Below are 57,671 nucleotides of genomic sequence, written 5' to 3'. Positions count from 1 at the left end.
CGGGTTGACGATGCTGCCCGGATCGATCGCCTGCCACACCTCGTGAACGCGCACCTGCCCGTCCCGGATCGAGACTTCGGCCACCGCCGCCGTCTCGCTGCCGAACGGCGAGGCCATGGCAAGGCCGCGCGCGCGCAGGCTGCCATCGGGCGCCTTGAACGGCCCGCGCTTCCACCCGCCCGACAGCTCGACCGCTGCCTTGAGCAGGGTGGTCAACCGGCGGTTGTCCTGCAACAGATGCAGGCGCAAGTCATAAGGATCCTGCCCGCCCTTGTCGGCCAGTTCGTCGAGGAAGCCTTCGTAGAAGAAGTCGTTCATCGAATTGCCGACCGAGCGCCAATAGCCCATCACCGTCGGGTTCTTCACGTAACGCTGGGCGATCCGCGTGTTGGGAATCGCGTATTTCTTGCCCGCCAGCCCTTCGACCGCCGCCGGATCGATCCCGGCCCCGCGCGCATTAGCAATCGCCTCGGTCGGCCCCTCGGTCGCGCTCACGACATTGAGGGCCACGGGCATGCCATTGGCATCGAGCCCGGCCTGAAAACGCACGCTGGCCATGGGCCGCACCGCGTCGCGCAGGAATTCTTCCTCGCGGCTCCAGATCAGCTTGACCGGACGCCCGACTTCCTTTGCCAGCTGGATCGCCTGCGGAAAGGGATTGGAGGTGTTGTAGAGGAAGTGCCGGCCGAAGAACCCGCCGAGCATCGGGGAATGCAGGATGATCTTCTCGGGCGGCAGGCCCGTGCGCCGGACAATGTCGGCCACGAACATGTCGGGCGCCTGATTGGGCGTCCACAGTTCGAGCACGCCATCGGGCCGGAAATGCGCGGTCGCCGAAGGCGGTTCGAGCTGGCCATGGGCCAGATACTGGCTGTGATAGACCGCCTCGACCCGCGTCCTGGCCGAAGCCAGCGCCGCGGCGACATCGCCTTCATGCTCGGCCACGTCTTCCGGGCCCTGCCCTTTGGCCAACCCGTCGCGGAACGCCGCGCTGTCAAAGTCGGCGGGCATGTAGCGCATGCCATCGTGCGTCGCCGGTTCCTGCCAGTCGACCTGCGCGGCCTCGACCGCCTTGCGCGCATCCCACCAGTGAGCGGCGACGACCGCCACCGCGCCGGGCAGGCGATGCACCGAGATCACCCCGCGCATGGCCTTGATCTGGCCCTCGTTGCGAATGGTGCCGACCGTCAGCCCCAGACGCGGCGCGTGCTGGACGGCCGCATGGACCATGCCCTCGACCTTGGTATCGATTGCATATTTCGCCTTGCCAGTCGATTTCACATAGACGTCGAGCCGGGCGACCGGCTTGCCGATCCAGCGGAAATCAGCCTTGTCCCTGAGCGTCACGCTGCCCGGCGGCGGGGCAGGCATGTCGAGGGCATGGGGCGCCAGCGCGCCATAGGCGACCGACCGGCCCGAGGCTGCATGGACGACCCGGCCCGGCTCGGTCGAGAGTTGCGCCATCGGCACGCCCAGATGGTCGGCCCCCGCACGCATCAGCATGAAGCGCGCGGTAGCGCCCAGCTTGCGCATGGTGGCATAGCTGGAGCGGACCGAGCGGCTTCCGCCGGTCACCCGCCGTCCGCCCTGCGCGACGAGGTAATCGGGGCTCACCGGCGCCGCCTCGACCACGAAACTGGCCGGATCGGCGTCCATTTCCTCGCCGATGATCTGCGCGAGCGCGGTGAAGATGCCCTGCCCGCCTTCCATGAACGGGCTGAGCAGGTGGACCGTGCCGTCAGGTTTGACCGAAAGGAACGCGGGAACACGGATCGCAGGTGCGCTCGCCGGCACCGCTGCGCGGGCCTTGCCGACCGGCAGCCCGACGCCGAGCACGAAGGCGCCAGCCCCGGCCCCGGCTGTCCCTGCAAGGAAACCGCGACGCGACACATTGGCCGGGTGCCCATCGACACGATCCGGCGCGCCCATGGCCCCGATGGGCTCTTCCGACAGATCCTGAATGGTGGAAGCCGTTTCGATGCTCATGCCTGCGCCCCCGTCCCGGCGATATCGTGAAGGGCGGCCCGAATGGCGTTGTAGGTGCCGCAGCGGCACAAATTGGTCATGGCCGCCTCGATCTCGGCCTCCCCGGCGTGGGGCGTCTGCTTGAGCAGGGCCGTTGCCGCCATCACCTGACCCGACTGGCAATAGCCGCACTGGGGCACCTGATGCCGCACCCAGGCCTCGACGACACGCTTGCCCAGCGGGTCTTCCTCAATCTTCTCGATGGTGGTGACCGGCTTGCCCACCACGCTTGACACGGGCGTAACGCACGAGCGCGTGACGACACCCTCGATCAGCACCGAACAGGCCCCGCACTGGGCGATGCCACAGCCATATTTGGTGCCCGTCATCCCCAGATTGTCGCGGATCACCCACAGCAGCGGTGTTTCCTCATCGACATCGACTTCGTGAGACTGACCGTTGATCTCAAGGTGCATCATGGCTTTCTCGTTATGATCACGCGCGCAGCAACGGCAACCGGCCCGCCCCTGCCAGCAAGGAGGCAGACTAGCCGGTCTGCGGGGAACGTCCAGAGCCCATCACATGCCCGTTGTTTCATGCCGTCATGATCTGGCCTCATCAATGACAGCCATCATCGATGGACACACGAAAAGAGGCAGGAACGCTTGCCGTTCCTGCCCCTCTCCTTGCGAACACCGATCAGGTCGGAGAAAGCCTCCTCAGTCGTCGATGTTGTTCTTGTAGGTTTCCGGCAGGATGACCAGCCCGACGACAGCCGTGAAGGCCGCCACGATCACCGGATACCACAGCCCGTAGTAGATGTTGCCATTGGCCGCGACCATGGCGAAGCCGATCGCCGGGAGCAGGCCGCCGAGCCAGCCGTTGCCGATGTGATAGGGCAGCGACATCGACGAGTAGCGGATGCGGCTGGGGAACAGTTCGACCAGCATGGCCGCGATCGGTCCATAGACCATCGTCACCAGCAGGACGAGATACCACAGCAGTAGGATGACCAGCGGCGTGTTGATCCGGGCAGGGTCGGCCTTGGTCGGATAGCCGACCTTTTCGAGCGCGCCGACAACGGCGGGCTTGGCTTCGACTGCGGGCTTGTCGCCTTCGGCCGCCTTGGCCGCCACGGCGGGCTTGCCCACCACGGTTGCCGAGAAAGCCGCGATCGCATCCTTGCGGGCAGCCCCGGTCACCTGACGCGGATCGGGCGCGGTGAAGGTTTCATGCCCGATAGTGATCGAGGCCAGCGTACCGGGTGCCGCCGGAGCATTGCGATAATTGACACCGGCCTTGGCCAGCATGGCCTTGATGATGTCGCAGCTGGTGGTGTCGAACGTCTTGCCGCCCACGGGGTCGAACTGCGACGAGCATTCGGCAGGGTCGGCGTTGACGGTAACCGGAGCATTGACCTGCGCGGCAGCAAGCGCCGGGTTGGCCGCTTCGGTCAGCGCATGGAAGGTCGGGAACAGCGTGGCAGCAGCCAGCGCGCACCCGGTCAGGATGATCGGCTTGCGACCGATCTTGTCCGACAGACGCCCGAAGACCAGGAAGAAGGGCGTCGCCATCAGCAGCGAGATGGTGATCAGGGTGTTGGCCGTCAGGCCGTCGACCTTGAGCATCTTTTCGAGGAAGAACATCGTGTAGAGCTGGCCGGTGTACCACACCACGGCCTGCCCGGCGATCGCGCCGAAGAAGGCGGTGATCACGACCTTGAGGTTGCGCCACTGGCCAAAGGCTTCGGTCAGCGGGGCCTTCGAGCCGGTGCCTTCGTCCTTCATCTTCTGGAACACGGGCGATTCATGCAGCTTGAGGCGCAGCCACAGGCCGAAGATCAGGAACACGCCCGAGAGCAGGTAGGGAATGCGCCAGCCCCATTCCTTGAACGCGGCCTCGCCCACGCCGACCGAAGGCGAGCGCACGAGGATCACGACAAACAGCGCCATCGCCAGACCGGCCGTCGCGGTGATCTGGATCCAGCTCGTATAGAGCCCGCGCTTGTCGTTGGGGGCATGCTCGGCGACATAGGAGGCCGCGCCGCCATATTCACCGCCCAGAGCCAGGCCCTGGATCATGCGCAGCGCCACCAGCATCGCGGGCGCGGCCACGCCGACCGACTTGTAGGTGGGCAGGCAGCCGACGAGGAACGTCGAGAGCCCCATGACCGTCAGCGTGATGATGAAAGTATAACGACGACCAAAAGTATCGCCGATCCAGCCGAACACCAGCGCCCCGAACGGACGCACGATGAACCCTGCGGCAAAGACCAGCAGCGCCATGATGTAGGAAGTGGTCGGATTGAGGCCGGTGAGGAACTGCGCCGCGATGATCGCGGTCAGCAGCCCGTAGAGGTAGAAGTCATACCATTCGAACACCGTGCCGAGCGAGCTGGCGGTAATGACCAGCTTCTCGCTGTGCGTCGGTGCGTGATGTTTGGGCAGTGCCCCTCCATCCGCGCCCGGATCATGCACAATCGCCATAAATCAGATCCTCCTTCCCAAGAACCGGTCGGGCACGAATTCTCACGCCCGAACCCGCCGGCTCATCCCCAGATTGAGTGGTCCCAAAATAGCCCGCCCCATTTTTCATGCAGGGGCAGATTATCATTATTCATTTTGTCGATGTCGCCAGCCAGGGCTGGCGACAGGGATCAGAAACTATACTTTGCGGCAAAGTCGAGCTTGTCGACATGACCATTCAGCCCATTGACAATCTCGCGATTGCCGTGGCGATATTCGACACCCAGATCGACGTTGCTGACCGGCGAATAGAACAGGTTGGCCGCCGCGCTCCAGGCCGACCGGTTGAACGTGCCGACCCCCAGCGCCGAGTGGTCGATGTCACCGGCGTAATTCACCTTCTGCCAGCTGCCAATCAGGTTGATCCGCCATTGCTTGTCGAACCCGATATGGGCAGCCCCGTAGAGCCCGATATTGCGAACCGCGCCCAGATCACCGTCGGCCTTCAACACCGCGTCGGGGCTGAAGTTCAGGCCCATGTAACGCCCGATGCCTTCACCATAGGTCGCCTGGAAGCGGATGTCGCTGAGATGCGAAGCCCCCAGGAATATCTTGCCCTGCGCGCTCACACCCCAGCCCAGACGGGAGTCGTAAATGTGGTGCGCGCCACCCAGAGCGTTGTCGACCCGCAACTGGCGCCAGATCGTCGCCAGATCGAGGAAGCCGAACGAACTGGTATATTCCAGACGCGCGGTCGCGTCGGGCGCATGATCCTGGCCGTTCTCGATCAGCCCGGCATTGCCGACCGTGGCCGAAGCCGTTTCGGGGTTCTCGACCGCAAGATAGAGCTTGGTGTTCTTGAACACCGGCAGCGCATACTTGATCAGCGGCTGGCGCACGAAGATCAGACCATCGACGCCCCCGACATAGTCGGTGCTTTCCGGCAAGGTCGCGACATTCTCGAAGTTGGTCAGGTCCTGACCGAGCGTCCAGCGGTCGAACTGGATGAACGCGCGACGCATAGCCAGGTCATAGGCGTTGGTCGTGCGCTGCGTCCCCTGCCCCAGAGCCATCGGCGTACCCGGAGCGGCCTGAAAGTCGAACTCGATATAGGCCTTGAGCGCGTGGCGCCCCAGCTTGGTGTTCGCGTCCACCCAGAAACGGGTCTGCTTGGCGCTGAAATCGGTAACACGCGTGGGCGAGGCAGGTGCTGCCGGGTTATAGAGCGGCACCGACTGCGGCAGATAGAGGTCGCGGCCCAGGGTATTGGTCGGGACATCCCCGCCATTGTAGCGCGCGGTGCTCGCCTGAAGCTTGATATAGCCCGACAGGATCACGTTCGAGTTGCCCGAACGGAAACCCTGTTTGGGGGCCGCCTCGGCCAGGGTGTCGAACTTCTTCTGGGTCTCGGCGCTGCGCTGGGTCGCTTCTTCGGCCATGCGGGTGGCGGCAACGGCCTCGGCCCGCGCGGCGGCGGCGTCCTGCTGGACCGCGGCGAACTGGGCCGACGAAACGGGGGCGACGACCGGCGCCTGAGCACCCGTCGGGCTGGCAGAGGCCTGCTCGGCCCTGGCAGCCTTGAGCGCGCCACGCAATTCGGATACTTCGTCCTCAAGCTTTTGCAGACGGGCTTCGAGTTCCGCCTCATGGCTGTTGCGGGCAGCGTGATGAACCGGGCGCGCCATGCCAACGGTCGGGACGACCATGGCCGCGGCTGTCAAAAGGGCAGTCGTGTTGCGCAGATGCCAAAGCACCATCAGATCCTCTCATGCATGTGTCTGTCTCGTGAGACACTGTGTCTGCACATTCGCGTCAGCAGGGCTTGGCAACCAGCGGGAGATAGGTCTTAACTCTACGACTTTGGTCTATATACGACTCTCCTCTCGACTCTGGCAAAACAGTGTCAAGCCCAGGAGAGGGTGTATTCATAACGGGCGAACCGGCCATCGAGCCACAATGTGCTGGGGCCGGGTCAGTATGGGGCTGGACCGGCCCCGTGATGCGCCCCCGGCATGGATGGGCCGAAAAATATCCCGCCCCCTTCCATGAGAGGGCGGGTTTTCATTGGCTGGCAAATAGGGAGCGCGGACCAAAGCCCGCGCCCGCTCTCAGAAGCTATATTTTGCCATAAATTCAAACTTGTCGACGTGACCATCCAGCCCACTGACAACCTCGCGGTTGCCCCGGCGGTATTCAAGGCCCACGTCGACTTTATCAACCGGCGAATAGAAGACGTTGGCTGCCGCACTCCAGGCCTGCCGGTTGAACATACCGATCCCCAGATCCGAACGATCAAGGTCACCGGCGTAGTCCACCTTCTGCCAACTGCCGATAAAGTTGAGCCGCCATTGCTTGTCGAGACCGATATGGGCGGCTCCAAAGAGCGCGATATTGCGGACCCCACTCAGCTTTCCGCCGGTGTTGAGCACCGCATCAGGGCTGAAGTTCAGGCCCAGATAGCGGCCAAGGCCACTGCCATAAGTCGCCTGAAAACGGACATCGCTGCGATGGGATGCGCCAAGGAAAACCTTGCCCTGCGCGCTCACGCCCCAGCCCAGGCGGGAATCGTAGATGTGGTTCGCGCCGCTCAAGGCATTGTCGACCCGCAACTGGCGCCAGATTGTCGCCAGATTGAGGAAACCGAACCCACCGGTATATTCCAGACGCGCGGTCGCATCGGGCGCATGGTCTTCGCCATTCTCGATCAACTGGGCGTGGCCAGTCGTGGACGAAGCCGTTTCCGGGTTTTCGACCGCAACATAAAGCCTGGTGTTCTTGAGCACCGGCAGCGCATACCTGATCTGCGGCTGACGCACGAAGATCAGGCCGTCGACACCACCAATATAGTCCGTACTTTCCGGCAAGGTCGCGACATTCTCGAAGTTGGTAAAGTCCTGGCCCACCGTCCAGCGGTCAAACTGGATGAACGCACGGCGCATCGCCAGGTCATAGGCGTTGGTCGTGCGCTGCGTCCCCTGCCCCGACGCCATCGGCGTACCGGGAGCAGCCTGGAAGTCCAGCTCGATATAGGCCTTGAGCGAATGGCGCCCCAGCTTGGTCTCCGCATCCACCCAGAAACGCGTCTGCTTGGCGTTGAAATCGGTGACTTGCGTAGGCGAGGCAGGCGCCGCCGGATTATAAAGCGGCAGCGTCTGCGGCAGATAGATGTCGCGGCCAAAGCTGTTGGTCTCGATGTTTCCGCCATTGTAGCGCCCGCTGCCTGCCAGAAATTTGACATAGCCCGACAGGGTCACGCTGGAATTGCCGGAATGGAATCCCAGTTTGCGGGGATTTCCGGCCCCGGCACCGGATGCCTGCCGAGGCTCGGCATCCTGCTGCATGTCCGCATCAGCCACGCGGGTCACAGCCGCCGCTTCAGCCCGCGCGATGGCGGCGCCCTGCTCGGCAGCAGCAACCCGAGTTGCCGAAACGGAAGGCCTGGTCAGCGCGGGCGTATCCGCCCGGCTGGTGGCAGCCTGAGCCGTCACAACAGGGGCGGCCATTGGCGCAGGGACATCCACCGGGCTGGCAGCGGCCTGTTCGACCCTAGCCGCCTTGAGCGCGCCACGCAATGCGGACACTTCGTCCTCGAGCTTTTGCAGGCGAACCTCCAGTTCCGCTTCATGGGTATCGCGGGTGTCGCGGGTGCGACGGGTGCGGTGGATACGATGATGAACCGGATGCGCCATGCCTGCGGTCGGAACGACCATTGCTGCGGCTGTCAAAAGGGCAGTCGTGTTGCGCAGATACCAAAGTATCATCAGATCCTCTTATTCATGCCTCCGTTTCGGGAGGCGTGTCCGTACATTCGCGCCAGGCGCGCCGGGGGGATAACAGGAGCAGAATCCGATATCTACGACTTTGGTCTATATATCCATATCCATATAATCATTCTATTTTTTTGCGGGCCTTTTCAAAATTGAAATCCATCCAACGGCATCCTTCAGGCCATTTTTCCCGGAAAAATCGCCTTCCGGGGAGCGGACGCGATGCTTCCGCGCGATACCAACCCGGAAAATATTCCTGATCCCGCCTCGCAACAGCAGAAATGCAATTGATTTCAGGCGTGTTTTGCCCTTGCCGATCCCGGCAACCGACAATAACGAGGGTTTTCCTGACAACACCATCCGGGACGGTATCGTTTCCGGTGATTTTCCGTGCTGAAAGGCGCACAAAGGCGTCCCGCACGACAAGAGGCAGAGACCTTGAATCCCACTGTCCTCATCGCCGATGACCACCCCCTGTTCCGACAGGCCCTGGCGATGGCTTTGGCAACGATCATCCCCGAAGCACGCATCATGGAGGCCGGGACCCTCGCCGCGGCCTCGCGGCTCGCTGCCGACACGCCCGATCTCTCGCTCATCACGCTCGACCTCAAGATGCCCGGCGCGGTCGGCTATTCGGGCATTGCCCTTCTCCATGCCGAGCGTCCCGCCGTTCCGATCCTGGTCGTTTCGGGGGCCGACAATGCCAATGCTGCCGACGAGGCGCGGGCCTTCGGCGCGGTCGGCTTCCTGCGCAAGGATGCCGATCTGCCCCAGATCGAGGCAGCGATCCGCGCCGCGCTGGACCCCGCCGGGGGCAAGGCCGGTGGCGGACAAGATGCCGCAGCCCTCAAGGCGCAATCCTCGCCCAGCCCGGTCGAACGGGTGCGCGGTACGGTGGCCGGGCTCACGCCGACACAACTCAAGGTTCTGCTGGCCGTTCTGGAAGGCAAGCTGAACAAGCAGATCGCCTACGACCTTGGCATGAGCGCGGCGACCGTGAAGGCGCACATGACCGCCATCATGCGCAAGCTCGACGTGCAGAACCGCACCCAGGCGGCCCTTGCCGCCCGCTCACTGGGCCTCGATCTCGCGATCTGAGACCTGCTCCGAAACCCGGGCGAGGAAGTCGTCGAGGTCGGCAGGCTCGACCGGCTTGGCATGGAAGGGAACCCCGCGCTGGCGCAACTGCGCCCTGAGCGTGGTGTTCTGGGTCGCGCTGATCACCGCCATGGGCAGGTTGGGCAAGCTGGCGCGCAGCGTATCGATCAGGTCGAGCCCGTTCTCGCCATCGTCGAGGTCATAGTCGATCAGGGCGGCATCGGCCTCGGGGGCGCTGGCCACGGCTTCCGCGATGGTGCGTGCCGCCAGCATGGCATGGCCCTTGCTGGCCAGCAAAGCCCCGCTCGCCTCGATGATCAGCGGATCGTTGTCGACCACCAGCACGCGCAAGGCCCGCACCGCCCGTTCACTGGCAATGGCCGGCATCCACCCGTCCATTTGCGTGTCCCGGACAGACACCGACGCAATCGTGACACCAAAGCGGCTGCCCCGGCCAGGACACGAGGCCAGCTCGATGCGCAAGTCGAGCAGCCGCGCGATCCTGTCGACCATCGCCAGACCCAGTCCCAGCCCTTCGGTATCGACCGCCCCGAGCCGCGTGAATTCGGTGAAAATGGCCTTCTGCTGCTCGGGCGGGATGCCGACACCGGTATCGATCACGTCGATGCGCAGGCTGGCCCCGCGCTGGCGCACGCCGATGATGACCCCGCCCTGCTCGGTATAGCGCACGGCATTGGTCAGGAAATTCTGCACGACCGAGCGCAACAGCCCGGCATCGGTACACACCGCCCCGAACAGCGGCCCAAGGACAAGACGCAGCCCCTTGGCCTCGGCCAACGGACGCACCCCTTCGGCCACGTCGCGCAGGAACGGCCCCAGCGCGATCACTTCGGGATGGGGCTGGATGCCCCCGGCATCGAGCCGCGAGATGTCGAGCAGCGCGCGCAGCAGGGCCTCGGCCCCGCCGATGGCACGCTCCACCCGGCCCACCAGCGGGCGCATGGCCTCGGTCGACTGGCGATCGAGCGCGGCAAGGAACAGCCTTGCGGCATGAAGCGGTTGCAGGAGATCGTGGCTGGCAGCCGCCAGAAAACGGGTCTTGTCGCGCGTGGATTCGGCCAGGCGGTGATTGGCCTCGGACAGTTCGCGGGTCCGCGCGGCCACGCGGCTTTCCAGTTCCTCCAGCGTGTGTTCGAGTTCGCCGCGCATCTGCGCCTCGCGCGTGACATCGGTGAACGAAGTCAGGTAGCCGCCGCCGGGCATCGGCCCGCCGACCGACTTGATCACCCGCCCGTCGCGCCGGATACGCTCGGAAACATAGGACTGGCGCGCGCGCAGGCGGGCCAGTCGCCGCTCCACCTGCTCTTCCATCGGTCCAGGGAAGCCGCCCCGTTCGATATTGAAGCGGATCAGATCGGCAATCGGCACCCCCACCCGCACCAGACCGGGCGGATAGCCAAACAGTTCGATGTAGAGCGAATTCCACGCCACGAGATTGAGCTCGGAATCGACCACGCTGATCCCTGAGGGCAGGTTCTCGAACGAGGCTGCCAGCAACTGGCGCGAAAAACGCAAGGACTGCACGCCCTCGTCGAGCAGCCGGGTCACATCGTCGAGCCCCATCTGCCCCCCCGCCAGCGCCGAGGCGACCAGCGCCCGCGCCGAAGAGGGGCCCACGACGCCCGCAATAAGATCCTGCGCCCGGCGCGCGGCGATGCGATCGACTTTCGCATGGTGGAGCGCGGGCGGAAAAGCCTCGTCGGCCCGCTCGGCCCCGATGAAACGCCCGGTCAGTTGCGCCAGTTCACCCTGGTTGCGAACATGGCGCGCGCCCCGCACGAACTGGAAACGCTCGCGCCGTCCCTCGCGCTGCCCCCCCTCGCGCCTGGTGTGCGCGACGATCAGGACCACGCAATTCACGCTGAGCGACCAGAGAACGCCGTGAACGAAAGGACTGGCATGGCCGATCCACAACAGATGGAGCGGATCGAACGGGGTGGCCTGCAAGGCGGCCAGCCATGGCGCGGGCAGGATCGGCGGGAGGGCCAGCGTCCAGAGCCACAGGCAGAACCCCGCCGCGAGGCTGAGCCGCCCAGCCACCGGATCGCGGCCCTTGCCATAGACCGCCAGCAGGAAATGCGGGCTGAACTGGGCCATCCCGGCAAAGGCGATCAGGCCGATCGACGAAAGCGAACTGCGCGCGGGCAACAGCAGCGCCCAGGCCAGCGAAGCCCCGACCACCCCGATGATCGCGAGGCGCCGGACCCCCATCATCTGCCGTCCGACATGTCCGCCCTTTGGCCCGCCCTGCGGCCCGACGAGGCTCCCATCGTCGACCTCGGCCCCGCCACTGCGCAGGACAGCCGGGAAAATCAGGTCGTTGGACACCATGATCGCCAGCGCGGTCGTATCCACGATCACCATCGCCGCCGCCGAACTGATACCCCCCAGCAGCGCCGCGATCACCGGCCAGCCCATGTGACCGGCAAAGGGAATGCGCAGCACGAACAGATCGGGCAAGGCATCACGCGGCAGCGCGACAAGCCCGGCCAGCGCAATCGGCAGGATCATGGCCGCCATCGTGGCGATATAGGCCGCAAGGCCAAAGCGCGCGCGATGGAGGTCGTGCGGATCGCGCGCCTGCGCCAGCCCCATGAAGAACTGGCGCGGCAGGACAACGACCGCGAGGGCCGAGACCAGCAGGATCACTCCGAAATCGATGGAGAACGCCGCCGGGCGGAAATGCTCGCCGAGCAGGGCCAGGCTCTGCTGCACCCGCAGCGCGGGCGCATCGGCCAGAACCCGCAGGCTGACCCCGGCAATGATGACGAGCGCCACGAGCTTGATCGTCGATTCCAGCGCAATCGAGAACATCAGGCCTTCGGTACGCCCGGCCACTTCATAGCGCCGCGCACCGAACAGGATCGCGAAAAGCCCGAGCCCGACCGCCGCCACGATCATCACCGGCCCGGCCACATCGCGCGAGGAAAGCAACGCGATGGCAATCCCGATCGAGCGCAACTGCAAGGCCACATAAGGCACGATCCCGCACAGCGCGGTCAGCGTGACCAGCCGCGCCATGCCCGGATCGTGCCCGAAACGGGCGGCGATGAAGTCGGAAATCGTCGCCGCCTTTTCCTCGTCGACGGCATCACCGAGTTTCTGGAGAAAGCCGGGCGCGAACAGCAGGAGCAGGCAGGGCGCCAGATAGATCGGAAGGTAATTCCACCCCTCGCGCACCGCGCTTCCGGCCGCGCCATAGAAAGTCCAGCTCGAACAGTAGACGCCGAGGCCCAGCGTATAGACCCGGTGTCGCAGGCGGCTGCCGGACGCGCGCGCAGGCATCTGGCGCGCCATGCCCGCCTCGACCAGAGCGGCAACGGCGAACAGCACTGCGATCAGACAGAGCGAAAGCAACGCCGCGAGGCCAAGGCTCATGAACGCAATCCCGGTTTCCTCTCCATGTCACGGCCGTAATGGCGGGCACGGAAAAGGTCTACCGCAATTGAACGCGCGCCATTGAACAGGCTGGCATTTTCGCGCTCATGAAATCCCGAGCCCCGCAGTTGCAATCAGACGCCCGATCAAACGAACGTGTAGGTGCACACCTTGTTGCCCGCCGGATCGCGCAGATAGGCGGCATAGGCGCCGGGAAGATGGCTGCGCGGTCCGGGCGCGCCTTCATCGGTGCCACCGGCGGCAAGGCCCGCGGCATGGAACGCATCGACCTGTTCCGGGCTGGCCGCAGCAAAGCCGATGGTCATGCCATTGCTCGATGCCGGTTCGCCATTGCCGGGACGGGCGATGATGAAGGCCGGCTTTTCCCGGCCATAGAGGATCCAGCCATTGCCGAACGGGCCCAGGTTGCCGATCCCCAGCGCCCCCAGTGCCGCATCGTAGAAGCGCGCCGAAGCGGCCACGTCGTTTGCGCCGATAAAGACATGCGAGAAAATACCGTCGCCGGAAATTACCGCCATTTCTTGCCTCTCCTCTTGTCGGCCCATTATTTCTGGCCGTCTTTTCTGGCCGGGCCTGCTCCTTGCAGGCTTTGCAGAAGACCGAGGGCTAACACCGCACGGGATTTGTGTTAATCGCGTCAAAGCGCAACTGATTGCACCATATGGGGCGACAATCCCCGACATGCCCCCGCATCCGGGTGTCTGATCGAAAATGGCCGCTTCGCGCTTTTGGGCTGGCAATGAAGACGCAGTGGTATAATCTACAGGAAAGAAATTGATTGTTTCAACTGCGGTGCAATCGATGAACAGCTGGGATGGGATTGACGAATTCGTGGCCGTTGCCGCGTCGGGCTCGTTTGTTGCGGCGGCCAACACGCTGCACCTCTCGCGCACCCACATGAGCCGGACCATCGCCGCGCTGGAAGACCGCTTGCAGGTGCGCCTGTTCAACCGCACCACCCGCACGGTTCGGCTGACTGCCGCTGGCGAGTTGTTTTTCGAACAATGCCAAAAACTTGTCTCGAACAGAGATGAAGCCATCGACATCGTCAGCGAGCAGGGAGACCCCCAGGGCGAATTCGCGATTACCTGTTCGACAGCCCTTGGAGAGCGCTTTATCGCCCCTCTCGCGCGCACGTTCGGGCGCCGTTTCCCCAAGGTTCGCATCCATCTGGACCTGACCAACCGGGTCGTCGATCTGGTCGGCGAAGGCTATGATCTGGCGGTGCGAACAGGCCATTTGCCCACGTCCTCGCTAATCGCCACGCGCATCGCGGAAAGACGGCTCTACACGTGCGCCGCGCCTGCCTATCTGGCCCGCGCAGGCACACCCGAAACGCTCGAAGCGCTCGACCGGCACGACCTGCTGGTGGGCACCTCTCCCCTCTGGCATTTCTCCGGGAACACCCCCGAAAACACCGCCCACGAAGTGATCTACAAGCCTGCCGGACGCTGGCGCTGCAACAGTGGACAGGTCGTTCTGGCCGCCGCGCTTGATGGCATGGGCCTTTGCCAACTCCCTGATTTCTATGTTCTTGATGCGCTGCGAACGGGCCGCCTCGTTTCCGTTTTGGAAGACCATACGGCCCCGGTCGAACCGATCTGGGCGGTCTATCCCAGCCGTCGCCACCTCAGCCCCAAGGTGACCCAGTTCGTCCGCCTGCTGAAGACCAAATTGCCCGGACTCCTGGCCGGATAGGCCCCCGCCGGCCCGCCCCGGAACCACGTCTTCTGCCATGCCCGGCTCCCCGAAAAGGGGCTTCACGACCATCGCGCACGCGTCCGGTGTGGAACGGACTGTTCCGCGTGAGGGCATTGTGCGGCGTTGAGAGTAGGCTTATGCAAGCAAGGACTCGGAACGTTAAAAACAATAACATCAAATATAATAACGGAGAGGAACATTGCGAAACCTGCGGAAGCTGGGCACTTTGTGCGCCGCATCGATGATCTTTGCGTGTGTCAACTCGACATCATACGCAAATGACGAACTTCTCACCTTGCAGAAAAACCCGGACCACTGGGTAATGCCGCTAGGGAATTACAGCAGTACTCGTTACAGTACGCTTTCCCAGATCAACACCACCAATGCTCCCAACTTGCGCGTGGCCTGGACATTCTCCACCGGCGTGCTGCGCGGCCACGAAGGCGGGCCGCTGGTCGTGGGCGACATCATGTATGTCCACACGCCCTTCCCCAACAAGGTCTTCGCGCTCGACCTGAACCACAACGGCACCATCCTGTGGAGCTATGAACCCCGGCAGGACAGCAACGTGATCGGCGTGATGTGCTGCGACACGGTCAACCGCGGGGTGGCCTATGGCGCTGGCAAGATCTTCCTCCATCAGGCCGATACCACGCTCGTCGCCCTCGACGCGAAGACCGGCAAGGTCGTCTGGCAGGCCAAGGATGGCGATCCGGCCACCGGCGAGACCGGCACCGGCGCCCCGGCGATTGCTGGCAACTATGTGATCATCGGCAACAGCGGCGGCGAATTCGGCGTACGCGGCAATCTGGCCGCCTATGACATGGCCAGCGGCAAGCTGGCTTGGCGCGCCTATTCGCAAGGGCCCGACAGCGACACGCTGATGGACGGCCAGAAGACGACCGTTCTGGGCAAGCCCGTGGGCAAGGATTCGGGCATCGTCGGCTGGAAGGGCGACCAGTGGAAGCGCGGGGGCGGCACCACCTGGGGCTGGACCAGCTATGATCCCGACACCCAGACGATCTATTACGGATCGGGCAATCCGGGCACCTGGAACCCTGTCCAGCGCCCCGGCAACAACCGCTGGTCGATGACGATCTGGGCCCGCGACCTCAAGACCGGCATGGCAAAATGGGTCTACCAGATGACCCCCCACGACGAGTGGGACTATGACGGCGTCAACGAGATGGTGCTGGTCGACCGCGAATGGCAGGGCAAGATGCGCAAGCTGCTCGTCCACTTCGACCGCAACGGCTTTGCCTATGTGCTCGACCGCGTGAGCGGGGCTTTGCTGGGCGCGGAAAAGTATGATCCGGCGGTCAACTGGGCTTCCTCCATCGACCTCAAGACCGGCGAGCCGGTGCGCGTGGCGGCCTATTCGACCGAGAAGACCGGCGAGGACGTGACCACCAGGAACATCTGCCCCGCCGCCCTCGGCTCGAAGGACCAGCAGCCGGTGTCCTACAGCCCGCAGACCGGCCTGTTCTACATTCCGGGCAACCATGTCTGCATGGACTACGAGCCGACCAAGGTCGCCTATGTCGCCGGCTCGCCCTATGTCGGGGCGACGCTTTCGATGTATCCGCCCAAGGGGGAAAGCAACCTCGGGCGCTTCGTGGCCTGGGACCCCATCGCGCAAAAGGCCGCGTGGGAGGTGAAAGAACCCTTCTCGGTCTGGAGCGGCCCCCTCGCGACGGCGGGCGGCGTTGTCTTCTACGGAACGATGGACGGCTACTTCAAGGCGGTTGACGCCAAGACGGGGACCGAACTCTACAAGTTCAAGACCCCCTCGGGCATCATCGGCAATGTCAGCACCTACAGCCATGGCGGCAAGCAATATGTCGCGGTGCTCTCGGGTGTTGGCGGATGGGCCGCCATCGGCATGGCCGCCGGGCTGACCGGGGCCAACGAGGGGCTGGGTGCGGTCGGCGCCTATCGCAGCCTGTCGCAATATACCAATCTGGGCGGGACGCTCACCGTGTTCGAGGTTCCCTAAAAGAACCCGCGCGCGCGTACCTGCCGGGGGACGGAAGCGCCCGGCGCTTCCTCCCCCGGCCCTTTCCCCCCCAATAAAAACACGACGATCGGGAGATCGAGATGATCCAGTTCAACGGGCGCGGTGCGGCTCTGGCCGCCGCTGCCCTGCTTTTCGCGACGAGTGCGGCCAGTGCCCAGCAGGAGCCTGCGCCCGCCCCTTCCGCCTCTGCCGCCGCCCCCGTTTCATGGGCAGCCTTCAGCGGGTGGAAGCGCTATCATGGCAATTGCGCAACCTGCCACGGCCCCGACGGCCTTGGCGGTACGTTCGCCCCCAACCTCGTCAACTCGCTCAAGACGCTCGACCACGACCAGTTCCTCAACACCGTGGTCAACGGCAAGAAGGACAGCAACCTCACGATGCCCGCCTTCGGGCTCGATCCCAACGTGATGTGCTACATCGAGGACATCTATACCTATCTCAAGGCCCGATCGGACGGGACGATGGACCGGGGCCGCCCGGCGGTGACGCCGACCAAGCCCAAGGACGTGGCGGAGGCCGAAGCCTCGTGCATGGGCGTCTGAGGACAGCAGCGGCGGCGGCGGTGGGGCTGGGTGCGGGGCTCGGCGGGCTGGCAGCTTCGCCACAGGCCCACGCGCAAGTGGTCGAGATCGTCGACCATGCCGCCTTGCGCGTCTGTGCCGATCCGGCGGCGCTGCCCTTTTCCGATCATGACAGGGCAGGGTTTGAAAACCGCATCGCCGCGCTGTTTGCCCGCGATCTGGGGGTTCCGGTGCGCTACACCTGGTTTCCCAACACGATGGGGTTCTACCGCCGCACGCTCAATGCGCGGGCGTGCGACCTCGTGATCGGCGCGCCTGCCGAAATGGACATGGCCCAGCCGACCGTGCCCTATTACCGCTCGACGTTTGCGCTCGTCACCCGCCGTGCCGACCATCTCGCGCTCGGCGGGCTCGACGATCCGGCGCTGGCAGGCAAGCGGATCGGCGCACAGGCACGCACCCCGCCCGGCGACGTGCTGGTCAGGCGCGGCCTGGCCGACATGCTGCGCGCCTATGACCTCGTCGTCGACAGCCGGATCAGTTCGATCGGGCGGCTCATGGTGCAGGACCTGCTCGACAACCGCATCGACGTGGCCGTCATGTGGGGGCCGGTCGCCGCCTATCAGGTCGGGCTCCATCCCGGCGAACTGACCATGAAGACGCTGGGCGAGACACAGGACGGCGTGCAGATGGGCTTTGGCATTGCCATGGCCGTGCGCAAGGGCGAACCGGCCTGGCGCGCGCGGGTTGAAACTTTCCTCAACACCCACCGGCAGGACATCGCGGCCATTCTGCAAGACGCCCATGTCCCGCTGCTCCCCCTCGAAAGCGAGGCCCAGCCATGATCCCGGCCATGCTTCTTTCCACCCTTGCTGCGGTTGCAGTCGCCACCCCGCCCCCGGCTCCTGCCCCCCCTGCTTCGCCGCCTTCGTCGACAGGCTATCCGACCGAGGCTCTGGCCGATTATGTCATCGGATGCATGGCCGCCAATGGCCAGACACAGGATGCGCTGCGCCGCTGTTCGTGCAGCATGGACACGATCGCCTCGGTCCTGCCCTACGACGACTATGTGAAGGCCCAGACCGTGATCGCCATGCGCGGTCAGGGCGGGGAGCGGGCCGCGCTCTTTGCCGATGTGCCGCAATTGCGGGCCATGGCGCAAAAGCTGCGCGCGGCGCAGGTGGAGGCTGATTTCCGCTGCTTCTGACCTGCATCCCAACGGAAAAACATAAAAACGAGGAGAGATCGATGCCTTCCCCCCAGACTTTCGGTGGCTTTGCAGCCCCCTTGCTGATCGCGCTGGCCGCGCTCGCCATGCTCGAAATCCCTGCCCCGGCGATGGCCCAGGGCGATCCGGTGGCGGGCAAGAGCCTGTTTGCGCGCTGTGCAGCCTGTCATTCGGTCAAGCCCGGCGAAAACCGCATGGGCCCCAGCCTCCATGGCGTGGTGGGGCGCAAGGCCGGGGTTGAGCCCGGCTTTGCCTATTCCCCCGCGCTCAAAGACAGCGGCCTGACATGGACGCCCGCCGAACTCGATGCCTATCTGGCCAATCCGCGCCAGAAAGTGCCGGGGGTGCGGATGATCTTCGGCGGCCTGCCCTCGCCCACCGACCGCGCCAACCTGATCGCCTATCTGGCCACCCTGAAATGAAGGGGGCCTGCGCGGCCCTGCTGCTGGCGATGCTTGCAGCCGCGCCCGAAGCGAGAGCGGAAACGGGATGGCCCTGCGGCACCCCGGCCCCGGCGGTGCCCGATGCCTCGTGGCTGTGGAGCGGCGCGCGCTATCGGGCCGACTGGCGCGGGGATCCGGCCATCGTGAACCTCGCCACCGCCATCGCCCGGCGCGCCATGCCCGAGGGCGAAGCCGTCACCCGCCTCACCGCCTTTGCCGCACGACAAAGTGCGCCTGCCGAGGCCATGGCCCTGCTCGGCTCGGCCTTGATCGACACGCAAGGGGCCGAACTGCGCCTCGTGACCGGGGGGATCGGCCGGTTCAATGTCCGGCAGGCCCAGCTCGCCGCGCGGATCGAGGCGGGCTATCGCCAGACCGATACCGCGCAGCAAAACGCCGACTTGCAAGAGCAGATCCGCTGGGACACCACGATCTTCGAGGACCGCCAGCGCCTGCTGCCCACGATGTGCAGCATTCCCGGCGCGATCACCCGGCGCCTTGGCGTGCTGCTGGCCGCCGCGCGCAATGCTGCGGGCGTGCTGGCCAGCGATGCGGGCTATCTGGTCTATGCCACCAACGAACTGGCGGGCGAGGTCAGCATTCTCGATCCCGCGCGACAGGTCGAGATCGGGCGCATCGCCATCGGCAAGCGCCCGCGCGGGCTGGTGGCCAGCCCCGACCATCGCACGCTCTATGTCGCGGTCAGCGGCTCGCCCATCGGCGGGCCGGGGGTGGACGAGAGCACCCTGCCCCCGCCCGACAAGGCCGCCGATGGCATTGCCGTGGTCGATCTGGCGACGCGCAAGGTCGTGCGCACGCTGCGCGGGGTGTCCGACCCCGAGCAGATCGCGATCAGCCCGGACGGCGCGCGCCTTTTTGTGTCGAGCGAGGACGCCGGGGAACTGCTGACCCTCGACACGCAAGGGCGCGTGCTCTCCCGCCTCGCGGTGGGGCGCCAGCCCGAAGGGGTGAACCTCGCGCCCGATGGCCGCAGCCTGCTGGCGACCTCGGAAGAGGACAATGCGGTAAGCCTGGTCCATTTTTCCGCGTCGGGCGCGCAAACGATTGCAGCCACGCTTCCCGTCGGCCAGCAACCGCGCAGCAGCGCGTTCCTGCCTGATGGCCGGGCCGTGGTCGGGGGCGAATTCGACGCCTCGCTCACGATCCTGAGCACGGGCAAGACCCCGCGCGTCCTGCGCACGATCCACCTCGCCCCCGAGGAGCGCCCGATGAGTGTCAAGGCCGGCCCCGTAGCGGACGGCACGGTCTATGTGACCACCGGACGCGGGGGCAAGATGCTCAAGATCGACACCACCGACGCGCGCGCACAGGCTCCGGTTCTGGCAGCGGCCAGCGTGGGCGAAAGGCCCTGGGGCCTGGCCCTCTCGCCCGACGGCACCACGGGCTACACCGCCAATGGGCCGGGCGAGGATATCACCGTGGTCGACTTGCGCACGATGCGCGTGGTCGGCAAGATCGCCTCGCCGGGCGGGCCATGGGGAATTATCGCCGTGCCCACCCGCTGATGAAGCGTACGATGCTATCGACAGCATCCGAGCCACCAGAGTGCAAGCAACCCGTTGCGTAGATAAAGTTTTCCATCTGCCGCGTGGCCGCTTCGACCACGCATTTCTGACCACAACCGACATTCGCCTACCGCAATCCGGCAACCTTAGCGTCGCGCGCCTCGTGCCCGGTCCTCGAGGCAGCCGGATGGCCCCACCATTTGAATCAGTGAATTCAAGGCTATGCCGCAAAACCGGCATGGTGCGGTGCGGTTGTGGCAGCCGAGGCCGGGAAAATTCGCATCTGCCCCTCTTGCCGAAATCTCCACAGAAACCCGGAGCCCTGGCCCGCGGAATGGCCAAACACGGGTTTATCTTTCTGATAAAACCTGAAAATGGGCTGCGCAAAGCAGGCGGGCGGTAATGGACCGGCGCTCTGACGACAGGACCGACATGAAGAAAACGACGCGCAATCCCTCGCTTCTGGTGCTCGCGGCGATCGTGGCACTGGGAGGCGGAAGCGCGCTTCTGCGGCCCGATCTGCTGTCTTTCCTGCACCGGCAAATCGCGCCCGAGCGCTCTGCGCCGGAGCTGCCTGCTCCCGGAGCGGACAAAGCGGAACTGGGTGGCACGAAGTTGGGCGCCTGCCGCGCGGTCGATGGGGACACCTTGCGGTGTGGCAGCGAGCGCATCCGCCTGCTGGGGATCGACGCCCCCGAAATGCCCGGTCACTGCCATGGCAGCCGCGTCTGCGCGCCGGGCGATCCCTTCGCCTCGCAGCGCCATCTGGCAGCCGCGCTCGATGGCAACCTCACCATTCACCGCATGGGCACCGACCGCTATGGCCGCACGCTGGCTACGGTGAGCGGCTCGGCGGGCGATCTGTCGTGCGGCCAACTCAAGGCCGGGCTGGCAATCTACAAGCCCCGCTGGGACAACCAGCACCGCGTGGCGAGCCTTTGCCCGGAACAGGCACAAGACACCCTGTAACCCCTACCCTCCCGACCCGAAGACCAGCCGACCTATCACCATATTCAATCGGCACATTTGGAATTCAACCTTGTTCCCTGCGGCTCTTTTCGGTCTTTTTCGGCCAACGAGACCAATCGGGGAAGCGATCATGTCCACTACAGCCACTGGCCCAGTCACTGGCCCGGTCACGGGTACGCCCGCCGTTCCGCCCTCCGGCATCCGGGGCCGGGCAGACCGCGCAGCGCAATGAGCATCGTATCTGGAGACCGACGCGGGCATTCCGGCCTGTCGGTCTGGCTGATCGGACTTGCCGTTGTACTGGTGGCCGCCCTCGGCATCTGGGCGCTGGCCGCACGCGGCGGATCGTCGCGCCCGGTGCTCGCGGTCGGCAGCCAGCGCGGGGGGACCAAGGCCCTGATGCTGGCTTCGGGCGCGCTCGACGGGGCGCCCTATCGTGTCGAGTGGTCGGAGTTCCCGGCTGCGCAGAACCTGCTTGAAGCCATTGGCGCCGGGGCGGTCGATCTGGGCATGGCGAGCGATGCGCCGTTCCAGTTCGCCTATCAGAACGGACAGCCGATCAAGGCCGTGGCGGCGCTCTCGGCCCGTCCGCGCCCACACGGATCGCTGGCCGTGCTCGTGCCGCGAGGCTCGCCGCTGCGCCGTGCCGCCGATCTGCGGGGCAAGCGCATCGCCACCGGGCAAGGCTCCATCGGGCACTACACCCTGCTGCGCGTGCTGGAAGCCAACGGGCTCAAGCCCGATGACGTGAAGATCGTCTTTCTCTCGCCCTCCGACGCCAAGGCCGCCTTCGACAGCGGCGCGGTCGATGCCTGGTCGACCTGGCAACCCTATGTGCCGACTGCGCTGGCCACCGGAGCCCGTATCCTGGCCGATGGCGCGGACTATTTCGACAGCTATGCCTTCGACATCGCCAGCGACCGGGCCGTGCAGGACAAGCCCGCGCTTCTGGCCGATTTCCTGCGCCGCGAGGCCGATGCCTATCTGTGGGCCAAGACCCACCCTCGGGACTACGCGAAAGTTCTGTCCCGCGAGACCGGGCTGCCAGAACCCATCGCCCTCTATTTCATCGAGCATCAGGCCATGGTGCGTGTGCCCATCGATGCCACGTTGCAGGCCGGGCAAAAGGATGTAGTCGCCCATTTCCGTTCCGCCGGGGCGCTGCGCGGGAACAGGCCGCTCGAACAGGCCTATCACCCGCTGCTCGCCGGGGCGGCCTCGAAGGCGCCCTGACGGATCACAGACTGACCGTTCGGGGGCGGCCTGACCGCCCCACCTTTCCTCACCCGTATTTCCGCCATTTTTGACGACGCCGGACCCGCCCCGTTTTCCGGGGCGCGAGGGGCCGTGCGTCCGCTTTGCAGGGGGCAAGCCATGAACCGTTTCGCATTTCTTCTCTCGGGCGCGGCCAGTTTCGCCATGCCCGCCCTGGCCGAGACGCCCGCCGCCCCGGCCAACATACCCACTTCCCCCGATGTGGAGGCCGCGCCTGCCGAACAGGGCCCGGCAGAGCAGGGCCCTGCCATCGTCGTGACCGGCACGCGCAGCCAGCAGGGCCGTACCCTGGCCGACAGCCCGGTGCCGATCGACGTGATCGATGCCAAGTCGCTCCAGCAGACCGGGCGCACCGGCCTCAAGGAGATCCTGGGCAACCTCGTGCCTTCGCTCACCATGCCCGCGCTGGGCGGCGGGGGCACCTCGGCCAGCGTCAAGCCGATCTCGATCCGGGGGCTTTCGGGCGACTATGTGCTGGTCCTCGTCAACGGCAAGCGGCGGCACACCACCTCGCTGATCAACAACCTCTCGCGCGTGTCGGGCGGCTCCACCCCGGTCGACATCGACCTGATCCCGACCAACGCGGTGGGCCATATCGAGGTGCTGCGCGACGGGGCCGCCGCGCAATATGGCTCGGACGCGATCTCGGGGGTGATCAACATCATCCTCGACAAGAGCCGCACGGGAGGGAATATTGCGTTCACCGGCGGCCAGTTCTATTCCAAGGGCGCGCGGCTCTACCAGCTCGGCGCCGATTACGGGTTCAAGCTGGGTGATGGCGGCTTCATCCATTTCGCCACCGAGGCCAAGTTCCACGACCGCGCGAACAGCTCGGCCGAACCGGTGCCCTATATCCTCCCGCGCGTGAACGGCCAGCCCGACCCGCGCGAGAGCACGGTCGACCATGTCTACGCGGGCGGCTATGGCCGCTCCAACCGCGACGTGATCGTCAACAGCTCGTATGACGCCGAACTGCCGGTCGGGGCGGTCACGCTCTACAGCTTCTCGACTTTCAGCTATCGCGACATCAAGGACGCGCGCGGCGCCTATATCCCCTCGCCCACCGGCTATGGCGGACAGGCCAATGTGCTGGGCTCCTCGGTCCTGTCCGAGCTCTATCCCACCGGGTTCCAGGCCTACCGGCGCATCAGCGAACGCGATTTCCAGATCGCGCTGGGGGCACGCGGGCAACTGGCCGGGTGGGACTGGGACGCGAGCAGTTCGTTCGGGCGCGATTCGGTCTGGCTGGGGGCGGAAAACACGCTCAATCCCTCGATCGGACCGACCAGCCCCACCAGCTTTTACATGGGCAGGCAGATCCAGAGCCTGTGGGTCAACAACCTCGACCTCACCCACGACTATGACATCGGCCTGGCCAAGCCGCTGACGGTGGCCGTCGGCTTCGAGCATCGCTGGGAAAAATTCCAGAGCAAGGCCGGCGAGCCCGACAGCTACCGCAACGGCGGCTACCAGATCCCGTCTGATGGCACGCCCTTTGGCCAGCTCTATGGCGGGCTCTATCCTTCGCCGGGGCTGGTCTCGTTCACCGGCACCTCGCCGGCCGACGCCGCCGCGCTCAGCCGCAACAACTTTGCCGCCTATGCCGACATCTCGACCAACGTCACCTCCCGCTGGTATGTGGGGCTGGCCGGGCGCTTCGAGCACTATGACGACAGCGCGGGCAACACGCTGAGCGGCAAGGTCTCGACCCGCTATGACCTGGGCAGCGGCTTTGCCCTGCGCGGCGGGGTCAATTCGGGCTTTCGCGCGCCTTCGCTGGCCCAGACCGGCTTCTCGACCACCCAGAACACCTCGACGATCATCGGCAGCACGCCGACCGTCACCGTCTCGAAATTCCTGCCCGTCGACAGCGCGGCGGCCCTCGCGCTGGGCGCACGCGCGCTCAAGCCGGAAAAATCGCTCAGCTACACCGCCGGTTTCACCTACCAGCACGGCGCGCTCAACCTCACGGTCGATGTCTATCAGATCCGGGTCGACGACCGCATCGTGAAAACCGAATTCCTCGGCACTTCATCGAACGGGGGCAGCGCGATCCGCGCCATCCTGCTCGCCAACGGGGTTACCGGCGTCGACAGCGCGCAGTTCTTCACCAATGCCATCGACACCCGCACGCGCGGCATCGATGCCGTGGCCGACTATACCTTGCGCACGGGCACGCTGGGCACCTTTCGCCTGAGCGCGGCCTACAGCTACAACAAGACCGCCATCCTGCGCGTGGCCGCCAACCCCGCGCAACTGGCTTCGCTCAACGTCACCCTGTTCGGGCGACAGGCCCAGCGCGACCTCGTCGTGGCCCTCCCCCACGACAAGATCGTGCTCAGCAGCGACTGGTCGCGCGGCCCCGCCCATGCCCTGCTGCGCCTCACCCGCTATGGCTCCTATACCGAGTCCAGCAACGTCCCCTCGGGCGACCGCACATTCGGTGCCAAATGGGTGACCGACCTCGAACTGGGCTACGACCTGACGAAGCGGATCACCCTGTCGGCGGGGGCCAACAACCTGTTCGACGTCTATCCGCAGAAGAACGGGGCCATCGGCTACGACGGTTCGGGCGCCTATGGCAATTTCGCGCCGTTCGGGCTGTCGGGCGGCTTCTACTATGGCCGCGTTTCGGTGAAGATCTGAGAGCCCGACCCAAAAGTCCTTCGGGTCGGTTTGGCGGGTCTTTTGTGCCACCACGGCGTCGGCTGTTCGCCACGATGCTTCCAGCATCGCTGGGCTCTCAGCCTCCTTGTGGTGACCCAAAATCCCTCGCCAAACCTCCGCCGCCCGACTTTTGGGTCGGGCTCTGAAAGAGGATGGCTCCCCCCATGCATCTGGCCCTGTTCCTCACCGCCGAGGGTATCCATCATGGTGGCAGCATCGCCGCTACCGTCCGCCACCGCCCCTCGCGCGGGACAGAGCCGCTCACGCTGCTCTCGGCGATGGCGCCCCTTTTTTGATTGCGGAATATCGTATACTAAATATGAAATGGGCAATCAGGGCAAAAAAGGGGACATCATGAACAAGGGCATCCGCTTTCGGACCATGCCCCCGGCTGGTCTGGCTGGCGTTGACCGGCGCGGGATGCTTGGCAGCAGTCTGGCGGTGCTGGCCTTGTGCATGGCGCGGCCGGGGGCGCGGTGACGGGGACGCGCAAGGTGACCCGGACACTGGCCTTGCCCGGTTCGGCTTTCGTGGTGGGGCTCGACAATGGGCGGATCACCAGCCTGCGCGATGCCAGTGACGATGCTGCTCACCGGGCGCCGGGCGATCTGCTCCATGCGGGCGGGCGTCTGGGTAATCTTGCGGGTGCATGGCGCAGCGGGGCGGAAAGTGCGTGGGTTCCGTTCGACACGGCAGACCTCGATGGCGTGATCGGGGAACTGCCCGGTCAGGGCATCGCCGTGCGCTATGTCATCGCGCCGGGACTGACGGTGACCTGCCGCATTCTGGCCGAGGGCCCGGCCATGAAGCTGCTGGTCCGGATCAGCAACGAAACCGGCCATAGGGTCGAATTTGGCGACGTAGCCCTGCCCTTGCCAGTCAACATGATCCATGCTGCCGGGCAAGACCCCGATGGCCTGCTCAAGCACAGTTTCATTGCGGGCAAATCCTCGCACCTGTTCTGGAAGCGCAAGGACTTGCGCGGGCCATGGCTGACCATGCTGCCCGAGGCGGGCACCAGCCTCGAATACTGGGACTGCCCGGAAGACAGCCCTGACCTCTACCGGGTCTATTTCCATGCCGCGCGGCAGGTGGAGGCGGTCAGGGCTGCCGGATCGCGCTGGCGCCTGCCCGCCAGCAGCCTGACCATCCCTGCGGGCGAAAGCCGCGAGATGGGCGTGCGCTTCCTGTTCGTCGAGGGCGATCAGGCCATGCGCCACACGCTGGCCGACCATGGCCTGCTCGATGTCGAAGTCGTGCCGGGGATGACCGTTCCGGTGGGCAGCGAGGTGAAGATCGCGTTTGCCTCGCGCATTCCCGTCAAGGCCCTGCGCGCCGAGCATCCTGCGCAGACCCGGATCGCAGGCGCCACGGCGCGGGCCGGGCGGCAGATCCACGCCCTGCGCTTCGACCGGCTGGGCGAAAACCAGATTACCGTTGAGCAGGAGGACGGCGGCCTCACCACGCTCGAATTCTTCGTGACCGAGGCGGTCGAGACGATGATCGCCAAGCGGGGCGCCTTCATCGCCGCGCACCGGTATCGCGACCCGTCGAAATGGTATGACGGGCTGCTGGCCGAATGGAACATGGAAAGCCAGACCCTGCTCGGCCCCGAGGCCTATGATCGCATCACCGGCTGGCGGATCTACGAGGTCACCTGCGACGATCCGGGCCTGTCGAAGCCGGCCTTTTTGGCCGCCAAGAATGCCGAATATCCGGTCCAGTCCGAAGTCGGCGCGCTCGACGACTATATCGAGCATTTCGTCTGGGGTGGCCTCCAGCGCTCGACGCGGGAAAGCGACGCTTACGCGATCTATGGCATCCCCGACTGGCACCACAACCGCACGAGCGCCGACCCCGGCCCGCGCGGACAGAAGCATTACTGGCGGGTCTACGACTATCCGCACATCACGCTGATGTATCTGGCCATGTACCGGATTGCCCGCGACCATCCCGGCATCCGCACCCGCCTGTCCGCCGCGACCTATCTGGAACGCGCCCATGGCACGGCGATGGCCATGTTCGTCATCCCCAAGGCCATCGCGGACTGGGATGCCAACACGACCGGCTTCTACAACGAACTGGTCATTCCCGATGTGATCGACGCCTTGCGTGACGAGGGACAGGACGAGCGGGCCGACAGCCTTGCCGCGTTCTGGGACCACAAGGTCCATCACTTCGTGAGCGCGGTGGAGGATCTCTACGCCTCGGAATATGCGTTCGATTCCACCGGTTTTGAATCCACCCAGGCCTTTGCCCGCTATGCCCTCGACCGGCCCGGACGCTTCCCTGCCGCACAGGCGCAGGCCTTCAACCGGCGCCAGATGGCCTCAAACCTGTTCTGCCGGGGCTGGCTCCAGCCCGCCTATTACTATCTGGGCTCCGACTATCGCGCGCAGGCAGGGGACGCCTATACCCTCAGCTACATGGCCCAGATGGGCGGCTGGGCGATCCTCGACCATGCGCTCCACGACGTGGCCGACCCGCGCGCCCTGCTCCGCCTCGGCCATGCCTCGGCCCTGAGCAGCTGGGCCCTCCTGAACAGCGGCACGCCCGAAAGCGGCCATGGATACTGGTATCCGGGCCCGGCCAACGATGGCGGCGCGGCGGGGGGCTTCGAACCGGCGGCCCTTGGCAAGACCTGGCTGGACCAGCCCCATCACCATGGCGCGTGGTACTATTCGTGCGAGATCGACCTCGGCTTTTGTGGCGGCCTGCGCGCGGCGCGCACGACGCTGGTCGATGACGACATCTTCGGGCGGATCGCGCTGGGCGGAGAGCTGGAAGTGGTGGGCGAGCGCCTGCATGTCCATCCCCGCGACGGCGTGCGCAGGCGTTTCCATGCGCGGCTTGAAGGCGCGCGGATGGATCTGGAAATCCACGACGGGGGCCGCCTGTCGGGTGAGGCGCCGCTCGTTCTGGGCCCCGGCCTCGACACATGGGAGGCTGTCATCGACCATCCCCCCGGCCCTGCCCGCACCCTGCGCCTGTCGCTGGCATCGGGCACGGCGAGCCCCTGGAACCTGTCGACACCCGACGGCACGGCAACCAGACACGCGCCGGACAAGCATGCGCCAGGCCGGTTCACGATCCCCATCGCCGCCAACAGCACATCGACCAGACTGCGCGCCCGCCGAACCTGACGAACCGGACCGGACGGGCGCGCGCCCCGGAAACACGCTCTATCGGCAGGTAAAGCTGGAAGCCTTCTCGATGTTGCCTGTCCCCGTGTAGGTGACTTGCGCGGGGTAGACGCAGAGCGGCCTGGTGCGCCCCGGCCCTGTCGGACGAGCAGGTCGCCGACATCGTGACTTATGTCCGCCAGCGCTTCGCATCGGACAGGCCGGCCTGGCAGAACGTCAGGGACAGCGTAGGCCGCGCCAGAGCCCATCTGTAAAGCCCGCTCGCGCAAGCCTTGGAAGGATCAGCGGCGGGCCTTGCCGATCAGCGATTCGGCCTCGCTGATGATCCAGTTCATCACCATGCGCGTGCGGGCGGGCAGGGTCTGGCGGGCCGGGTAGGTCACGTAGAAAGGCACCGGCTCGACCTCGGCCTCGGGCAGGACGCGCACCAGACGGCCTGTTCGGATGTCGTCCTCGACCTGGAAATAGGCGAACAGGCTGATCCCCCCGCCATTGCGGACGGCTTCTTGCAAGGCCAGAGTGCTGTTGGTGCGCGAGGAGCCCGAAACCCGCACCGGCTCGCCATTGATCGTCCAGACCTGCCGCGTGGTGCCATAGCTGAACAGCGCACAATCGTGGAACTGAAGGTCTTCGACAGATTGCGGTGTACCGCACCGTTCGAGATAGGACGGGGAAGCAACCATGTAGCGCGGCACGTCACCCAGATGCTTGGCCACCACCGTGGTCTCGTTCACCTGCCCCGTGCGCATCGCAAGGTCCAGCCCGTCCTCGACCAGATGGACGAAGCCATCGCCCAGCAGCATCTCGACGGTGATGCCCGGATGGTGGAGATGGAATTCGGGCAGCTTGCGGGCCAGATGGCAGCCGAAAGTGTTGGTCGTGCCAACCCGCACATGCCCGGCATAGCCGCGTTCGCTGCTATGAAGATCGGCCTCCATCGCCTCGAACTCGCGCACGATGCGGCGGGCATGGCTGAGGAAGGCAACGCCATCCTCGGTCAGGGCAAGGCCTCGGGTCGAGCGGCGCAGCAGCACGACATGGAAATGGGCCTCCAGCATGCTGATCCTTCGCCCGACCATGACCTGACTGGTCATCGCCTCGCGCGCGACGGCGGAAAAGGAACCACATTCGGCCACGCGAATGAACCACTGGAGCGCTTCGACTAGGGGAGCCATTTGTTCGGAATATGTATAAGTCTTGTAATGTCAAGGCAATTGCCTGCCCCAAGGCAAAGGACTAGCGACGCCCCGTGGAGAACGGAGGGAGGCCTAGTCAGCCCCTTACCGAACTAAAGAGAATAATACAATGAAACCATCATCTTATTACCAGGATGACGGAAATTGGCGGCGCCACGGAATGGCCGCCTCCCGACGTCGGAACCTGGATGGCTTCCGCGCCTTGGTGACAATCGATTTCATTGCAACCCAGCCCTTCGGAGGGCCTGTCACCCCCCAATTCCTCGCCACAACTCACCATTCCTCGCCACAAACAGGTAAGAACAAATGAGCGAGTCACTTCCTCAACGCGAAACGATGGAATTCGATGTCGTGATCGTGGGTGCAGGCCCTGCCGGGCTGGCCGCCGCGATCCGCATCCGCCAGGCCGCTGCCCGTGACAATCGCGACGTTTCGGTCGTGGTCGTGGAAAAGGGCTCGGAAGTCGGCGCCCATATCCTCTCGGGCGTGGTGGTCGATCCGATCGGTCTCGACAGCCTGCTGCCCGACTGGCGCAACCACCCGGACTGTCCTTTGCACACCCGCGTAAAGGAAGACCGGTTCCTCTATCTCACCCAGACCGGATCCCATGGCCTTCCTGCCGCGATGATGCCGAAATTGCTCGACAACCATGGCAATTTCATCGGCTCGCTGGGCAATGTCACCCGCTTCCTGGCGGCCCGCGCCGAAGAGCTCGGCGTCGAAATCTTCCCCGGATTTGCCGCTTCGGAATTGCTGCTTGAAGACGGCAAGGTCGTGGGCGTGGCCACGGGCGACATGGGTATCGACCGGAACGGCGTTCCGCGCGCCGATTTCGTGCGCGGCATGGAACTGCGCGCAACCTATACACTTCTTGCCGAAGGCGCGCGCGGCTCGCTCAGCAAGCAGGCCATTGCCCACTTCGACCTTGATGAAGGATCCGACTTCCAGAAGTTCGGCATCGGCATCAAGGAACTGTGGCAGATCGACCCGGCCCGTTTTCAGGAAGGCCTCGTCCAGCACAGCTTCGGCTGGCCGCTCGACCGGAGCACCGGGGGCGGTTCGTTCCTCTATCACTTCGACGAGAATCTGGTTGCGGTCGGCTTTGTCGTCCACCTCAACTATTCCAACCCGACGCTCTCGCCGTTCGAGGAATTCCAGCGTTTCAAGACGCACCCGGCGATCCGCGACACCTTCGCGGGCGGCAAGCGCATCGCCTATGGCGCGCGCGCACTGACCGAAGGCGGGTGGCAGTCGGTGCCCCGGCTCACCTTCCCGGGTGGCGCGCTGCTCGGCTGCTCGGCCGGTTTCGTCAACGTGCCGCGCATCAAGGGCTCGCACAACGCGATCCTCTCGGGGATTCAGGCCGCCGATGCGGTGGTGGCCGAACTGGCCAGCGGCAAGCCGCGCAGCGAACCCCTTGCCTATGAGGAAGGCTGGCGCACCTCGGCGATCGGCCAGGATCTCAAGCCGGTGCGCAACGTCAAGCCGCTCTGGGCCAAGTACGGAATGCCGCTGGGCATCATGCTGGGCGGCGCCGACATGTGGTGCAACCAGCTTCTGGGCAAGTCGCCGTTCGGCACGCTCGCCCATGGCAAGCCCGACAGCGCCTGCCTGACGCCGATCGCGCAAGTCACGCCCATCACCTATCCCAAGCCCGACGGCGTGCTGACGTTCGACCGTCTTTCCTCGGTCTTCCTTTCGAACACCAACCATGCCGAGGACCAGCCCTGCCACTTGCGGCTGACCAACCCGGCGGTTCCGATCGAAATGAACCTGCCCGTCTTTGGCGAACCGGCCCGGCTCTATTGCCCGGCAGGCGTCTACGAGGTCGTCTACGACGACGAGGCAACCAAGAGCAGCCCCCGCTTCGTGATCAATTCGCAGAACTGCGTCCACTGCAAGACCTGCGACATCAAGGACCCGGCCCAGAACATCACCTGGGTACCGCCTGAAGGCGGCGGCGGCCCCAACTATCCGAATATGTAAAGTTCCCCCCAGGAAAGGATCGTCAACGTGAGTGACGTCATTATTCGTAAAGCCGCGGTTATCGGTGCGGGTACGATGGGTTCGGGCATTGCTGCCCATCTGGCCAATGCAGGCCTGGAAGTTGTGCTGCTCGATCTGGATGCAGCGGTTGCCAAGGGCGGGGTGGAACGCCAGCTGAAGGCTGGCGGGTTCATGATGCCCGAATTTGCCCAGCGCATCACCACCGGCTCGACCGGTGCGGACATCGGCCTGCTGGCCGATTGCGACTGGATCATCGAAGCCGTGGCCGAACGGCTGGACATCAAGCATGCGCTGTTCTCTGCCATCGACAAGGTGCGCAAGCCCACGGCCATCGTGTCCTCGAACACCTCGACCATTCCGCTTCACGACCTGCTCTCGCCGTTCTCCGACGCGTTCGCGGGCAACTTCCTGATCGCCCACTTCTTCAACCCGCCGCGCCACATGCGCCTGCTCGAACTGGTGAGCGGTCCGCGCACACTGGCTTCGACCACCGCCACGATCCGCGATTTCTGCGACGAGCGGCTGGGCAAGGGCGTGGTGCCCTGCAAGGATACCCCCGGTTTCATCGGCAACCGCATCGGCTGCTACTGGCTGGCCGTGGGTCTTGACGAGGCGATCAAGGCGGGCATCCCCGTCGAAGTGGCCGACGCGACCATCGGCAAGGTGTTCGGCTTCCCCAAGACCGGCATCTTCGGGCTCTACGACCTGATCGGCAACGATCTGATGCCCAACCTGATCCGCTCGCTCCAGCACACCCTGCCCGCCACCGACGCCGTGCAGGTTACCCCGGCTGAACCGCCGCTGCTGACCGACATGCTGGCCCGTGGCCTGACCGGCCGCAAGGGCGGCGGCGGTTTCTATCGCCGCTCGAAGGACCGCAAGACCAGCGAAACGCTCGATCTGGTTTCGGGCGAATTCCGCCCCACCGCGCCTGCCGCCTGCCAGAGCCTGACCGACGCCAAGGGCGATGCGCGCGCGCTGCTCGCCCATCCCGCGCCCGGCGGACGCTATGCCTGGGCCGTGCTGTCGCGCACGCTGGCCTATGCCGCCGCGCTGGTGCCCGAAATCGCCGACCGTCCCGACCTCGTCGATGAAGCGATGCGTCTGGGCTATGGCTGGAAGTTCGGTCCGTTCGAACTGATCGACCGGATCGGCGCCGACTGGTTTGCCAAGACCCTCGAAGAGAGCGGCGCACCGGTGCCCCCGCTGCTGGCTGCTGCGGCGGCCAAGGGCGGTTTCTACCGCGTGCACGAAGGCCGCAGCGAAGTGCTGGTTCCGGCCGCTGGCGCCATCGACTATGCGCCGATCCCGACCCCGGCGGGCGTGATCTCGATCGCTGCGCTGCGTCTGGCCGGAAAGCCCGTCGAAGCCACCTCCGCCGCCAGCCTGTGGGACATCGGCGATGGCGTTGGCCTGCTCGAATTCCACAGCAAGATGAACAGCTTCAGCGCTGACCTGATCGCTTCGGTCGGCCAGCTGGTGACGCTTGCCCAGACCCGCTTCAAGGCGCTGGTCATCGGCAACGAAGGCCCCGTGTTCAGCGCGGGCGCCGACCTTGCCGGGGTTCTGCGCATGGCCCAGGCCGGTGACGAAGAAGGCCTTGCCGCCTTCATCCAGGCTGGTCTGTCCGCGTTCAACACCGTGCGCGATGCCACCATCCCGGTCGTGGGTGCGGGCTTTGGCGCGGCGCTGGGCGGTGGCTGCGAAGTCCTGCTCCATTGCCATGCCGTGGTCGCCCATGCCGAAATCGGCATCGGTCTGGTCGAACCGCGCGTGGGCCTGCTGCCGGGCTGGGCTGGTCTGACCCAGCTTCTCGTGCGCCTTCAGGAACGCGATGGCGATGCGGCCAAGACTGCCCTTGCCGCGCTGCACACCGTGCTGCCCGCCCAGACCTCGACCAGCGCGTTCGACGCCAAGGCCAAGGGCTTCCTGCGCGAAAGCGACGGCATCACCATGAACCGCGATCGCCTGATCGCCGATGCCAAGGCCCGCGCCCTGGCGATGGTGCCCGGCTTCACCACGCCTGCGCGCGCCACGGTGACCCTGCCCGATGCCGCCGTGGTTCAGGCCGAAGCCGCCAGCCTGGCCGCCACGCTGGCGCCGCACGATGCGGTGATCGGCGAAGCCATCGCGCAAGTGCTGGCTGGCCCGGCAACCCTGCCCGAGGCAGCCGTGACGGAGCGCGCACTGGGCGCCTTTGTCGCCCTTGCCCTCACCCCTGCGAGCCAGGCCCGCATCGATGCGATGCTGCGCACCGGCAAGCCCCTTCGCAACTGATTTCCGCGCCGCACGAAAAGGCGCGGCAAAAACAAGGAGCGTTCAATGCCCGATTATACTCCCCCCGTCGAAGACATGGGTTTCCTGCTGAAGGACGTGTTCCAGGCTGAAAAGATCCTGACCGGCCTTCCCGGCTACGAAGACGTGTCGGCCGATCTGGTCGAGAGCATTCTGGAAGAAGCCGGCAAGTTCTGCGCGGGCGTGCTGCGTCCGATCAACCAGAGCGGCGATGAAGAAGGCAGCCGTCTGGTCGATGGCAAGGTCTTCACCCCCAAGGGCTTCAAGGAAGCCTTCAAGGCGTTCGTCGATGGCGGCTGGTCGAGCCTGTCGGCCCCGACCGAATTCGAAGGCCAGGGCCTGCCCCGCACGGTGCAGATCCTCGTGGACGAGATGCTCTCGGCCTCGAACCTGTCGTTCGGCCTGTTCCCGGGCCTGACCCGCGGTGCCTGTGAAGCCATCGAGGCCCACGCCAGCCAGGAGCTGAAGGACACCTACCTGCCCAAGATGATCTCGGGCCAGTGGACCGGGGCCATGGGCCTGACCGAAGGCACCGCCGGTTCGGACCTCGGCCTGCTCAAGACCACGGCCAAGCCGAACGGCGATGGCTCGTACACCGTGTCGGGCTCGAAGATCTTCATTTCTTCGGGCGATCACGACATGGCCGAGAACGTCATCCACCTCGTTCTCGCCCGCCTGCCCGACGCGCCTGCCGGCACCAAGGGCATCAGCCTGTTCCTGTGCCCCAAGTTCCTGGTGAACGAAGACGGTTCGCTCGGTGAGCGCAACTCGGTCAACGTCGGTTCGCTCGAACACAAGATGGGCATCCACGCCCAGCCGACCTGCGTCATGAACTATGACGACTGCAAGGGCTGGCTGGTCGGCGAGGTCAACCGCGGCCTCAACGGCATGTTCACGATGATGAACGCCGAACGCCTGTTCGTGGGTGTGCAGGGCCTGGGTCTGGCCGACTCGTCGTACCAGACGGCTTCGACCTACGCCAAGGAGCGCAAGCAGGGTCGCGCCCCCGGTGCCAAGGAATCGGGCATGATCATCGAGCACCCCGACGTGCGCAAGATGCTCCTGACGATGCTGTCGTTCGTGGAAGCCGCCCGTGCGCTGACCATCTTCACCGCGCTGGAGATGGACAAGGAATCGAAGTCGACCGACGCCGAGGTGCGCAAGCAGTCGACCGGTCTCGTCGCGCTGCTGACCCCGGTCATCAAGGCGGCCTTCACCGACTTCGGGTTCGAAGCGACCGTGCTGGGCCAGCAGGTTCTGGGTGGCCACGGCTACATCAAGGAATGGGGCCAGGAACAGTTCGTGCGTGATGCCCGCATCGCGCAGATCTACGAAGGCACCAACGGCATCCAGGCGCAGGATCTCGTGGTCCGCAAGCTCTCGCTCGAAGGCGGCGCCACCGTGCGCGGCTTCTTCGGCGACATTTCGGCCACGCTGGCCGAAGGCGCCAAGGTGCCGGCTCTGGCCGAAACCGCAACGGCGGTTGCTGCGGCTCTCGCCACGCTCGAAGACGTGACCGCCTGGCTCACCACCGGTGAAGGCGCCAACGGCCTCGAACAGAACAGCGCCGCAACCGACTACCTGCGCATGTTCGCGCTGGTCACCTTCGGTTGGCTGTGGGTCCGCATGGGTCTGGCCGTCGTGGCCAAGGGCAATGCGGCCACCCCGCATGAGACCCGCAAGCTGGCCGTGGCGCACTTCTTTGCCACGCGCATCCTGCCCCAGGCTCATGCCCTTGCGGTCCAGATCAAGGCTGGCTCGGCCCCGCTGATGGCGGTCGCTTCCGCCGAGTTCTAAGCCTTCCCCCTGTTGCGCCGGGCTGCACGCCCTCTCCCCCCTGACTGCGGTCCGGCGCAACACTGCTGAGAGACAGTTTCGATGAAAATTCTCGTTCCGGTCAAGCTGGCGATCGATTCCAACGCGAAGCCCCGCGTCAAGGCTGACCGCACCGGCGTCGACCTTGCCAACATCAAGCTTTCCATCAATCCCTTCTGCGAAATCGCCGTCGAGGAAGCCGTCCGCCTCAAGGAAGCGGGCAAGGCTGCCGAAGTCGTGGTCGTTTCGATCGGCGTGGCCAAGGCTGCCGATGCCATCCGTTCGGCACTGGCCATCGGCGCGGACCGTGGCATCCTGATCGAGGCCGAAGGCCGCGTGGAGCCCCTCACCATTGCCAAGCTGCTGGCCAAGGTCGTCGAGGAAGAAAAGCCCGACCTCGTGCTGACCGGCAAGCAGGCCATCGACGACGACAGCAACCAGACCGGCCAGATGCTGGCGGCCCTGCTCGACTGGCCGCAGGCCACGTTCGCCTCGCAGGTCGAACTCGACGGCGGCGCGCTGGTCGTCACCCGCGAAGTTGATGGCGGTCACCAGACCCTGAGCCTGTCGCTGCCCGCGCTGGTCACCACCGACCTGCGCCTCAACGAGCCGCGCTATCCCTCGCTGCCCAACATCATGAAGGCCAAGAAGAAGCCTGTCGATACCAAGCCCGCCGCGGCCTATGGCGTCGATACCGCCCCGCGCCTGAGCGTGGTCGAAGTGCGCGAGCCCGCCGCCCGCAAGGCCGGCATCAAGGTGGCCGATGCACAGGAACTCGTGAGCAAGCTCAAGGCCGTCGGCGCTCTCTGAGCGCCCCCTCCCGGGCAAGGCCGCCCGAGCGCCCCGGCGCCCGGACGAAACCCCAGCCCCCAGGCTTCATTCGGGACAAGATCCATGAAAACCCTTCTCATCGCAGATCATGACAACCAGACCGTCGCCGATGCGACGACCAAGGCCCTGACCGCCGCGCGCGCGCTGGGCGGCGAGGTCGACATCCTCGTGGCTGGCCAGGGCGCGCAGGGCGCCGCCGATGCCGCCGCCAAGCTCCAGGGCGTGACCAAGGTGCTGCTGGCCGATGCTCCGGCCTATGCCAATGGCCTGGCCGAGCCGGTCGCCGCGCTCGTCCTCTCGATCGCGCAGGGCTATGAGGCGATCGTCGCCCCGGCCAGCTCGACCGGCAAGAACGTGCTGCCCCGCATCGCCGCCAAGCTCGACGTGATGCAGGTTTCCGACGTCACCAAGATCGACGGGCCCGACACCTTCGAGCACCCGATCTATGCCGGCAACGCCATCGAGGTCGTCAAGAACCCCGAGCCGGTGAAGATCTTCACCGTGCGCACCGCCGCCTTTGCCGCCACCCCCGCCGATGGCGCGGGCGCCCCGGTCGAAGCCGTCGCCGCCCCGGCTGTCGAAGGCCGTGCGACTTTCGTGCGCGAGGAACTGGCCAAGAGCGAACGCCCTGAACTGGGTTCGGCCAAGATCATCGTTTCGGGCGGTCGTGCGCTCGGTTCGGCCGAAAAGTTCAACGAAGTGCTCCTGCCGCTGGCCGACAAGCTGGGCGCAGCCGTGGGTGCCAGCCGCGCGGCTGTCGACGCCGGCTATGCTCCCAACGATTTCCAGGTCGGCCAGACCGGCAAGATCGTTGCCCCCGAGCTCTACATGGCTTTCGGTATTTCCGGCGCCATCCAGCACCTTGCGGGCATGAAGGACAGCAAGGTGATCGTGGCCGTCAACAAGGACGAAGACGCCCCGATCTTCCAGGTGGCCGACTTCGGTCTGGTCGCCGACCTGTTCCAGGCCGTGCCGCAGATCGAAGCGGCGCTGGGCTAAGGCGCAGAACAAGCCTTCTTCCTTTTGCTGCCCCTCTCCCCGTGCTGCCCACGCCCTGACTTGTCCGGGCGCGGGCAGCACCGAAACGGAAAAGCGAGACTGCCATGAAGACCCCCATTACCCCCGAGGAGGCCGTTGCCGGCATCCCCGATGGCGCTTCCATCATGATCGGCGGCTTCCTGCGCGCCGGTCGCCCCCAGCGGCTGATTGCGGCCCTGCTGGCCTCGGGCAAGAAGAACCTGACCATCATCTCCAACGACACCGGCTTTGCCGGTGAAGGGATCGGCGCGCTGATCACCTCGGGCCAGGTGGCTCGCGTGGTTGCCTCGCATATCGGCACCAACCCCGATACGCAGAAGGGCCTGATCGAGAAGACCATGCAGGTCGACCTCGTGCCGCAGGGCACCCTCGTCGAACAGATCCGCGCCAAGGGCCACGGGCTGGGCGGCGTGCTCACCAAGACCGGACTGGGCACGATCATTGCCGACGAAACCAATGTGGTGACGCTCGGTGGCGAGCAGTGGCTCTATGCCCCGCCGCTGCGCGCCGACTTCGGCTTCGTCTATGCCGACCGCGCCGACATGGTGGGCAACCTTGCCTACACGATGACCGAACTGAACTTCAATCCGTCCATCGCCATGGCTGCCGACACCGTCTTTGCCGAAGCCCGCGTCATCGTGCCGGTGGGCGCGATTGCGCCCGACGATGTGCGCACGCCCGGCATCGTCATCGACCACCTGATCGCGAGGGCCTGAGCCATGAGCAAGGAAATCATTCTTCGCCGTACCGCCAAGGAACTGGAACCTGACAGCTTCGTCAACCTCGGCATCGGCCTGCCGACCGGGGTGGCGACCTATGTTTCCCCCAAGAGCGGCATCTTCTTCCATTCCGAAAACGGCCTGGTGGGTCTGGGCGCCAAGCCCGCGCCGGGTCTGGAAGACCCCTCGCTGACCGATGCTGGCGGCGGCTTTGCCGGGGCCGTGCCGGGCGCGATGTCGATCGACAGCACGCTTTCGTTCGGTCTGGTGCGCGGTGGCCACCTTGCCGCCACGGTGCTGGGCGGCCTTCAGGTCGACGAGGAAGGCCGTCTGGCCAACTGGATCGTGCCGGGCAAGATGGTGCCGGGCATGGGCGGCGCGATGGATCTGGTGGCCTGCGCCAACCGGGTGATCGTGGCCATGCAGCACACCGCCAAGGGTGCGCCCAAGATCGTGCCCAAGTGCACCCTGCCCCTCACCGCCGACCGCCGCGTCGATCTCATCATCACCGACATGGCGGTCATCAAGCCCACCGATGCCGGGCTGGTGCTGCTCGAACGCGCGCCGGGCGTGACCGTGGAGCAGATCGTCGAAGCGACCGCAGCCAAGCTGATCATCGAGGGCGACGTGCCCGAGATGGATCTGGCAGCCTGAGCGGCGCACAAGGATATCTGTCATGAAGATCGAAGACGTCAAAGACAACGCTTTCGCGATCCCCTTTACCAGCCCGTCCTACCCGCGTGGGCCGTTCCGGTTCTATGATCGCGAATTCGTCATCATCAGCTACCGCACCGACATGGAAGCGCTGCGCGCCGTGGTGCCCGAGCCGCTCGAAATCGTCGAGCCGGTGGTGAAGTATGAATTCATCCGCATGCCCGACTCGGTCGGCTTTGGTGACTATACCGAAACCGGCCAAGTCATCCCGGTGCGCTTCAACGGGCGCGAGGGCAACTACACCCACGCGATGTATCTCGATGCGGCAGCCCCCATCGTGGGCGGTCGCGAGATCTGGGGCTTCCCCAAGAAGCTGGCCAAGCCCAACCTGCGCGTCGAGGGCGAAGTGCTGGTCGGCACGCTCGATTGCGGTTCGATCCGCTGCGTGAACATGACCATGGGCTACAAGCACGAGATCCTTGATCACGCGCCGATCGCCAAGGCGCTCGAAATGCCCAACTTCCTGCTCAAGACGATCCCCCACGTCGATGGCACCCCGCGCATCTGCGAGCTGGTCGAATACCATCTCGAAGACTACGTGGTGAAGGGCGCCTGGTCTGGTCCGGCGAGCCTCCAGCTCTTCGACCATGTCCGCGCCGACGTCAGCCGCCTGCCCGTGCGCGAAGTGCTCTCGGCCGTCCACTTCGTGACGGACGTGACCCTCGGCCTCGGCAAGGTCGTGCACGACTACATGAAGCCCTGACCGGGCCGGGAGGCTCGCCCTCCCGCCCGGGCGGTCAGCCCGGCTGATCCGCACACCCCAAAAGGCCCGCGTGTCCCCATGGATACGCGGGCCTTTTGCCGTCTGCACGCCCGACGCCGTACCCCATCAGACACTCAAACCAATCAGGCGCAGGCGCGCGCCAGAAAGGCGGTGATCCGCTCGTCGTCGCTCAAGGTGACATTGAAGCGGAGATAGTCGCTCCACATCCCGTTTATGCTGAACACATTGCCCGGTGCCAGCACGATCCCTTCGGCCAGCGCCTCGCGGGCGAGTCTGGCGGCATCGAGCCCGCCGGGCAGCCGCGCCCAGACGAACAGGCCCGCAGCCGGTTCAAGCCACGGGGTGATGCCGATATCGCGCAGGCGCGCCATCGTCCGTGCCCGGGCGCGCGCAAGGCGGGTTCGCACCCCCTCGATATGCCGCCGATAGCCGCCATCGGTCAGCACCGCATGGACGACCTCGGCCGAGAGCGGATTGCCCGACATCGCGGTCGCGATGCGCAAGTCGGCCAGGGAGTCGATCCAGTCCGGGCGCGCCGCGATATGCCCGCAGCGCATCGCGGCGGTGACCGACTTGGAAAAGCTGCCGATCCGGATCACCCGGTCGAGCCCGTCGAAAGCGGCCAGACGCGGCGCGGGCGTGTGCTCGAAATCGGCGAAGATGTCGTCCTCGACGATCACCAGATCATGCTCGGCAGCCAGCTTGAGCAGCCGGTGCGCGGTCGTTGCCGAAAGCGTCGCCCCGGTGGGATTGTGAATGGCCGAATTCGTCAGATAGAAACGCGGGCGATGGTCCGACAGGGCCGCGGCGAAGGCCGCCACGTCAGGCCCGGTCGGGGTCATCGGAATGCCCACGACATTGGCCCGGTGGGCCCGCAGCAGGGCCAGAAAATTGAAGTAGCACGGATCGTCGACCAGCACCGTGTCGCCCGGTTCGAGCAGGAAACGGCTCACCAGATCGAGCGCATGGGTGCTGCTTTCGGTCAGCAGGATCTGCCCGGGCGCGGCGCCCACGCCCTGTTCCTCCAGCCGACGGGCCAGCAGGGTGCGCATGCGCTCCGACCCCAGCAGCGAGGAATAGCCGATCAGCGAACTGTCCGCGTCGCTCCGGGCCGCCGCGCGCATGGCCTTGCGGATCTGTGCCCCGGCCATCCAGCTCTCGGGCAGCCAGCCACCGCCCGGCTTGAGGGTATGGCTGCCATGGGTCAGCGACTGGCGCAGCATCCACAAGGGGTCGACTTCCCGCTCGATCTGCGGGCCGATGCGGTCGAGCGAAAGCGGCGAGAGCGGCGCCGACACATAGAAACCCGCGCCCGGACGCGAGCGGATCACGCCATCGGCGGCCAGCCGGTCATAGGCCTCAACCACCGTCGACTTCGAAAAGCCGGTCGTCTCGGCCATCGCCCGCACCGAGGGGAGGCTGGCGCCGGGCGTCAACAGGCGGCGGTCGATCCGGTCGCGGATCGACTGCATGACTTGTTCGGTACGGGTCAGGTTTGTCGCAGCCACGATAATGACCTCACTGTACTGTGATTCCCATCGGTACGGTTTTTCTGAATTGTACCGATCCGTCCCTGTAATGGCCAGAGCCTTTCGGGCACTGGATGCCACACAGGAGGCATAGATGACATTCAGGTACCGCACCCCCCTCACCCTCGCGCCCGCTGCGGCTCTGGCCGCCGCCCTCTGCGTCGCGCTGGCCACCCCGGCTGCCGCGCAGGACAAGCCCGATGCCCAGACCCATGCGATCACGCTCCATGGCGTGAACACGCATCCGGCCACCATCCGGGCCGCGCGCAAGACGCTGGCACGGATCGGGGACGCCGCGCTTGCGGTGTGCGGTGCGCCCGATTCCAGCCTGCACGACGTGAAAATGGCTGTCCGGGCCTCGACATGCTGGCACGAGAGCATGATCAAGACGCTCGCACGTATCAACGATCCGCTGCTGAACCGGGCCGCTGCCGACCAGGGCCTTTGAAAGCCAGACCTGATCCGGAGACAATGCCATGAACCGCCCTTTCAAGCTCGTCGACGTTTTCGGCACCGATCCCTTCACGGGCAATCCGCTCGCCGTGATCGCCGGGGCGGAAGACCTGACAACCGAAGAGATGCAGCGCATCACGCGCTGGCTGAACCTGTCGGAAACCACCTTTCTCCTGCCGCCAACCCGCAGCGAGGCCGATTACCGGGTGCGGATCTTCACGCTCTCGCATGAACTGCCCTTTGCGGGACACCCGACGCTGGGCACCTGCCATGCCTGGCTCGAAGCGGGCGGCGTGCCCAGGCGCTCAGGCGTGATCGTGCAGGAATGCGGCGCGGGGCTGGTCGAGATCCGTCAGGGCGGCGAGACCCTCGCTTTTGCCGCCCCGCCCCTGATCCGCGCGGGCGAGCCGCGCGAGGCGGACATCGTCCGCGCCGCGCAAGTCCTGCGCATCGACCGCGCGATGATCACCGCCGCGCAGTGGGTCGACAATGGTCCGGGCTGGCTGGCCGTCCTGCTGCCCTCGGCAGAAGCGGTCCTCGCCGTCGAACCGGCCCGGCACCACCCGGAGCGGATCGACATCGGCCTTGTCGGCCCCCATGCCCCGGAAAGCGAGACCGCGTTCGAACTGCGCGCGATCTTCTCGGGACAGGACGGCGCCCTGATCGAAGACCCCGTCACCGGCAGCCTCAATGCCTCGGTCGGGCAATGGCTGTTTGCCAGCGGGCGGGCACGCGGTGCCTACGTGGCGGCGCAAGGCACGCGGTTGGGTCGCATGGGCCGGGTCCAGGTGTCGCAGGATGCGAGCGGTCAGGTCTGGGTGGGTGGTCGCACCCGAACCATGTTCTCCGGGCAGTGAGAGGCCACCCATGACGGCCAGCCCCTCGCCCGATCGGGCGGGGGGCAAGCCCCGGAGCGGTTCATGACGCCATCATGCCGCAATTGCGTCCTGCCTCATCGCGCAGGACGCGGCGGAAGCGGATAGATGATGAAATCGGCATGACGGTCGATCGCCGGAGGCGAGGATGCAGTGGCAAGTGCGCCCTGCAATTCCTTGATAACCGAAGGAGAAAGCGGCAGCGCCCGCTCCTCGGGATGGCTGGAAGCCTCCATCGGATAGTCCTGCCCCGGTGTGCGCGTCATTTCGATATGCGTGCCCAGCAAGGCGCGGATCGGATGCGTGTCGGCAAAGGCCGCCAGCCGGTCGGCACTGGCACGAAATTCGTCGAAGTGCCCGGCAGGGATATAGAGGCGCCCCGGATAGAGCATGTCCCCCGACAAGAGGAGCTGCGTTATGGCATCATAGACCATGATATGGGCTGGCTCGTGACCCGGTGTGGGGATGATGTCGAGCACCCTGCCCCCCAGATCGAGATGGCCGATCCCCTCGGGCCAGTGCGCGATGCCGAACGCCGCCGCGACCTGCTCCGGCCCGAGCCCGACAACCGTCGTATCGGGCCGATCCGCGAATTCCGCGTCTCCGGCATGATGATCGCCGTGCCCATGCGTATGGGCGACCAGAAGCCGGATCGGGCGCCCCTGATGGCGTTCGCGCCATTGCGCGATCAGCCGGTCGACCGTGGGGCGAACCTTGAGCCCCCCTGCGCCGGTATCGAACAGCACCACGCGGTCGCGACCGAACAGCAGGTAGAGAAACGGCGCCTCGAAATTGGTGCGCACCGACTGGCGGATCACGGCGGTGTCCGGGTCGATCATCTGGACCTGGGTTTCAGGCTCGCTCGCGCCCGTCCCGTCGATCCAGGGGGCAAAGGCCGGCCATGCCACGGGAGCAGGCGGATCGAACACCGGTTCTCCGGCCTGCGTTCCGCCTGCGGCCTGCGCCCCCTCCCCGGCCAGACAGGCCGCAGCCAGTGGCAGCAACGACAGGGTCAGCCCCCTCACACGCCCCCCGCGCTTCATTTGGCGCCCCGGACAAGTCGGCGTAAACGGGATTGCTTCACAACAGTCGCTCCTTGAACGGCGTGGCGGAAAAGAAAACCCTCATGGCATTCCCGGGTTCGCGCTTCCTTCCCGCCGTTTTCGATCAGTCGTGCCGGATCATTTCTGGCCTGATCACTCCTGAGGCGCGATGGTCAGGCACAGGCCATCCAGTTCGCTCGACGCCTTGACCTGGCACGACAGGCGCGAGCCCTCGGCGCGATGGGCCGAACCGTCCAGCAGATCGGCTTCGTCTTCCGACATGGCGGGCAGCAGACCGGCAAAATCCGGGGCGATCACGACATGGCAGCTCGCGCACGAGCACACGCCACCGCAAAACGCGGGAATATCGTCGATCCCGGCGACCTTGATGATTTCCATGAGGGACGTGCCGATATCACCCGCGATCTCGCGGGTCGTCCCCGCGACGTCGGTGACGTGAATGCTGATCCTGTTCTGCTCCAAATTCACGGTCATTCCGGTATTTCTCCGTCGATGGGTCATGCGATGGTCGCGTGCGGCGGCCTGCCCCATGGCGCGCGCACTGCCGACGCCGTGTCACGTTGATGGAAAAGCGCGTTCGGCAGCCTCATGCCGAAACGGACAAGGCTAACGGACCAGACTGGAGGCTCGATTTCCACGGATGGAATTCGTATTAAGTATTACTTTTAATGTCAACAGTAATAATTTCAGGCCATCCGGGTACTACGCGCATACCCACTCCGGGACGCGCCATCCCGGACGAGCAGCAGGCGTGATACGGTCAGGCTTCCCTGCTCCAGGATGCAGGGTCACAGGATGCGGGCAAAGGCCGCCACACCATTGCGAGGACCATCGGGAAAAGCACCGGTGGACGGGGCGCCAGCCGGCGCGCGCGCGGACGGCGCAACGTCAGCGGCCGGAATTTGACCGATCCCGCCGAAAATCGCCTCGATCGTGCGCACGCATGAAGCCACATCGGCGTCGGCCAGCGCATACCAGACCTGCTTGGCCTCCTTGCGCGTCTGCACGAGTTCGGCGCGGCGCAACTCGCCCAGTTGCTGGCTGAGCGCGGGCTGCACGAGGCCGGTCGCCTCGGCGATGTCGCCGACATTGCGCTCCCCGCGCAACAGGCACGAGAGGATCATCAGGCGCTGGGGCTGGGCGAATATCTTGATCTTCTCGGCAGCGAGAGCGGCAAGCTCGCGGTCCTCGTAAAGCGCCTTCACGGGCGATCCCCGGGGCTGTCCTCGAAGCGGCAGAACCAGTCGGCAGCGCCCTCCGGGGTGGTCGTCGCGGGCAGCAACAGCCGCCCGCCCGCCGCCCAGCCTTCCGGGGTCAGCACATCGGCGTCATCGACCTGCTGCAACGCGCGCAGCAGGCGCAGCATTTCCTCGACCGAGCGGCCGACATTGTGCGGATAGCTGGTCGTGGCGCGCACCACGCCGCGCGGGTCGATGAAGAAGGTCGAGCGCATCGCCATGCTGTCGGCCGACGTGTCGTCGATCATGCCATAGGCCCGGCCCACTGCCATGCTCGGGTCCTCGATGATCGGGAACGTGATCTCGACACCGAACAGGTCGCGCAAGGCGCGGACCCAGGCGAAATGGGCATAGAGACTGTCGACCGAGAGCCCGACGAGCCTGCACCCCAGCGCATCGAAATCGGCCTGGCGCCGGGCCAGTTCGGCAAATTCGGTGCTGCACACCGGGGTGAAATCCGCCGGATGCGAGAAAAAGAGCACCCATTGCCCGCGCAAGGCGGAAAGCTGGAATGGCCCTTGCGTGGAGCGGGCCTGAAAATCGGGCGCCAGATCGCCGATCCGGATCTGGCCACTTCTGAGAGAAGCCGCGTCTTTGGTCATTTCAACATCCATGCCCCGCTCCCTGCAAGCCCGCCGGGCCCATGGCAAGCTCCCCGCGTCCGAGGCAAGCCCCCATGTCCAACCCTTGACGGTTTCAGATTATATAAATACAGATTTCTTGTAAATGTGAAATCAAAGGAGATTCACATGCCGGACCCCACCCTCGCGCAGCCTGGCGCGCAGATCGACGCCCAACCCCACTCCCCCGGACAGGTTCCAGACCCGGTTCTGGACAGCGCCCGTGCGCAAGTCGTCGCCGCGCAGCAGGGAACGCCCGCCATCAAGGCTTTCTTCGACATGCCGACCTTCACGGTCACCTATGTCGTCCACGATCCCCACACGCGCCGGGCCGCCATCATCGACAGCGTGCTCTCCTACGATCCCGCCTCGGGGCGCACCTCGCGCGAGGCGGTCGATCCGGTTCTGGCCCATGTCGCCGAGCTGGGCCTGAGCGTCGACTGGCACCTCGAAACCCACGCCCATGCCGACCACCTCTCGGCAGCCCCCCTCCTGCAACGGGAACTGGGCGGCCAGATCGCCATCGGCGCGCATATCTGCGAAGTGCAGAAGACCTTCGGCACCCTGTTCAACGCCGAACCCGGCTTTGCGCGCGACGGGTCGGACTTCGACCGCCTGTGGGCCGATGGCGACAGCTTCCGGATCGGCGAACTGCCGGTCACGGTGCTTCATGTGCCCGGCCACACACCGGCCTGCGTGGCCTATGTGATCGGCGATGCGGTCTTTGTCGGCGACACCATGTTCATGCCCGACTATGGCACCGCCCGCGCCGACTTTCCCGGCGGCGACGCGCGCACCCTGTTCCGCTCGCTGCGCCGCATCCTCGAACTGCCGGGCGAAACCCGGCTGTTCATGTGCCACGACTACCTGCCCGAAGGGCGCGACCACTACGCCTGGGAAACCACCGTGGCCGACCAGCGCCGCGCCAATGTCCATGCCCATGACGGGATCGACGAGGACGCCTTCGTCGCCATGCGCGAAGGCCGCGACCGCACGCTGGCCGTGCCGCGCCTGATCCTGCCTTCGGTGCAGGTGAACATGCGCGCAGGGCACCTCCCGCCCGCCGAGGACAACGGCGTCGTCTACCTCAAGATCCCGGTCAACCAGCTGTGAGCGCGCCTGCCTTCTGCACGGCGCTGGGCCAGGCTTTCACCAAAGCCTTCCCCCATGCCCAGCCGGGCGCCGGGCTGACCGGCGGGATCATGATCGGCCTGGCCGCCGCGATCATGCTGCTCGCGCTGGGCCGGATCGCCGGGGTAAGCGGCCTTGCCGCGCGGGCAGCCGGTATCGCCCAAAGTGGCGCGCCGCGCAGCACGGCCCTGGCCTTCATCCTCGGCCTGCCACTCGGCGCGCTGGTCGTCAGCCTGATCACGGGCGGCGTGAGCGCGACCTTTCCGGCCACGCCCACGCTCATCGTGGCGGGCCTGATCGTCGGGTTCGGCACGCGGCTGGGGTCGGGCTGCACGAGCGGCCATGGCGTGTGCGGCCTTTCGCGCCTGTCGCGCCGCTCGATGGTGGCGACCGGGCTGTTCATGGCCAGCGGCTTTGCCACGGTCGCCGTCCTGCGCCTGACGGGAGCCCTGTAATGAGCAACCCTGAAAACACCACGAAGGGCGGTCAGATGGGCAATACCACGCGCACTTTCCTCGCTTTGCTGTCGGGCACGCTGTTCGGCGCCGGGCTGGTCGTCTCGGGCATGGCCGATCCGGCCCGCGTGCGCGCCTTCCTCGACCTGCTCGGCCCATGGGACCCGACGCTGGCCTTCGTGATGGGCGGCGCGATCCTTCCCATGGCGCTGGCCTGGCGCATCCGCCTGCGGCTCGAACGCCCGCTGGCCGACAGCGCCTTCCACCTTCCCGAGACCCGCACGCTCGACGGCAAGCTGGCGCTCGGTGCGATCCTGTTCGGCATCGGCTGGGGCCTTGGCGGCCTGTGTCCGGGGCCCGCGATCGCCAGCCTCTCGCTCGCCCCGGCCTCTGCCGTTCCCTTCGTGCTGGCCATGCTTGGCGGCATGGTCCTCCACCGCATGGCGACACGCTGACCCCCATTCCACGATGCCATAAAGGAGCCCCCCCTTGGTCATCAAACCCCTGACGCCGCGCCTTTCCGTTGCCCCCCAGCTGACAGTGGACGATATCGCCCGGGTCGCCCGGTCGGGCTATCGGTCGATCATCTGCAACCGCCCCGACGAGGAAAGCCCCGACCAGCCCAGCGCCGACGACATCCGCGCCGCAGCGCAGGCCGCGGGCCTGGCCTTCGCCTATATTCCCGCCATTTCAGGCGCGCTGACCGACGCGAATGCCAGCGCCATGCGCAGCGCGCTCGAAACCCTGCCCGCCCCGACGCTGGCCTATTGCCGCTCGGGCGCACGGGCCGAAAAGCTGGCGCAGATGGCCGGGCTTCTGGATGACCCGGCCGAGGCGGACACCTGCGACGTCCTGATCGTGGGCGGCGGCAGCGCGGGCATCGCCACGGCGGCCAGCATCCTCAAGCGCCGGCGCGGCATCCGCCTGACCATCCTCGACCCGTCCGAAATGCATTACTACCAGCCGGGCTGGACCATGGTCGGCGCGGGCATCTTCGGACCCGACTTCACCCGCCGCGCCCAGGCCGACCTCATCCCGCGCGGCGCGCGCTGGATCCGGGAATCGGCCGCCGAATTCCATCCCGAGGAACGGCAGGTCACGCTCGGCGACGGCCGCCGCATCGGCTATCAGGTGCTGATCGTCTGTCCGGGCATCTCGCTCGACTGGGGCGCCATCCCCGGCCTGACCGAAACGCTCGGCCAGAACGGCGTCACCTCCAACTACCGCTTCGATCTGGCGCCCTATACCAACCGGCTGGTCCAGCAGTTTTCCGGCGGCCGCGCGCTGTTCACCCAGCCCGTGATGCCGATCAAGTGCGCGGGCGCCCCGCAAAAGGCGATGTATCTCTCGTGCCACCGCTGGGAGCGCATGGGCATGCTCGCGCGCACCAACGTGCAGTTCCACACCGCTGGCACCGCGCTGTTCGGCGTGCCGACTTACGTGCCCCCGCTGATGGCCTATGTCGAACGCTATGGCATCGACCTGGCCTTCGGATCGAAGCTGGTCGAGATCGACGGCCCTGCCCAGACCGCGATCTTCGAGCGCAGCGACGGCGAAGGCACGAGGCGCGTGGCCGAACGGTTCGACATGATCCACGTCGTGCCGCCCCAGGTCGCGCCCGAATTCATCCGCACCAGCCCGCTGGCCGCGCCCTCGGGCTTCGTCGAAGTCGACGAGGCGACCTTGCGCCACCCCCGCTACCCCGAAATCTTCGCGCTGGGCGACAGTTGCTCGGCCTCCAACGCCAAGACCGCCGCCGCCGCCCGCAAGCAGGCTCCCATCGTCGCGGTCAATGCCCTTGCCGCGCTCGACGGCAAGCCCCCGGTCGCCACGTACAACGGCTATGGCAGTTGCCCGCTGACGGTCGAGGCCGGGAAGATCGTGCTGGCCGAATTCGGCTATGGCGGCAAGCTGCTGCCCACGTTCCCGCGCTGGCTGATCGACGGCACCCGCCCCTCGCGCCTGGCCTGGCTGCTCAAGGATACGATCCTGCCCCCGGTCTACTGGCACGGGATGCTCAAGGGCCGCGAATGGATGGTCAAACCCCAAATGATCGCAGCAGGACAGACAACATGATGGATACCTTCCACTATGCACTGGGCGCCCTCTCGGGCGGCCTGGTCGGCTTCGTGCTCGGGCTGGTGGGCGGGGGCGGCTCGATCCTGGCGGTGCCGCTCATGGTCTATCTGGTCGGCGTGCCCAATGCCCATGTGGCCATCGGCACGAGCGCGCTGGCCGTGGCCGCCAATGCGGCAGCGGGCCTTGTCAGCCATGCCCGCGCCCAGCACGTCAAATGGCGCTGCGGGGGGATCTATGCCGCCGCAGGCATTATCGGCGCGCTCGTGGGGTCGACCTTCGGCAAGATGGTCGATGGCAACAAGCTGCTGTTCCTCTTTGCGCTGGTCATGCTGCTGGTGGGCGCGCTGATGCTCAAGGGGCGCGGCAATCCGGGCAATCCGGGCGCCGAATGCAACCGCGAAAAGGCCCCCAAAGTGGCCGCCTATGGCCTTGGTTCGGGCGTGTTCTCGGGCTTCTTCGGGATCGGCGGCGGCTTCCTGATCGTGCCGGGGCTGGTCGCCTCGACCGGCATGCCGATCCTGATGGCGGTGGGCACCTCGCTCGTCGCGGTCACCGCCTTTGGCCTCACCACGGCGGCCAACTATGCGTTCTCCGGCCTCGTCGACTGGCCGCTCGCGCTGGTCTTCGTGGTCGGCGGGGTCGTCGGCAGCATCGGCGGCACGCGGATTGCCCAGCGGCTGGGGGGCAAGAGCGGGCGCCTCACCACGGTCTTTGCCTGCCTCATCTTCGCCGTCGCCTTCTACATGCTCTGGCGCAGCGCCGCCGCCTTCCTTTCCGCTTCCTGACCTGCCCGACGGGCCTGCCCCCCCCCGCCCCGCGCCCGCCTTACCTGTTTTGCGCGGTCGCTTCAGTGAAAGTCCCGCGATCTGGGGATGATGCGGACATTGCGCGGATGCTTGCGCAATACGGGCGGGCTCTGGGAGCGGGAGGCCTGGGAGCCAGAAGACTGAAAGCCAGAAGACTGGGAGCCGGGCCCCTCCCCGGCATGATCGTCGAGGCTGGCCAGCAAGGCGCTTTGGTCGAGCACGCGGCTCGCCATCAGGTGGACCACCCCTTCCGGGCTGCGCTGGATTTCGCCCTCGATCACCATCAGCCTTGCCGACATCACCGCGCGGCGCTGTTTTTCCATGTCGCGTGACCAGAGCAGGGCATTGGCAATCCCGGTCTCGTCCTCGATGGTGATGAAGACCGCATTGCCCTTGCCGGGACGCTGGCGGATCAGCACGACACCGGCCACCCGCAGCTTGCGCCCGTCAGGGGCGTTGTTGGCATCGGCGCAGCTTGTCACCCCCTCACTGTCGAGAATGCCGCGCAAAAACTGCATGGGATGGCCTTTCAGGGAAAGGCGCGTGGTCTGGTAATCGGCGACGATCTCCTCGGCGGGGGTCATGGCCGGAAGCCTTGCATCGGGTTCGCGGGCCAGTTCGGGCGCCTGCGCAGCCGCGAAAAGCGGAAGCTGGGCTGGCGGATTGCGCCGCGCCTCCCACAGCGCCTTGCGCCGGGTGAGCCCCAGCGAGCCAAGCGCATCGCCATCGGCCAGCTTGCGCAGCGCCGCCGGGGGAAGCGAGGCGCGCCCTGCCAGATCCTCCATCGACCCGAAAGCGCCCGATTGCCGTGCCGCGCAGATGGCTTGTGCCCAGTCCCGGCGAAAACCCTCGAGCCGGGAGAAGCCCAGCCGCAACGCCGGTTGCCTGCTGCCCTGTCGCGGTTCGAGCGTTGAATCCCACATGCTGGCATTGGCATCGATCGCCCGCACCTCCACGCCATGGTCGCGCGCATCGCGTACCAGTTGCGCAGGGGCATAGAACCCCATGGGCTGGCTGTTGAGGAGCGCGGCAGTGAAGACCGCGGGATGATGGCACTTGAGCCATGACGAAACATACGCCAGCCATGCAAAGGCCTGGGCATGGCTTTCGGGGAAACCATATTCGCCAAAGCCGCGGATCTGCTCGAAGCACCGCTCGGCGAAGTCCTCGCTATAGCCGCGCGCGGTCATGCCGCCGACCATCTGCTCGCGGTAATGGTCAACCGTGCCGCGATTGCGGAACGTGGCCATGGCGCGTCTGAGGCCATCGGCCTGCGCGGGGGTAAAGCGCGCCGCGACGATGGCCAGCTTCATGGCCTGTTCCTGAAACAGCGGCACGCCCAGTGTCTTGCCCAGCACCTCGCGCAGTTCATCGGGATCGTGCGGCGGTGCCGGACGGGGAAAGCGCACCGGCTCTTCCCCGTTGCGGCGGCGCAGATAGGGATGGACCATGCCGCCCTGGATCGGGCCGGGCCGCACGATGGCGACCTGAATCACCAGATCGTAAAGCTCGCGCGGTTTCATGCGGGGCAGCATGGCCATCTGCGCCCGGCTTTCGACCTGAAAGGTGCCGATGCTGTCTGCCCGCTGCAACATCCGGTATGTCGCCGCATCCTCGCGCGGGACGCTCTCCAGGCTGATATTGCCAAGGCCGTGACGCGCCATGAGATCGAAGCTCTTGCGGATGCAGGTCAGCATGCCCAGCGCCAGCACGTCCACCTTCATCAGGCCGAGGGCGTCGATGTCGTCCTTGTCCCATTCGATAAAAGTGCGATCGGGCATGGCCGCATTATGGATCGGCACCAGTTCATCGAGCCGCCCTTCGGTCAGCACGAAGCCGCCGACGTGCTGCGAGAGGTGCCGGGGAAAACCCAGAAGCCGGTCGACGAGCGTCCTGAGCCGGGCAATCTGCGGGTTTTCGATATCGAACCCGGCTTCGGCCACGCGGCTTTCGGGTACGTCACGGCCCCCGCTTCCCCAGATCGTGGCAGACAGCCTCGTCGTCACATCCTCGGTAAGGCCCAGCGCCTTGCCCACTTCGCGCAAGGTGCTGCGCGGTCGGTAATGGATGACGGTGGCCGCGATCCCTGCCCGCTCGCGCCCGTAGCGGGCATAGATGTACTGCATGATCTCCTCGCGCCGCTCGTGCTCGAAATCGACGTCGATATCGGGTGGCTCGTCGCGTTCTTCGGAAAGGAAACGGGAAAACAGCAGCTTCTCGCGCACCGGATCGACCGGGGTGATGCCCAGGAAATAACAGACCAGCGAATTGGCCGCGCTGCCCCGCCCCTGACACAGGATCGGCGGGTCAAGGCTGCGGGCATGGCGCACGATGTCGTGGACGGTCAGGAAATAGCACGCATAGCCGCGCTTGCCGATCAGCGCGAATTCCTCGGCCAGCACGGTGCCATAGCGCTCGGGCAGGCCATCGGGGAAAAAGCGGCGCGCGCCCTGGTGGACGAGATGCTCCAGCCAGTCCTGCGCCGCCCATCCTCCGGGCACCGGCTCGCGGGGATATTCATAGCGCAAATCATCGAGCGTGAAGGCAATGCGTGCGAGAAGATCGGTGGTGGCCGCCATCGCCTCCGGGCAGGCGCGGAACAGGCGGGCCATTTCCGCAGGCGGCTTGAGGTGCCGTTCGGCATTGGCGGCAAGGCGCCTGCCCGCCATGTCGATCGTCACGCCCTCGCGGATGCAGGTGAGGATATCGTGCAGGGGACGGGCATCGGGGCTGGCATAAAGCGCATCGTTGGTGGCGATCAGCGGCACCCCGAGCGAGGCCGAAAGGGCCTGCGCGGCCTTCAGCCGGCGGGCATCGGCCCCGGCACGCAGCATGGTTGCCGCCAGCCATACCCGGCCAGGGCATGCCGCGCCGAGCGTTTCGAGCGTTGTGCGATCGGGTCCGGTGACGATCAGGGCCATGTCCTGCGCATGGTCGAGCAGGTCGCCAAGGTGGAGGATGCAATCGCCCTTGCTGGCACGCCGGTTGCCAAGGGTCAGAAGACGCGTCAACCGCCCCCAGCCATGGCGCGTCATCGGGTAGGCCACGATGTCGGGCGGCTGGTGTCCATCATGCGGGGCGGGAGAAAAGACCAGCCTTGCCCCCACCACCAGCCGCAGACCGCTGGCGCTGCCGCCGATCTCGCGCCAGGCCACATGGGCACGCACCACGCCCGCCACGGTGTTGCGATCGGCCATGCCGATCCCCGCCATGCCCAGTTGCTGCGCGCGCGCCACCATCTCGGCCGGGGACGAGGCACCGCGCAGGAAGCTGTAATTGCTGGCCGCCAGCAGTTCGGCGAAGGGTGGATGCACGCTCATGCAAAGACGCCGTGGAGATACCAGTGCGGATCGGGCTTCTCGTCGTAGAGCCCGTGGCGGAAGATCCAGTAGCGCCGCCCGCGTGCATCCTCGATGCGGTAATAGTCGCGGGTCAGCCCGCCCTGGCCGGCACATTCGCCGCCCTTGTGCCGCCACCACTCGTTGGCGATCCGCTCTGGCCCCTCGTAAAGCCGCACCTCGTGCAGCTTGCGGCGCCAGCGAAAGCGATGGGGCGGGCCATCGGGCACTTCGGCCAGAACCTCGACACGCCGGGGCGGGTCAAACAGGAAGAGCGGCCGCATCGGCGGCTCCCCCTCGGGTGGGCGGGGCCATGTGGCAGGCGCGCGTTCCTCCATCGCGGGCAAGGCGAATTGGGCCTGCTCGGGCAGATGGCTCTCACGCGGGACAAGGCGGCGCAGGCACCCCGCACCGAGCCGGGTTCCAAGCCGCTCGATCAGTTCGGCAAGGGCCACCTCGTCCCTTTCTTCCCCGTCAAGGCGGGCCTGGCTGGCGGGCAAAGGATCGGTGGCGGGCAGGAACAGGCTGATGCGGTCATAGCCGAAGCCGGGGTCGAGCGGGTCGGCAAGGCTGGCGATGCGCTCGTCGAACAGGCGAAGGACCAGCGCGGGATCGCGGGTCGGGCGCCCGGTCTCGATATCCAGACGATGGCGGGCCCCATCGCTGCGATGAAGCGTGAGTACAAAGCGCCTGCCCCCCAGATCGCGTTCGCCCAGAACACCGGCGGCTTCCTGCAACACCTCCATGAAGACCGCCGCAATCGTGGCCTGCAAGCCGATGGGTTCGGCAAACCGGCGCTCGAAGTGGAGCGGTTCGGGGTCGCGCAGCGCATCGATGGGGGCCAGTTCCTCTCCGGTCAGGCGGGAGAGCGCGCTGACCGCGCCCACCCCGAAGCGCGCCGCGATGGCCGCGGCGGGGCGCACGGTCAGGTCTCCCACGCGCTTGAGGCCTGCACGGTTGAGCGCGAGCGTGGATTCCCCGTCGAGCCCCAGCGCCAGCACGGGAAGCGCCCGGATGGCTTCCCGCTCGTCCAGAACGGGAAGTGCGCCATGGCGGGCCAGTGCCTGCGCCGCTTCCGGGGTGGAGGCCGCAGCCCAGCGCAGCGCCATGCCGATACCGGCCATGCCGTCCTCGACCTGCGCGCACAGCCCGGCCTCGCCCCCGAAGAGGTGATCCACCCCCGCAATATCCAGCGTGATCCCGTCGGGCGCTGCCAGCGAGACGCGCGGGGTCCAGTCGAGGCAGTGGCGGGCCAGACGTTCGAGCCAGTGGCGGTCCGCACCTGCGTCCATTTCGGCAACGACCAGTTCGGGCTCCAGCGCGCGGGCATCGGCAAGCGTCATCCCCGGCGCAATGCCCAGCGCCCCGGCCCTTGCATCCACGGCACAAAGCCGGAGGGCCCCCCTCACCCTGGCGATCATCGCCAGCGGGAGAGGCATGCCTTCTGCCATGTCAGGCGGCGCGGTACCGGCCTGCCCCTGCAACGCGTTCCTGTTCTGCCGCGTCTGCGCGATCCGCCAGCGGTCGGTCGACAGGAACGGAAACCACAGCGCCAGATAGCGGCGCTTCACGGAATTGGCGTTGATCACGGTCCCACTCCAGTCGCCAGTCGAGGCCGCACGGGCCCGAACGCTGGCGCAACAGGGTCAAGTCGAATGTGGGCAGGCCCGGTGCATTGCCGGGCAAGGCCCGCGAAGGGGCCGATGCGACCTGCCAGCGCGTGCGCGCCGCACTGGGAACAGGCCTGGCATCGACGCGCAGGAGCAGCAGGGGAACACCCGATTTTTCAGCAGCGAGGACCAGGCGGCGGCTGGCGGTAAGGTCGAGCGCGCGCATGGCTCCCCACCCTTCCAGTATGACCGCGCCCAGCTTGCCACAATGCAGCGCCTCGGCAGCCGCGCGCAGCAGCGAGAGGGTATCGGGCACGAGCCCCACCAGCCCATGGCCGGGCGCGCCCCCCAGTTCAGCCCAGCCCCCCGCCTGCAAGATGCCCGCAGACTGGACCGAACGCTGCTCGCGCAGCCAGAGCAGGGGCTGCCGGGCCTTTTCCTTCGCCCTGCCACGGCCCATGCACATGCCCACGGCAAGGCCCGTGACAAAACCTGCTGCCGAACTGGCATCGTCCGGCTCGGCGGCATAGATTTCGTGGACCTGCCCATACCCGAGCCCGCCTGCCAGCGCCTTGTCCAGCGATGCGATCCCGCTCGCCCAAAAGCCGGCTTCAGGCTGGGCTACAGGTGCAGGCAGGGCATCGACGATTCGCATTCGTTCTTCTTATGTTCTATTTTCGCCGTCAGCAAGACCCTCTTGGAATTCTCGTCCACCCCGCAAGCACATCGGCAAATGGCCGTGCCCCCGGTTGGCCGGGTCGCCCTTGCGGGCCGGTGCCGAGCGATCCGAAACGGGATTTTCGGATCGGGCACTTACCCCTTGCGGGCGATCCGGCGCATGGCCTGAGGGGGCTGCCCGAAGGCACGCAGAAAGGCCCGGCGCATGCGTTCCGGGTCGTGGAAGCCCAGCGCGGCGGCCACTTCCTCGATAGGCGCGGGGCTGTTCTCCACGCGGTCGCGAGCGACCTCCAGCCTCAGGCGTTCGACCACCCTGGCCGGGCTCATCCCCATCTCGCGGGTGAAGGCGCGGGAGAAATTGCGCGGGCTCATCGCGGCCTGCGCGGCCAGAACCTCGACCGTCAGGCGCTGATCGAGATGCGCGCGGATCCAGTCGAGCAAGGGGGCAAATTGCGTGCTGTCTCCGCCCAGTTCCGCCAGTGCCGAAAATTGCGACTGGCCACCCAGACGCCGGTAATAGACCACCATGTCCTGCGCCACGCGGCGGGCCAGATCCTCGCCCAGATCGTCCGAGATCAGGGCCAGCGCCAGATCGATGCCCGCCGTGATCCCGGCAGATGTCCATACATGGCCGTCGCGGATATGGATGCGGTCGGGCTCGACCTTCACTGCGGGAAACAACCGAGCCAGAAGCCCGGCCCGCCGCCAGTGGGTCGTCGCCCGACGCCCGTCGAGAACCCCCGCCCCTGCCAGCAGAAAGGCACCCGAGCAGACACTGCACAGCCGCCGCACCGTGCTTGCAGCCTGGCGCAGGAAGGCAAGATTGGCCGTATCGCGCATGGCCTCGCGACTGCCATTGCCGCCCACCACGATCAGCGTGTCGATCAACGGCGCATCATCGGCGGCCCCCGTTTCGAGCGATACCCCCGAAGAACTGCGGATTGGCCCGCCCCGGGCCGACAGCAGGACCAGCCGATAGGCATCGCCCCCCATCCGCCCCCCGATCTCGAAACTGGTGATCGGGCCGCAGGCATCAAGGAGCTGAAAATCCTCGTAGAGATAGAGGCCGATGGTGCGAGGCATGGCCTGAAATGAGGGATCATTGTCATTTCGTCAAGGCGACCTTCGCGCGAAGACAGGGGCCTTCCCAACAGGAGGCTGCCTTGACCGCTCAACCGTTCCGCATCGTCTTTGCCGTGTTTCCGGGCATGACCCAGCTCGATTTCACCGGCCCGCACCAGTTCCTCTCCCGCCTGCCCGACAGCGAAACGCTGGTCGCCAGCCGCGATGGCGGCGATGTGGCAACCGAAGGGCTGGTTTTTGCAGGGACGGCGAAGCTGGCAGATATAGACGCTTGCGATCTGATCTGCGTACCCGGTGGCGCCACGGCCACGCAGGTCGCGCTCGACGAGGTCTTTGTCTCGCAGATCCGCCGCCTCTGCCGGAACGCGCGCTACATCACTTCGGTCTGCACCGGCTCGTTGATCCTGGGCGCGGCAGGGGTGTTGCAGGGCCGGCGCGCGGCCAGTCATTGGGCATGGCGTCATCTGCTGCCCCTGTTTGGCGCCACGCCGGATGCGGGCCGCGTGGTGCGCGACGGGAACATCATCACAGGGGGCGGGGTGACAGCGGGAATTGACTTCGCGCTGTCGGTGCTGGCCGAACTGGGGGGCGAGGATCTGGCGCAGTCGCTGCAACTGGGGCTGGAATATGCCCCCGCACCGCCTTTCAATGCCGGCACGCCTGACAGCGCGCCGCCCGCAATCCTGGCCGCCTACAACCAGCGCATGGCGGCCACCCTGCCTGTCCGCGAAGCCGAGGCGCGCCAGGCTGCCGCGCTGATGGCGAAAGCCCGGTGAACCGCCCGCCGCTGCCCCCTTTCACCCCTGAAACCGCCGCGCAAAAGGCCCGCCTTGCCGAAGACGCATGGAACAGCCGCGATCCCCGGATCGTCGCGCTGGCCTATACGCCCGACAGCCAATGGCGCAACCGCACAGACTTCATCGAGGGACGGCCCCGGATCATCGCTTTCCTGACCCGCAAATGGTCGCGAGAGCAGGAATACAGACTGATCAAGGAAGTCTGGGGCTTTCGCGAGAACCGCATGGCCGTGCGCTTTGCCTACGAATGGCATGATGCAGGCGGCCAGTGGTTCCGCTCCTATGGCAACGAACTGTGGGAGTTCGACGAGGCGGGGCTGATGCGTCGCCGCATCGCCAGCATCAACGATCTGGCCATCGCGCCCGGCGAT

At 66.0% G+C, this 57,671-nt stretch carries 49 protein-coding genes (2 of these 49 running past the window's edge); 31 read left to right on the top strand and 18 right to left on the bottom strand.

All coding sequences use genetic code 11. The annotated features are described in order from the left end of the window. From SBI20_RS02100 to SBI20_RS02075, 6 genes are all read right to left on the bottom strand, one after another. On the bottom strand, positions 1-1,986 hold the 5' portion of the coding sequence (locus tag SBI20_RS02100; RefSeq protein WP_317973484.1) for a xanthine dehydrogenase family protein molybdopterin-binding subunit. It extends 300 nt beyond the left edge of the window; 1,986 of the gene's 2,286 nt are visible here — the first part of the coding sequence; it begins with the start codon at positions 1,984-1,986; its stop codon lies off the left edge, out of view. Continuing rightward, complete coding sequence (locus SBI20_RS02095; protein WP_317973483.1) at positions 1,983-2,444, bottom strand: (2Fe-2S)-binding protein; 462 nt, start codon at positions 2,442-2,444, stop codon at positions 1,983-1,985. The genes SBI20_RS02100 and SBI20_RS02095 overlap by 4 nt, the downstream gene beginning before the upstream one ends. A gap of 240 nt (positions 2,445-2,684) precedes the next feature. After that, positions 2,685-4,451, bottom strand: a complete 1,767-nt coding sequence (locus SBI20_RS02090) for an MFS transporter (protein ID WP_317973482.1) — start codon at positions 4,449-4,451, stop codon at positions 2,685-2,687. Positions 4,452-4,621: 170 nt separating this feature from the next. Next, a complete protein-coding gene (locus SBI20_RS02085) occupies positions 4,622-6,187 on the bottom strand; it encodes a DcaP family trimeric outer membrane transporter (RefSeq protein ID WP_317973481.1) in 1,566 nt (521 codons plus the stop codon). 351 nt (positions 6,188-6,538) lie between these two features. Next, positions 6,539-8,191 (bottom strand): DcaP family trimeric outer membrane transporter, encoded by a 1,653-nt coding sequence (locus SBI20_RS02080; RefSeq protein ID WP_317973480.1) that lies wholly within the window; start codon positions 8,189-8,191, stop codon positions 6,539-6,541. A 132-nt stretch (positions 8,192-8,323) separates the two neighbouring features. Then, the gene (locus SBI20_RS02075; RefSeq protein WP_317976166.1) at positions 8,324-8,668 is read right to left on the bottom strand and encodes a hypothetical protein; all 345 of its coding nucleotides are present in this window, start codon (positions 8,666-8,668) and stop codon (positions 8,324-8,326) included. Here SBI20_RS02075 and SBI20_RS02070 point away from each other — a divergent pair. Beyond that, positions 8,636-9,295 (top strand): response regulator transcription factor, encoded by a 660-nt coding sequence (locus SBI20_RS02070; protein ID WP_317973479.1) that lies wholly within the window; start codon positions 8,636-8,638, stop codon positions 9,293-9,295. The two genes, SBI20_RS02075 and SBI20_RS02070, sit on opposite strands and share 33 nt — an antisense overlap. Here the strand turns inward: SBI20_RS02070 and SBI20_RS02065 are convergent. Both SBI20_RS02065 and SBI20_RS02060 read right to left on the bottom strand, forming a co-directional pair. Continuing rightward, positions 9,269-12,694 (bottom strand): PAS-domain containing protein, encoded by a 3,426-nt coding sequence (locus SBI20_RS02065; RefSeq protein ID WP_317973478.1) that lies wholly within the window; start codon positions 12,692-12,694, stop codon positions 9,269-9,271. The genes SBI20_RS02070 and SBI20_RS02065 overlap by 27 nt on opposite strands. Before the next feature lie 146 nt (positions 12,695-12,840). Next, the gene (locus tag SBI20_RS02060; protein ID WP_317973477.1) at positions 12,841-13,233 is read right to left on the bottom strand and encodes a VOC family protein; all 393 of its coding nucleotides are present in this window, start codon (positions 13,231-13,233) and stop codon (positions 12,841-12,843) included. Positions 13,234-13,489: 256 nt separating this feature from the next. Here SBI20_RS02060 and SBI20_RS02055 point away from each other — a divergent pair, with 256 nt between their 5' ends. From SBI20_RS02055 to SBI20_RS01995, 13 genes are all read left to right on the top strand, one after another. Further along, on the top strand, positions 13,490-14,413 hold the full coding sequence (locus tag SBI20_RS02055) for a LysR family transcriptional regulator (RefSeq protein WP_317973476.1): 924 nt from the start codon (positions 13,490-13,492) through the stop codon (positions 14,411-14,413). Between the two features lie 244 nt (positions 14,414-14,657). Beyond that, positions 14,658-16,412 (top strand): methanol/ethanol family PQQ-dependent dehydrogenase, encoded by a 1,755-nt coding sequence (locus SBI20_RS02050; RefSeq protein WP_317973475.1) that lies wholly within the window; start codon positions 14,658-14,660, stop codon positions 16,410-16,412. Between the two features lie 101 nt (positions 16,413-16,513). Further along, positions 16,514-16,975 (top strand): c-type cytochrome, encoded by a 462-nt coding sequence (locus SBI20_RS02045; RefSeq protein WP_317973474.1) that lies wholly within the window; start codon positions 16,514-16,516, stop codon positions 16,973-16,975. Next, positions 16,960-17,799, top strand: coding sequence for a quinoprotein dehydrogenase-associated putative ABC transporter substrate-binding protein (locus SBI20_RS02040; RefSeq protein ID WP_317973473.1), 840 nt, complete (start codon positions 16,960-16,962; stop codon positions 17,797-17,799). The genes SBI20_RS02045 and SBI20_RS02040 overlap by 16 nt, the downstream gene beginning before the upstream one ends. 8 nt (positions 17,800-17,807) lie before the next feature. Continuing rightward, on the top strand, positions 17,808-18,161 hold the full coding sequence (locus tag SBI20_RS02035) for a hypothetical protein (protein ID WP_317973472.1): 354 nt from the start codon (positions 17,808-17,810) through the stop codon (positions 18,159-18,161). Between the two features lie 41 nt (positions 18,162-18,202). After that, a complete protein-coding gene (locus SBI20_RS02030) occupies positions 18,203-18,604 on the top strand; it encodes a c-type cytochrome (protein WP_317973471.1) in 402 nt (133 codons plus the stop codon). Then, positions 18,601-20,151 (top strand): beta-propeller fold lactonase family protein, encoded by a 1,551-nt coding sequence (locus SBI20_RS02025; RefSeq protein WP_317973470.1) that lies wholly within the window; start codon positions 18,601-18,603, stop codon positions 20,149-20,151. The genes SBI20_RS02030 and SBI20_RS02025 overlap by 4 nt, the downstream gene beginning before the upstream one ends. 432 nt (positions 20,152-20,583) lie before the next feature. Continuing rightward, positions 20,584-21,120, top strand: coding sequence for a thermonuclease family protein (locus tag SBI20_RS02020; protein ID WP_317973469.1), 537 nt, complete (start codon positions 20,584-20,586; stop codon positions 21,118-21,120). Between the two features lie 228 nt (positions 21,121-21,348). Next, positions 21,349-22,353, top strand: a complete 1,005-nt coding sequence (locus SBI20_RS02015) for an ABC transporter substrate-binding protein (RefSeq protein ID WP_317973468.1) — start codon at positions 21,349-21,351, stop codon at positions 22,351-22,353. A 141-nt stretch (positions 22,354-22,494) separates the two neighbouring features. Then, positions 22,495-25,041, top strand: coding sequence for a TonB-dependent receptor plug domain-containing protein (locus SBI20_RS02010; RefSeq protein ID WP_317973467.1), 2,547 nt, complete (start codon positions 22,495-22,497; stop codon positions 25,039-25,041). A gap of 185 nt (positions 25,042-25,226) precedes the next feature. Continuing rightward, complete coding sequence (locus SBI20_RS02005) at positions 25,227-25,358, top strand: hypothetical protein (protein ID WP_317973466.1); 132 nt, start codon at positions 25,227-25,229, stop codon at positions 25,356-25,358. Between the two features lie 58 nt (positions 25,359-25,416). After that, entirely contained in the window at positions 25,417-25,542 is a 126-nt protein-coding gene (locus SBI20_RS02000) for a hypothetical protein (protein WP_317973465.1), read from the top strand. 14 nt (positions 25,543-25,556) lie between these two features. Next, complete coding sequence (locus tag SBI20_RS01995) at positions 25,557-28,205, top strand: DUF5695 domain-containing protein (RefSeq protein ID WP_317973464.1); 2,649 nt, start codon at positions 25,557-25,559, stop codon at positions 28,203-28,205. Positions 28,206-28,486: 281 nt separating this feature from the next. Here the strand turns inward: SBI20_RS01995 and SBI20_RS01990 are convergent, their stop codons facing one another. Beyond that, positions 28,487-29,380, bottom strand: a complete 894-nt coding sequence (locus tag SBI20_RS01990; RefSeq protein ID WP_317973463.1) for a LysR family transcriptional regulator — start codon at positions 29,378-29,380, stop codon at positions 28,487-28,489. Positions 29,381-29,707: 327 nt separating this feature from the next. Here SBI20_RS01990 and SBI20_RS01985 point away from each other — a divergent pair, with 327 nt between their 5' ends. The 8 genes from SBI20_RS01985 to SBI20_RS01950 all read left to right on the top strand — a co-directional run bounded on the left by SBI20_RS01985 (position 29,708) and on the right by SBI20_RS01950 (position 39,523). Continuing rightward, positions 29,708-31,387 carry an electron transfer flavoprotein-ubiquinone oxidoreductase gene (locus SBI20_RS01985; protein WP_317973462.1) on the top strand — a complete coding sequence of 560 codons (1,680 nt, stop codon included), beginning with the start codon at positions 29,708-29,710 and terminating at the stop codon, positions 31,385-31,387. Between the two features lie 27 nt (positions 31,388-31,414). Then, positions 31,415-33,685 carry a 3-hydroxyacyl-CoA dehydrogenase/enoyl-CoA hydratase family protein gene (locus SBI20_RS01980; protein ID WP_317973461.1) on the top strand — a complete coding sequence of 757 codons (2,271 nt, stop codon included), beginning with the start codon at positions 31,415-31,417 and terminating at the stop codon, positions 33,683-33,685. A gap of 45 nt (positions 33,686-33,730) precedes the next feature. Beyond that, complete coding sequence (locus SBI20_RS01975) at positions 33,731-35,500, top strand: acyl-CoA dehydrogenase C-terminal domain-containing protein (RefSeq protein WP_317973460.1); 1,770 nt, start codon at positions 33,731-33,733, stop codon at positions 35,498-35,500. Between the two features lie 81 nt (positions 35,501-35,581). Continuing rightward, positions 35,582-36,328, top strand: a complete 747-nt coding sequence (locus SBI20_RS01970) for an electron transfer flavoprotein subunit beta/FixA family protein (RefSeq protein WP_317973459.1) — start codon at positions 35,582-35,584, stop codon at positions 36,326-36,328. Between the two features lie 84 nt (positions 36,329-36,412). Beyond that, complete coding sequence (locus SBI20_RS01965) at positions 36,413-37,348, top strand: electron transfer flavoprotein subunit alpha/FixB family protein (RefSeq protein ID WP_317973458.1); 936 nt, start codon at positions 36,413-36,415, stop codon at positions 37,346-37,348. A gap of 104 nt (positions 37,349-37,452) precedes the next feature. Further along, positions 37,453-38,103, top strand: coding sequence for a CoA transferase subunit A (locus tag SBI20_RS01960; protein ID WP_317973457.1), 651 nt, complete (start codon positions 37,453-37,455; stop codon positions 38,101-38,103). Between the two features lie 3 nt (positions 38,104-38,106). Further along, positions 38,107-38,760 carry a 3-oxoacid CoA-transferase subunit B gene (locus SBI20_RS01955; protein ID WP_317973456.1) on the top strand — a complete coding sequence of 218 codons (654 nt, stop codon included), beginning with the start codon at positions 38,107-38,109 and terminating at the stop codon, positions 38,758-38,760. Between the two features lie 22 nt (positions 38,761-38,782). Beyond that, positions 38,783-39,523 carry an acetoacetate decarboxylase gene (locus SBI20_RS01950; RefSeq protein WP_317973455.1) on the top strand — a complete coding sequence of 247 codons (741 nt, stop codon included), beginning with the start codon at positions 38,783-38,785 and terminating at the stop codon, positions 39,521-39,523. Positions 39,524-39,666: 143 nt separating this feature from the next. On the opposite strand, the gene SBI20_RS01945 is transcribed toward SBI20_RS01950, so the two are convergent. Then, complete coding sequence (locus SBI20_RS01945; RefSeq protein ID WP_411911485.1) at positions 39,667-41,052, bottom strand: aminotransferase-like domain-containing protein; 1,386 nt, start codon at positions 41,050-41,052, stop codon at positions 39,667-39,669. A gap of 115 nt (positions 41,053-41,167) precedes the next feature. Here SBI20_RS01945 and SBI20_RS01940 point away from each other — a divergent pair, with 115 nt between their 5' ends. Continuing rightward, on the top strand, positions 41,168-41,521 hold the full coding sequence (locus SBI20_RS01940; RefSeq protein WP_317973454.1) for a UrcA family protein: 354 nt from the start codon (positions 41,168-41,170) through the stop codon (positions 41,519-41,521). 28 nt (positions 41,522-41,549) lie between these two features. After that, entirely contained in the window at positions 41,550-42,383 is an 834-nt protein-coding gene (locus tag SBI20_RS01935; protein WP_317973453.1) for a PhzF family phenazine biosynthesis protein, read from the top strand. 95 nt (positions 42,384-42,478) lie between these two features. On the opposite strand, the gene SBI20_RS01930 is transcribed toward SBI20_RS01935, so the two are convergent. The 4 genes from SBI20_RS01930 to SBI20_RS01915 form a co-directional block, all read right to left on the bottom strand. Further along, a complete protein-coding gene (locus SBI20_RS01930) occupies positions 42,479-43,426 on the bottom strand; it encodes an MBL fold metallo-hydrolase (RefSeq protein ID WP_411911484.1) in 948 nt (315 codons plus the stop codon). Positions 43,427-43,597: 171 nt separating this feature from the next. Next, positions 43,598-43,939 (bottom strand): 2Fe-2S iron-sulfur cluster-binding protein, encoded by a 342-nt coding sequence (locus tag SBI20_RS01925; protein WP_317973452.1) that lies wholly within the window; start codon positions 43,937-43,939, stop codon positions 43,598-43,600. Positions 43,940-44,253: 314 nt separating this feature from the next. After that, a complete protein-coding gene (locus SBI20_RS01920; RefSeq protein WP_317973451.1) occupies positions 44,254-44,670 on the bottom strand; it encodes an ArsR/SmtB family transcription factor in 417 nt (138 codons plus the stop codon). After that, positions 44,667-45,305, bottom strand: coding sequence for a peroxiredoxin (locus SBI20_RS01915; RefSeq protein ID WP_317973450.1), 639 nt, complete (start codon positions 45,303-45,305; stop codon positions 44,667-44,669). The genes SBI20_RS01920 and SBI20_RS01915 overlap by 4 nt, the downstream gene beginning before the upstream one ends. 147 nt (positions 45,306-45,452) lie before the next feature. Here SBI20_RS01915 and SBI20_RS01910 point away from each other — a divergent pair, with 147 nt between their 5' ends. Genes SBI20_RS01910 through SBI20_RS01890 form a run of 5 tightly spaced genes read left to right on the top strand, consistent with a single transcriptional unit; the run spans position 45,453 to position 49,773 of the window. Next, complete coding sequence (locus SBI20_RS01910; RefSeq protein ID WP_317973449.1) at positions 45,453-46,436, top strand: MBL fold metallo-hydrolase; 984 nt, start codon at positions 45,453-45,455, stop codon at positions 46,434-46,436. Beyond that, positions 46,433-46,909 carry a YeeE/YedE family protein gene (locus tag SBI20_RS01905; RefSeq protein WP_317973448.1) on the top strand — a complete coding sequence of 159 codons (477 nt, stop codon included), beginning with the start codon at positions 46,433-46,435 and terminating at the stop codon, positions 46,907-46,909. The genes SBI20_RS01910 and SBI20_RS01905 overlap by 4 nt, the downstream gene beginning before the upstream one ends. Then, positions 46,909-47,364 (top strand): YeeE/YedE family protein, encoded by a 456-nt coding sequence (locus SBI20_RS01900; protein ID WP_317973447.1) that lies wholly within the window; start codon positions 46,909-46,911, stop codon positions 47,362-47,364. Before SBI20_RS01905 ends, SBI20_RS01900 begins: the two co-directional genes overlap by 1 nt. A 34-nt stretch (positions 47,365-47,398) precedes the next feature. Next, positions 47,399-48,985 (top strand): bifunctional protein tyrosine phosphatase family protein/NAD(P)/FAD-dependent oxidoreductase, encoded by a 1,587-nt coding sequence (locus SBI20_RS01895; protein ID WP_317973446.1) that lies wholly within the window; start codon positions 47,399-47,401, stop codon positions 48,983-48,985. After that, on the top strand, positions 48,982-49,773 hold the full coding sequence (locus tag SBI20_RS01890) for a sulfite exporter TauE/SafE family protein (protein ID WP_317973445.1): 792 nt from the start codon (positions 48,982-48,984) through the stop codon (positions 49,771-49,773). The genes SBI20_RS01895 and SBI20_RS01890 overlap by 4 nt, the downstream gene beginning before the upstream one ends. Positions 49,774-49,835: 62 nt before the next feature. Here the strand turns inward: SBI20_RS01890 and SBI20_RS01885 are convergent, their stop codons facing one another. The 4 genes from SBI20_RS01885 to SBI20_RS01870 all read right to left on the bottom strand — a co-directional run bounded on the left by SBI20_RS01885 (position 49,836) and on the right by SBI20_RS01870 (position 56,503). Next, the gene (locus SBI20_RS01885) at positions 49,836-53,114 is read right to left on the bottom strand and encodes an error-prone DNA polymerase (protein ID WP_317973444.1); all 3,279 of its coding nucleotides are present in this window, start codon (positions 53,112-53,114) and stop codon (positions 49,836-49,838) included. Continuing rightward, entirely contained in the window at positions 53,111-54,553 is a 1,443-nt protein-coding gene (locus tag SBI20_RS01880) for a Y-family DNA polymerase (protein ID WP_411911536.1), read from the bottom strand. Before SBI20_RS01880 ends, SBI20_RS01885 begins: the two co-directional genes overlap by 4 nt. A 31-nt stretch (positions 54,554-54,584) precedes the next feature. Beyond that, entirely contained in the window at positions 54,585-55,397 is an 813-nt protein-coding gene (locus SBI20_RS01875) for an ImuA family protein (RefSeq protein ID WP_317973443.1), read from the bottom strand. A gap of 158 nt (positions 55,398-55,555) precedes the next feature. Further along, positions 55,556-56,503 (bottom strand): GlxA family transcriptional regulator, encoded by a 948-nt coding sequence (locus SBI20_RS01870; protein WP_317973442.1) that lies wholly within the window; start codon positions 56,501-56,503, stop codon positions 55,556-55,558. Positions 56,504-56,583: 80 nt separating this feature from the next. Here SBI20_RS01870 and SBI20_RS01865 point away from each other — a divergent pair, with 80 nt between their 5' ends. Next, a complete protein-coding gene (locus SBI20_RS01865) occupies positions 56,584-57,279 on the top strand; it encodes a DJ-1/PfpI family protein (RefSeq protein ID WP_317973441.1) in 696 nt (231 codons plus the stop codon). Beyond that, positions 57,276-57,671: the 5' portion of a nuclear transport factor 2 family protein gene (locus tag SBI20_RS01860; protein WP_317973440.1), read on the top strand. It continues 69 nt past the right edge of the window; the window shows 396 of its 465 coding nt (coding positions 1-396); the start codon lies at positions 57,276-57,278; the stop codon falls past the right edge of the window. The genes SBI20_RS01865 and SBI20_RS01860 overlap by 4 nt, the downstream gene beginning before the upstream one ends.

This window comes from Novosphingobium sp. IK01 (assembly GCF_033242265.1).
Taxonomy (GTDB): domain Bacteria; phylum Pseudomonadota; class Alphaproteobacteria; order Sphingomonadales; family Sphingomonadaceae; genus Novosphingobium; species Novosphingobium pituita.
The sequence above is the reverse complement of the archived record's forward strand: the minus strand, read 5'-3'. Positions and strand labels throughout refer to the sequence as shown.

Coding starts and splice junctions, on each gene's coding strand:
- SBI20_RS01925 (WP_317973452.1), bottom strand. CDS start 43,939: ATGACCGTGAATTTGGAGCAGAACAGGATCAGCATTCACGTCACCGAC.
- SBI20_RS01910 (WP_317973449.1), top strand. CDS start 45,453: ATGCCGGACCCCACCCTCGCGCAGCCTGGCGCGCAGATCGACGCCCAA.
- SBI20_RS02035 (WP_317973472.1), top strand. CDS start 17,808: ATGCTTCTTTCCACCCTTGCTGCGGTTGCAGTCGCCACCCCGCCCCCG.
- SBI20_RS01985 (WP_317973462.1), top strand. CDS start 29,708: ATGAGCGAGTCACTTCCTCAACGCGAAACGATGGAATTCGATGTCGTG.
- SBI20_RS02025 (WP_317973470.1), top strand. CDS start 18,601: ATGAAGGGGGCCTGCGCGGCCCTGCTGCTGGCGATGCTTGCAGCCGCG.
- SBI20_RS01950 (WP_317973455.1), top strand. CDS start 38,783: ATGAAGATCGAAGACGTCAAAGACAACGCTTTCGCGATCCCCTTTACC.
- SBI20_RS01990 (WP_317973463.1), bottom strand. CDS start 29,380: ATGGCTCCCCTAGTCGAAGCGCTCCAGTGGTTCATTCGCGTGGCCGAA.
- SBI20_RS01955 (WP_317973456.1), top strand. CDS start 38,107: ATGAGCAAGGAAATCATTCTTCGCCGTACCGCCAAGGAACTGGAACCT.
- SBI20_RS01915 (WP_317973450.1), bottom strand. CDS start 45,305: ATGACCAAAGACGCGGCTTCTCTCAGAAGTGGCCAGATCCGGATCGGC.
- SBI20_RS01970 (WP_317973459.1), top strand. CDS start 35,582: ATGAAAATTCTCGTTCCGGTCAAGCTGGCGATCGATTCCAACGCGAAG.
- SBI20_RS01870 (WP_317973442.1), bottom strand. CDS start 56,503: ATGCCTCGCACCATCGGCCTCTATCTCTACGAGGATTTTCAGCTCCTT.
- SBI20_RS01940 (WP_317973454.1), top strand. CDS start 41,168: ATGACATTCAGGTACCGCACCCCCCTCACCCTCGCGCCCGCTGCGGCT.
- SBI20_RS02020 (WP_317973469.1), top strand. CDS start 20,584: ATGAAGAAAACGACGCGCAATCCCTCGCTTCTGGTGCTCGCGGCGATC.
- SBI20_RS02050 (WP_317973475.1), top strand. CDS start 14,658: ATGATCTTTGCGTGTGTCAACTCGACATCATACGCAAATGACGAACTT.
- SBI20_RS02045 (WP_317973474.1), top strand. CDS start 16,514: ATGATCCAGTTCAACGGGCGCGGTGCGGCTCTGGCCGCCGCTGCCCTG.
- SBI20_RS02080 (WP_317973480.1), bottom strand. CDS start 8,191: ATGATACTTTGGTATCTGCGCAACACGACTGCCCTTTTGACAGCCGCA.
- SBI20_RS02060 (WP_317973477.1), bottom strand. CDS start 13,233: ATGGCGGTAATTTCCGGCGACGGTATTTTCTCGCATGTCTTTATCGGC.
- SBI20_RS01935 (WP_317973453.1), top strand. CDS start 41,550: ATGAACCGCCCTTTCAAGCTCGTCGACGTTTTCGGCACCGATCCCTTC.
- SBI20_RS02090 (WP_317973482.1), bottom strand. CDS start 4,451: ATGGCGATTGTGCATGATCCGGGCGCGGATGGAGGGGCACTGCCCAAA.
- SBI20_RS02000 (WP_317973465.1), top strand. CDS start 25,417: ATGAACAAGGGCATCCGCTTTCGGACCATGCCCCCGGCTGGTCTGGCT.
- SBI20_RS01880 (WP_411911536.1), bottom strand. CDS start 54,553: ATGATCGCCAGGGTGAGGGGGGCCCTCCGGCTTTGTGCCGTGGATGCA.
- SBI20_RS02015 (WP_317973468.1), top strand. CDS start 21,349: ATGAGCATCGTATCTGGAGACCGACGCGGGCATTCCGGCCTGTCGGTC.
- SBI20_RS01960 (WP_317973457.1), top strand. CDS start 37,453: ATGAAGACCCCCATTACCCCCGAGGAGGCCGTTGCCGGCATCCCCGAT.
- SBI20_RS01885 (WP_317973444.1), bottom strand. CDS start 53,114: ATGAGCGTGCATCCACCCTTCGCCGAACTGCTGGCGGCCAGCAATTAC.
- SBI20_RS02010 (WP_317973467.1), top strand. CDS start 22,495: ATGAACCGTTTCGCATTTCTTCTCTCGGGCGCGGCCAGTTTCGCCATG.
- SBI20_RS01975 (WP_317973460.1), top strand. CDS start 33,731: ATGCCCGATTATACTCCCCCCGTCGAAGACATGGGTTTCCTGCTGAAG.
- SBI20_RS02005 (WP_317973466.1), top strand. CDS start 25,227: ATGCATCTGGCCCTGTTCCTCACCGCCGAGGGTATCCATCATGGTGGC.
- SBI20_RS02065 (WP_317973478.1), bottom strand. CDS start 12,694: ATGAGCCTTGGCCTCGCGGCGTTGCTTTCGCTCTGTCTGATCGCAGTG.
- SBI20_RS01890 (WP_317973445.1), top strand. CDS start 48,982: ATGATGGATACCTTCCACTATGCACTGGGCGCCCTCTCGGGCGGCCTG.
- SBI20_RS01965 (WP_317973458.1), top strand. CDS start 36,413: ATGAAAACCCTTCTCATCGCAGATCATGACAACCAGACCGTCGCCGAT.
- SBI20_RS02095 (WP_317973483.1), bottom strand. CDS start 2,444: ATGATGCACCTTGAGATCAACGGTCAGTCTCACGAAGTCGATGTCGAT.
- SBI20_RS01900 (WP_317973447.1), top strand. CDS start 46,909: ATGAGCAACCCTGAAAACACCACGAAGGGCGGTCAGATGGGCAATACC.
- SBI20_RS01875 (WP_317973443.1), bottom strand. CDS start 55,397: ATGCGAATCGTCGATGCCCTGCCTGCACCTGTAGCCCAGCCTGAAGCC.
- SBI20_RS02085 (WP_317973481.1), bottom strand. CDS start 6,187: ATGGTGCTTTGGCATCTGCGCAACACGACTGCCCTTTTGACAGCCGCG.
- SBI20_RS02030 (WP_317973471.1), top strand. CDS start 18,203: ATGCCTTCCCCCCAGACTTTCGGTGGCTTTGCAGCCCCCTTGCTGATC.